Below are 56284 nucleotides of genomic sequence, written 5' to 3'. Positions count from 1 at the left end.
ACCCACCGCTTCGCCACGACTCATCAACTATCGCGCTTCACTACCCATCACTATGGCTCCCAGCGTTCCGCACTGCGCCAAACGCTCAGGCACCTCCAGAAGCTCGAGAACCGAGAGTTAGTCGTGCGACTAGAGAGGCGGATCGGTGGGTGGCAGGGAGGTTCCTCGGTATCAATCTGGGCGCTGAGCACCTCTGGATATCGGGTCGTGTCAGGTACTTCCCGACGCCAACGACCGCAGGAAATTTCAACCACCTTTCTTGGACATCTCTTGGCGGCCACTGAGGTAAGCCTCGTGTTCACCGAAACCATCCAAGGAATGGATAGATGGAAGGTCGGTATCTATCAGGAGCCAGCCTGCTGGCGCGATTACGTCGGAGCCCACGGACAAGTCATCACTCTCAAGCCTGACTTAGCGGTCGAGATTACTGGGCTAGATTTCACCGACCGCTATTTCGTTGAAGTTGACCGAGCTACCGAAAATCCTGCTCGGGTTGTAAACAAAACCAGAGCGTATGGCGACTACCTCAGAAGTGGAGTGGAGCAAGAAAAGACCGGTATGTTTCCCGCCATCCTCTGGCTAGTGCCTACTGAGAAGCGCCGCGATCAGCTACGACGCTACTTAGCCAGCGAGCCCGATCTGCCTAGTGATCTCTGGATCGTCTTGACCCTGGAGGATCTTCCACATCTAGTTCGCGATGGTCCGGAAAACTACCTCGGTGTCGTTCCTCCGCCATAGACCTGGTGCCCCAGTTAGTTGCAGCTCGTCTTCAGAAACAGCGCACCTGAGGCATCTCCCCAAACCCGGTACTGGAACCCATCCTCGTCCTACTACCAGTAGGAAAAGAAGGTGATTCCACCGGAGTCATGATCATCAATCAAACGAAAGGAGGACATCATGACAAACAATAACAACCCTCTGCATGCCGATTTCGAGGCGACCGTCTCGACGAAGCAAGTAGGACAGCTATTGGAGCGGCTGCTCCAAGATCCAGCGTGGTTCGAAATCGCTGAACGGATCTACCGGCAGTCATACACCGAGGCCCTGGTGGCCTATCTGATCTGCCAGCCACGGCCAATGTGGGACCCAGTCAACCTCGAGAAGGATCTTCTGGGCTCCTACCTGGTTGAGGCGGCGACGAAAGATGAGGCCATCTACGCCTTGCTGGAACTGCTCGAAGCCCGAGGTGAGATCGAACCGATCTGGCTGGATCAGGACGACCCTCATGACGTTCCTCCCGTCGTTGATGTGGTCGTGCTCTGGAATAGGTTGCTTGCGGACTTCCACGTCGTAGAAGGCCCAAGAAACTGGTTCATCTTCCGCCGAGAGCCCCTCGTGTCGAAAGAAAACTAAGTACCTGGAATCGGTGCCGAGCAGACCACTACCTACCAAGTAGTGGGAAAGCTCGGCACCCCCCCAAACTTCCCTCATTTCGAACAAATGAGTGGATATAACTCAAAAAATATAGCTAAATGCAATAACGAAAGGAGGATTCATCATGAACAAGAATCCTGAAAAATTCGGGCCTCCCCCGAACATCGACAACCCTGACCAGGAAAACCTCGAACGTTACACACTAACCGAGCTCTACGAGTCAGCAGCTATGGCTTCATCAACTCAAGATGAGGACGAGCCACACGGTCATCATCTTGACGAGCTCAACTCCGATGAACTAGCAGCGTATGAGCTCTACCGACAGCGTCATCAAATAACTTCCGATGATGAACAAACCGTGGAGCGATTCGATGAAAACTACTGGGGTACCTACAACTCGGTAGACGAGTTCACCCGGAACTGGGCCTATCACATGGAGCCGATGGAGGCGGTGGAGACGCTCTTAAATACGCTCGGCCATCTCGAAAAACACATGTCGTTGGCCGAAATGGCATTAGTCGACCGACTCAAGGATGACCTGGACTTCATCTTCCAAGGCGGTCAAGTAACGGTATTTAGCCGTCAGCCTCGAGAGGAACAGTAGCCATGTGTGAACAATCGAAAAAGCAACCATTTGAGCACCGAGAGGCAGAGGTGACACCTCAGACACCCGAGTTACCTGATGACATTTCCCCAACCAGCTCACTGTTCTTAGATGATGACTCTGAAACTGCCGGTGGACCAGTTACGCAAGAGGGCTGGGCAGAACATCTCCTTGCCGAGCATCGCGACGTTGCCAAGCAGCTTCGCCGAAAGCACGGCGCAAGTTTTCTGCTTTATCTTGAACACCACTACCAATATGGTGCCGCCGATATCGAAGAAGACTTCTACTCAACCTATATCGGATCCTACGACAGCCTTTTCGACTGGGTGATGGAGTCTTACCAAGAGCTTGGCTGGGTCGAAGCAGTCGAACGCATGATGCGCGAGCATGACATACCTGAAGGTGCACTGGAATGGAGTGTTGACTATTTCATCCACTGGGCCAAGAAATACCAACGCTTCCAGATCCACTTCTTTGGAGGGCAGTTCCATGTATTCCAGCCGTAACCGTAATCGCAACCCGAACGAAGTGATGGTGACCGGACAAGCCAACCTGAGATTCCGCCCTTCTAGCCTGGAAAGATTAGCGTTGCCCAATCATGTCGATTCAGATGAAACCGCTAATCCGACCCCAGATCAGGCCCGCGCGTGGCTAGAGAACGTGCGGCCGGAACATCTCTCGGAAGCAAAGTTAATTCTAGAAGATAATCCAACTGCTTTCGGCCCATATCTCAAGGCCTGCTATCTGCCAGATCAGCCCGAGGATATAACCGCTCACTTTGATAGCTCCTACTTAGGAAGCTACCAAACCATAGACCACTGGGCCGAAGACTTCTTCGAACTCATTGGAGGACAGGAAAACCTCCAGCGGTTGCAGGAAGAAAATGAGTGGCCCCAGGACCTGCTCACCTGGAATCCAGAGGCAGCGGTGAAGTTCAGCCAAAGCCTCGGCATGGTGATTGAGGAAGACGGTGGCCTATTCCACGCCTTCATGCCGACCTATATCCAGGTTCAGATAGAACGAGAAAACAAGGCTAGTGCCGCGCTTAAGGAATGGGAGCAGCGCCACCATCCTCTAGCTCAAGAACACCTACCAGCAGCTCGGCGCTTAATCTCACGTGAGCCTCATGCCTTCCTGGCTTACCTGGATCGCTTCTATGAAAGCCAGGCTCCAGAGATTTTGGAGAGCCTAGAAGAGGACTTCGATTCCATCTTCGTAGGAAGCTACGCCAACCCCGAAGAATGGGCTCTGGAGTCCTTCGATGCTCTGGGATGGAGCGAAGCCGTTGAGGAAACACGCAGCAAGGCTGGAATCCCCGAAAACATCCTAAATTTCGACATAGATAAGTTTCTGGAATGGGCCCAAGACAGCATGGGATTTGTATTGATGTCGCGGGGAGGTCGGATCCATGTCTTTCAAGCCTAAGCACTAAATAACCACCAGAAAATCGCAGGTACCAGGACACAAACCAGTCCTGGACTTGTCGAGGTTATTAAGCGTCAATGGGTGTATACCACTTAAACGCACACGCGATTACAGAAAGGAAAAGTAATGACCGATCTCAACCCCATGGCTGCCTTCGCAGAAAGTATGACCCCCAAGCGAGCAGTCACGTACCTACGCGTTTCGACCAGCGAGCAAGCCAGCAAGGGTGGGCAATCTGAAGGCTTCTCCATTCCAGCCCAGCGAGACGCCAACAGGAAGAAAGCCCAGAGTCTGGGCGCAGTAGTGGCCAAAGAGTTCGTAGAACGTGGAGTCTCCGGCACAAGCACTAACCGCCCAGCTCTCAAAGCCCTGCTGCGTTACCTTGAAGAAGAGCAGGGCAATGTCGACTACATCATCGTCCATAAGATCGACCGCCTGGCTCGTAACCGGGCCGACGACGTCGCCATCAACGCCAAGTTCGACGAGTTCGGTGTCCGCCTGGTTTCCACCAGTGAGAACATCGACCAGACTCCTGGCGGCCTCCTGATGCATGGCATCATGAGCTCGATCGCTGAGTTCTACTCCAAGAACCTAGCCAACGAAGTAACGAAGGGTATGAACCAGAAGGTTCGCTCTGGAGGCACCGCCGGCAAAGCACCTCTGGGTTACCTCAACACCCGGATCTACGAGACGGGAGTAGAAACCCGCACCGTCGAGGTAGATCCCGAACGGGCCCCATTGGTCCAGTGGGCGTTCGAACGCTACGCCGAAGGAAACATCTCTGTAGCCGATCTCACCGACGAGCTGGCCGCCAGAGGCCTTACCACCGTGCCAACCCGGGTCTACCCCTCAAAGGCCGTCAGCAAGCGCTACATCCACGCCATGCTGTCCAACAAGTACTACCTCGGCATCACGACCTACTGCGGGGTGGAGTACCCCGGCAACCACGAGCCATTGATCACTCAAGGTCTCTTCGACCGCGTCCAACAGACACTCAATAGCCGCCGCCAAGGCGAACGCCGGCGCAAGCACGACCACTTCCTCAAATCTACCGTCTGGTGTGGCGACTGCGGGTCCCGCATGATCCTCCAGAAACCCACTAACCATCAAGGTCTGCAGTATGAGTACTTTGTCTGCAACGGCAGGCTCTCCAAGCGCACCAACTGCCAGATGTCAGCCGTACCGGTGAGTTGGCTCGAAGGACAGATGGAAGAACTCTACCGTCGCATCCAGGTGCCACGAGAGATCCTCGACCTGATGCGTCCTCGCCTCAAGGAACAGCTCCAGCTCCACAACGCCTCCCGTCACGAAGAACGCGACCAGCTCAAGGCACAGGAACAAGCTATCCGCCGCAAACAGGAGAAGCTCCTCGAAGCCTTCTACGGCCAAGCCCTACCGATGGAGCTGATGGCCAGGGAGCAGAAGCAACTAGAACAGAGCCTGTCTCAGGTCGAGCGTCGACTTAAGTCCTTCGAGGGCGATGACGTGGAGCAAGACGCCCTCCTCGACACTGCCCTTCGTCTCGCCTCGAACTGCTACTCCGCATACAACAAAGCCTCCCCGACCCAGAAGCGTCTTCTGAACCAGGTCTTCTTCGAGAAGGTGCTGGTCTGCTCCCTTGAGGACAAAGACCACCACGTCCACGCCCACCTCGCCCCTTGGACGCTGGTCTTCCGCACCACCAACGTCGCTGAAAACCAGGCAATTGGGCTGGAGCACCAACCCGAGCCAGTACCCGAACAAGAACCGGACGAGAACCTGGCTCTAGGGTTGGATCTAACTCAAGAAACAGAAAAAGCCAGGTCCGAAGACCTGGTTTTCTCTAATAACTTTCGTACTCGTATGTGTAAGCACACGATGGTACCCCGTACGGGATTTGAACCCGTGTTACCGCCGTGAGAGGGCGGCGTCCTAGGCCGCTAGACGAACGGGGCATAGAACTAGTGATTGCTGCTTTAGCAGTTCTCACTGCTGGCCTACCAGGACTCGAACCTAGAATGGCGGTACCAGAAACCGCTGTGTTGCCAATTACACCATAGGCCAATCATTGCATTGAGCTCTGTTCGGAGGGATTGTACTCGCTCCGTCGCGCTCTCTGCAACGGTTTATAACTATAACCACCACCGCCCGAAAGCGCCAAATCGGCAGCTAGTTGGTGATTTTTGAGGCGCCGGGCGAGCGTGGTCTGGTTACCTAATGACAACCATGGAAGTTAGCTAGTAGTTGCTTCCCTACTGAGCGGCGGGGACGAAGGGCGTGCGCTCCTTGGCCGCACGCAGGCGGTAGAGGGTGGAGTCCTTGCCCAGCAGCTCCATGGATTCGAACAGCGGCGGGGAGACGGCCTGGCCGGAGATGGCAACGCGCAGGGCACCGTAAGCCTTGCGGGGCTTGAGTTCGAGGTCCTCGATAAGGGCCTTGGAAAGGGCGGCCTCGATGGTGGCGGTGTTCCAGTTGGCGGGGTCGATGCCTTCGAGAATGTCGATGGAGACCTCAAGGGGCTGGAGGGCGTCTTCCTTGAGGTTCTTCTTCGCGGACTTCTCATCCAGGGTGAGTTCGGCGTCGGGGATGACGAGGAAGGCGAGGAGACCATAGGCTTCGGAAAGCGTCTTGATGCGGGTCTGTAGGAGGTCGGCGGCGAAGGCGAACTTGGCGGCGTCGTAGTCGGCCGGGAAGTCGGTGTATTCGCTCAGGTACTCGCGCAGGCGGGTAGCGAAGTCGGCGGGCTCGAGCAGACGGATGTGGTTGGCATTAATGGCCTCGAGCTTCTTTTGGTCGAAGCGGGCGGGGTTGGCCAACACGTCATGGATGTCGAAATTGGCAACGAGCTCATCGACGGAGAAGATGTCCTGATCGGCAGACAGGGACCAGCCCAGCAGGGAGAGGTAGTTGAGCATGCCCTCCGGGATGATGCCGGCGTCACGGTGGTTGAAGAGGTTGGACTGCGGGTCACGCTTGGAGAGCTTCTTGTTGCCCTCCCCCATGACGAAGGGCAGGTGGCCAAACTCCGGGGTGAAGGTGGCGATGCCGATACCCTTGAGTGCCTCATACATGGCCAGCTGACGCGGGGTGGAGGAAAGAAGATCCTCGCCGCGCAGGACGTGGGTGATGCGCATGAGCGCGTCATCGACTGGGTTGACCAGGGTATAAAGCGGGGCGCCGTTGGAACGGGCGACTACGTAATCCGGCTGGGTGGAGGACTTGAAGGTCAGCTCCCCGCGCACGAGATCATTCCAGGACCAGTCCTGCTCCGGCATGCGCAGGCGCCAGACCGGCTTGCGTCCGGCGGCCTCGAATTCGGCGACCTGCTCTGCGGTGAGATCGCGGTCGAAGTTGTCGTAGCCGAGTTTCGGGTCGCGCCCGGCGGCCTTGTGGCGCTCCTCTACTTCCTCCGCGGTGGAATAGGCCGGATAGACATAGCCGGCCTCCTTGAGCTTTTCAAGGACATTAGCGTAGATGTCCATGCGCTGGGACTGGCGGTAGGGAGCGTCGGGGCCGCCGACGCCCACTCCCTCATCCCAGCCCAGGCCGAGCCAGTTGAGGGAATCGATAATCGCCTGGAAGGATTCCTCGGAATCGCGGGCAGCGTCGGTGTCCTCGATGCGGAAGATGAGCTTGCCGCCGGTGTGGCGCGCATAGGCCCAGTTAAATAGGGCGGTGCGCACCATGCCGACGTGCGGGGTGCCGGTTGGAGATGGGCAGAAACGTACACGAACTTCAGTCATGCCCTACATCGTAGTTCAGGCAGGTGCGCGGCTTGGATAAGGGGAGGAAAGTTGGACAATCTTCCGGTGCGAATTCTGTAGATAAAAGCCCAAGAACTAAGGTGGATGGACATGCACGCAGACAGACCCACCACCGCGCCCGATTTCCTCCTCTCCCGAGCAACGGGATCGGTGCGCACCCAGGGCAGCCTGCGAACCTTCCAGGATCCCCAGGATGCCATCGAGGCACTGCGCGCCGGCGAGGTGGAGATGGTCGTCGGCGCCCTGCCTTTTGATGTGGGTGAGCCGGCTGCGTTGACGGTGCCACGCAGCATCATTCGGGAGGAAGGCCCCCTCGAGCCACATGCCTACTATCGCCAGGGCACGCTGCAGGCCCGCGTGGTGGGTTTTGATCCCGAGCCCGAGGAGCACCTGCGCCGCGTGGAGGCAGCCATTGCCACCATCGAGTCCTCGAAGCTGGAGAAGGTCGTGCTGGCCCGCGCAGTCGACATCGAGTTCGCGCGCCCAGTGGATCCCCGCCTCGTTGCCGCGCGCCTTATTGATCTTTCCGCCAACCGCGATGGATTCATTGCTGATCTCACCCCGGCCGGCCGCCCAGGCGCGATGCTCGTTGGTTCCTCACCGGAGGTACTGGTGAAGAAGCAGGGTTCCACGGTCACGGCCTTTCCGCTGGCCGGGTCTACCCCGCGCTTGGCAGACAAGGCACGCGATTATGTCGCAGGTCAAGACCTCCTGCACTCGGGGAAGGACCTGCGGGAGCACGCATTCGTCGTCAAGCATCTGCGCCGCATCTTGAGCCCCTTGTGTACGCACCTTGACGCACCGGAGACGCCGGAGTTGATGTCCACCAATGAGATGTGGCACCTGGGGACACCGGTGGCCGGCACCCTACAGGATCCGAGTATTAGTGCCCTCGAGCTTGCCACCTTAGTCCATCCCACCCCGGCTATCTGTGGCACCCCTACCGAGGCTGCGCAGGCGCTTATCGATACCGCCGAGACCGACCGCGGCTTCTACGCCGGGGCCGTGGGCTGGTGTGATAGCAGCGGGGACGGAGAATACATGGTGGCCATTCGCTGCGCTGAAGTGGGCGGCGAGGGCCTTAGTGCCCGCGCCTGGGCAGGCGGCGGAATCGTGGAGGATTCCATTGCCGAGGAGGAACTGGCCGAGACCTCGGCCAAGCTGCGCACCATCCTGCGGGCGCTGGGGCTTTAGCGCTGAGCCTGTAACTAAGCCCGAGCGATGGGGTTGATGAGCGAACCCACGCCAGGGATGTCGATCTCGATGGAGTCCCCCGGGACCATCGGTGCAGTGCCAGCCGGAGAACCGGTGGTGATGACGTCACCGGGCAAGAGGGTGAAGGAGGCGGAAATCTCCTCAAGGATGCCGCCCATCTTCACGATCATCTGGTCGGTGTTGGAGTCCTGCTTCTGCTCACGGTGGCCATCATGGGTCAGGAAAGCGTTGATCTTCTGATCATCGAGGTTGAGCTTGTCCAGGTCAGTTTCGATCCAGGGGCCGAGCGGGCAGAAGGTGTCCATGCCCTTGGCGCGCGCCCACTGCCCGTCCTGAAATTGCAGGTCACGGGAGGAAACATCGTTGCAGATGGTATAACCCAAGACGTGGTCTTTCCAGTTTTCAGCCTTGATATTCTTCGAAGGCTTGGAGATGACAACGGCTAGCTCGCCCTCGAACTCCACCTTGGTGGCGAATTCCGGGATCTTGATCGGGGCGCCTGGGCCGATGACCGCGGTAGAGGGCTTGATAAAGATGGTCGGCGGAAGCGAATCCGCGGACTGCTTGAATACCTCGGCGACGTGGTCGGCGTAGTTGCGTCCCAGCGCAACGACCTTGGTGGGCAAGGTAGGAGCCAGGAGGCGGACATCGCTCAACTTCCACTCGCGTCCGGTTGGCTCCGGGCTGGTAAAGGGCGTTCCAGCAATTTCCTTCGCTACTAGTTGTTCTGCTGGAGCTTCATCGGGGCCGTCAATAACGGCAAAACATATCCCATCAGGGTGAGCAATTCTTCCTAAACGCATAACGGCCATACTACTAAGATCCTCATTAACGGCTATGCAAAGGCTCCACTTAATTGTTGTTAATCTGTGTAACACGGGTGAGGTCGCCCAAGGTATCACTCCCCCGGTCTGCGCTCAGGGCCAAGTAGAGCTCGGCACAGGCCAGGGCATCGCTGAGAGCATTGTGCGCTGCATAGCGTGGCAATCCATAGCGCTCACGCACCCGGGGTAGACGCAGGTCTTCTCCACGCGGGTAGGTCCCCATCCGCTCCATGTGCCGGCGCTCCAAGGCAAAAGTATCCACCACCCGCAGCCGCGGCTGCACACCATGGAGCCTCGTGGTAGCTGCGCTCAAGAAACCCACTTCTAAGGCGGCGAAGTGTGCCAGCAGCGCCCTTCCGCGCAGCGCATCGAGCAATCTCGCGATGGCCTCGTCATAGTCCACTCCCGCCTCCAAAGCCTGGTCCGTCAGGCCGTGGATGGTGGCCGAGTCCCCCACCTGCGATCCTTTGATGAGGACGTAGCCCGCCTGTGCCAGGATTATTCGCCCGCCTGTGACCGGCACCCAGCCGATGGAAAGAAGGCGGTCCTTACCCGGACGCACTCCGGTGGTCTCCATGTCCACCGCCAAAAGGTCAAGCTCGGCCACGCTTGTCGAAGGCGCCGGCGCCTGCAGGTCCAGCCGGTCTCGAAAGCGATCGAAGATACCCATCAGATATTCCGAACGGGATACTTCGTGGCCAGCGCCGATTGCATGGACTTAATAGCCCGGAAGGCATCACGCAGCCGTTCGCGCTCGAGCTTGGTCAAGGACTTAGGAGAAATGTGATAATCCGGCGCCTCACCCGCCCGCAGCTGCGCTGCTTGGTGGCGCAGCCCTATAAAGGTGAGGAAATCAAAGGCATCCTCCAGATCTCTCGCCCCCTGGGCACTAACCGTATCCCCAGCGGATTGGCGCAGGCGCTCGCGCGTATCTACGGCTTCCATCCCCCCTGCCAGGGCAAAAAGACGCGCCATCTGGACAATGCCAGCCGTTCCGCCCTTCTTGATGTCAAGGGTGTCGGCGTAGTCCCCATCGCGTTCAACCACGAGCCCGCGGAAGAATGTCAAAGGCGGCTCGCGGCGCGCGGCTAGGCTTGCTAAGTGAGCGTGGAGCCTGCGCGCGGGGCGGGCGGCGGAAACCGCATAGGAATGCACCTCGGAGACGAGCTGCTGTGCGCCAAAGATGGACCGCATATCGAAAAAGATCTGCGCGTTGAGCAGGGCATCCGGCTCTGGTGCGGCAATCCAATCGTGGAAGGTTGCCTTCCAGTCAGATACCGTCATGCGCCAGCGCGGCACCATTGCCATCATCTCCCCGGGGCACAGCACCTGGCCCGCGCCGGCCAAGCCGCTGCAGACATACTCACTCAATTGCGCAAAGTACTCCCCGTGCGCGGCCTCATCATAGGAATCATCTAAGACCAGCGCATTGTCTTGATCAGAGGCCATTGCCATCTCGCGTCTGCCTTGTGAGCCCACCGCGACGAAGGCATAAGGCACAGGAGGCGGGCCCAGTTCTTCCTCTGCGAGGGTGCACAGTCGGCGGCCAAGGGCGTCGGCAGCCAGGGTGAGCATGCTCGCCGCCTCCTGCGGCGAGCTGCCGCGTTCTACGTAGCGCGCGGCCAGGGTAGCTGCCTCACCATATGCGCCTTCCAAGGCTGCGGGCGAGGATCGCCGGCTAAAGTCTGCGGTGAGATAAATGGGGTCATTGTGCAAAAGCCGCGTGATATCGCTCTGGCTGATGATCCCGGCGAGCTTGCCACTATCAACCACAGGCAGATGGTGAATGGACATCTGTGCCATGTGCAGCAGCGCCTCCATAGCCGGCGCATCGGAGGCCACCGTGACTGGGTGCGGGGTCATAATCTCGGAGACAGGCGTAGCTGGATCTACCCCGGCGGCCAGTACTCGAGCGCGTAAGTCACGATCGGTGATGATCCCTTGCAGCCTCGTGCCCTGTGCAATGAGCAAGGAGGATACCCCACGCTCAGCCATCAATGTGGCGGCCTCGCGGATGCTGGTCTCAGGCGTTGCCTGCAACGCCGGCTCGCCCAAGAGCTCGGAGATCTTGGTGCGCAGGACATCGGTCGGCGCGTCATCCACGAGCTCCTTTGCTGCTGCTCGGACTTGGCGCGACTGGGCTGAGTAAAAGCGCTCGACCGCCGGATTCTCCTCAATAAGAGCGAGAAAACCGGGGCGATCTAGCTCAAAGAGGAGGCTATCTTCTACGGCCTCGAGGGAAAAGTGGCTCAGAGAGCCACTGACCAGCGAGGAGTAGCCACAGGCAAAACCCGCCTCACGGCGATCCAAGAGCAGTCCGTCCGGGTCGATGACATCGACCGCTCCAGAGCGGATGATAAAAAGAGTATCGTTGTTCGCTCCTGCGGCAACGAGTTCTTCCCCGCGGCGTGCGTAGCGAATACGCAACGCCGCGGAAAGCTCATCAAGGACGGGGCCTGTAAGGCGGGAAAAGGGCTCATGCTGGGCGAGGAAGCCACGGACCTCGTCTAGTTCGACGCTCATGCGTCAAACATACCGTGTGGCTAGGCCAGTGCGGCCGCGATTCGATCCCCAATTTCCGTGGTATTGAGCGGGCCATCTCCACGAGTGGAGACATCCGCCGCCACGGCCTCCTCGATGCGGGCCGCATTGGCCTCGTCGCCGAGGTGGCGCAGCAGCATAGCTGCGGACAATATAGCCGCGGAGGGATCGGCGATTCCCTTGCCAGCGATATCCGGCGCCGAGCCGTGGACGGGCTCAAACATCGAAGGATTCTTTCCGGAAGCATCGATGTTTCCGGAAGCTGCCAAGCCAATACCGCCCGTGACGGCCCCTGCCAGATCCGTAAGGATATCGCCAAAGAGGTTATCCGTGACGATGACATCATAGCGACCGGGATCTGTGACCATGTAGATGGTAGCGGCGTCGATATGGTTGTAGTCCACCTCGACGTCCGGGAACTCACTGGCTACCTCATCCACGGTGCGCTGCCACAGGCCGCCGGCATTAACGAGCACGTTGGTCTTGTGCACCAGCGTGAGGTGGCCGCGACGCGCCTGCGCGCGGGCGAAGGCATCACGCACGACGCGTTCGACGCCGAAGCGCGTGTTCTGGGAGATCTCGCTAGCGATCTCGTGCTCGGTACCTTCGCGCAGGGTTCCGCCGTTACCGCAGTAGAGCCCTTCGGTGCCTTCACGAACGACGACGAAGTCGATCGCGCCGGGATTAGCCAGCGGAGAATGAGAGGTGGGATAGAGCTTGGAGGGACGCAGATTAACGTGATGATCGAGTGCGAAGCGCATCTTGAGCAGGAGGCCACGCTCCAAGATGCCGGGAGGAACCGAACCTGGGGCGCCAACGGCACCCAGCAAGATTGCGTCATGCTCGCGCAGTGAAGCGAGATCTTCCTCGGTGAGAAGCTCGCCGTTGCGCAGATAGCGCCGAGCGCCCAGATCATAATCGGTGGTTTCGATATCATCGCGCACTGCACGCAAAACCTTCAGCGCCTCCGCCGTTACCTCTGGTCCGATGCCGTCTCCGCCAATAACCGCGAGTTTCATTTTGCGGGATTCCTTTCTCACGTGCTGGATAATTTGCTCCAGCTTAGCACGCAAGAAAAATGGCGGAGAGGGATCCGAAATCCGGATCCCTCTCCGCCTGACTAACGGCGTAACTTAGGCGTCGAAGTCGATCTGCTGGCTCGTTGCGCCCAGTGCGGCGTCGATGTCAGCAACCAAATCCTCTGGGACCTCGCGGTCCACACGCAGAATCAGCACTGCATCGCTGTCTTCTTTACCCTGCGTCAGCGCTGCAGCCTCAATGTTGATGCCCGCGGCACCCAACTTGGTGCCCACGGTTCCCAAGGCACCAGGCGCATCGGCGTAGGAGAAGAAGAGGTTACGGCCCATAGCGCGCATGTCGACGCCACGCGCGTCAATGCGGATGATCTTCTCCACCCCGTCGATTCCGGTCAGGGCACCGGTCAGAGTGCTCGTGGAGCCATCCGCCGCGATGACGGTAACAACGAGGGAGGAGCGCTGACCCTTGGACTCGGCCTTGGTGGAGACGTTAACCTCAACACCGCGTGCCTCAGCAATCTGCATAGCGTTAACAAAGGTCACTGGCTCAGAGATAACTCCGCTGAACAAGCCGCGTACTGCGGACAAGCCTAGGGCGCTGACATCCTCGTTGGAGAGCTCGCCGCAGGCCTGAACCTTGATGGCAACCGGCGCCTGTGCGAGCAACTTGCCCGCGGCCAGACCGAGCTTGCGGGACAGATCGAGCCAACCGGCAACTTCCTCGCCCACAGATCCACCGGAAACGTTGACGGCGTCTGCCACGAACTCGCCGGCCAGGGCCTTGAGAACGGAATCTGCAACGTCAGTACCGGCGCGATCCTGCGCCTCGACAGTGGAGGCACCCAGGTGCGGGGACACCGTCACCTCAGGCAGGCCGAAGAGCGGCGAGTCGGTGCAGGGCTCGGTGGCATAAACATCGAAGCCCGCGCCGCGGTGGTGTCCTGCACGGATGGAGTCCGCCAAGGCCTGCTCGTCAACGAGTCCACCACGGGCTGCGTTAATGATGATCTGGCCCTTCTTGGCCTTGGCCAAGACGTCCTTGTCAAACATGCCTGCGGTTTCCGGGGTCTTGGGCAGGTGAATGGTGACAAAGTCTGCACGTGCCATGAGCTCCTCGAGCGGAACCAAATCAACGCCGAGGGCGGCGGCGCGAGCCGGGTTGGCATAGGGATCGTAGGCAATGATGCTGGCCTCAAAGGCCTTCAGGCGCTTGGCAAAGAGCTGACCGATGTGGCCAAAGCCTACGATTCCCACGGTCTTGCCGTAGATTTCCACGCCTTTAAAGGAGGAACGCTTCCACTCGCCCTCACGCAGCGAATGGTCTGCCGAAGGAATCTGACGCGCGGTGGCCAGAAGCAGGGCGATGGCCTGCTCGCAAGCGGAGTGGATGTTGGAGGTCGGCGCGTTGACCACCATGATGCCGCGTGCGGTGGCGGCGGGGATGTCAACGTTGTCCAGGCCCACACCTGCGCGGCCGACAATCTTCAGGTTGGAGCCGGCAGTGAGGACTTCCTCATCGACGGTGGTGGCGGAGCGCACCAAGAGCGCATCCGCCTCGGGGACCGCGGCCAAGAGCTCGGGGCGGTTGGGGCCATCTACCCAACGGACCTCAACGGAATCCCCAAGGGCTTCCACGGTGGAGGGGGCAAGTTTATCGGCGATGAGAACTACCGGCTTCGACATATCTTCCTTCAACTCGACTCTCTGTATGAGGCGTCTGCGCGCAAGTCTCGCTGAGAGTTGAGCGAGCACGGCACAAACGATGAATTGAAGCGTAGTTTATTGCTCGTAGCCCCGCGAGATCTTTTCGCTTATTTCTTCCGGGCGACCAAATTCTGGTCCCAGCGCGATGAGGGAACCGTGCTCCAAGCCGATGACCATTGCAGCACTGGCCTTCGACGCCATGAGCTCAGAATTGGGCATAACCAGTACGGATCCGCCATAGGCGTTGGCGTTGATAACATTGGCCAATGGCGTCGCTGCGGTTGCAATCATATTAGGGGCCATTTGTGAATCGCGTCTCGACTGCCCTTCAATGGCCGGCATCGTACGTTCCTCATCGCTGCGAAGCAAAGGCTCCCACGCTGCCTTGAGCTCAGTTTTCTCATCCGTATCGAGCTGCGCCACGGCCTCTACCATCTGGGACGGACTCGCCACGACCTTCGAGGTAAACTGAAAAGCCGTGAACTGCCCCATCGCCGCGGTGGTGCCCGGATCATGGACAACCTCAAGGGAGCCTTCTGCCTCGGCCCACGACACCTTTCCCACGGTGACAACCTGCTCGACTTCTAAGTCTCGAACCAACTGCATTATCGCGCCGCGGTCTTCGTCGCTGTAGACCACCACCGGCACGCGTTGGGATACAGCCAGAGACGCCGCGCGCAACAGCGCCGAGTCGCGGTCCTCGGCCACGATGAGGGTACGCGTATTCGAAAAGAAAGTACGAGCGCTTTCAATGCCGGTGGAATCCTCTATGACCTCGATCTGATTCTCAAACTTTGGATCAACCAGGCGGTGCGTATTTTCGGCGCGAGCCTTCTCAAGATCAATCTCCGAGTCCGGCAGCGAGGTGATGCTGGGGGAAACCAGCTTCTCGCTGCCTCCGATTCCAGAGCAGGCCGAAAGGGCCGCCGCTAGGACAAGAATTGAGAGCGAGGCACCAAAGATTCTAACGGGCAAAGGCCTGTGGCCCTTCCTCGCCCCCTGCAAGATCTTCCTCGTCCACGTCACGGATGACGGGTTTGCCCAAAGCATGTTCAACGATGCCGACGAAGCGCTCACGCCTGTCGATGAAGAACTCCTCCGCCTTGGCAGCGTGCAAAAGCTCGGGGTCGAGATCGTGGGATTCGAGCACCGCATCAAACTCGGGATCTTCCATGATGGACTTGGACTGCACGCGCGGCAGGTAGCGGGCCGGCGAGTTGCCATCGATGACAACCTCAGTGCGCTTGCCCATGGGGGTGCGGTTAAGAACCGACTCGGCGAGAACCTTGTCCACTCCGTGACGCTGGCACCAATTCAGCGGGAAGATGGCGTAGAAGCCGGGACGCAGACTCTCTACTGTCTTCCGGTTGAACTTTTCTCCCGTCCGCCAGTCTTGGGCACCACGCGACATCAGCAGGGCATAGATGCCGTGCCACACGCCATCGTGCGCGTCCACGGACAACAGGCGCGACTCGCGGAACTTAGCATCACGAACGGTTTTAGGAATCTCTTCCGTGGTTCCAGAGACCCACTCGGTCACTTCTTCGACGTCCCGTGCTGCACGCAACTTGACGGCGGAAGATCCATAAAGCTCGCCGAATACGCCACACCAGAACCATTGGTTGATCTTGTCCCAAGCCTCTTGGCTCGACAAGACCCCACTGCGCTGCGCCAGCCGGGCCAGAATAACCGCGAGGGGAATGATCTGCTCAGTGTAGGGAACCTGTTCAATACTAAAGATGCAGCGCTGCGCCAAGAATGCAGCCACCTCGCGGAAAGTAATGCGCAACGAGGCCGACGCGCTCTTGTATTCATTGAGCGTGAGCTTGACGATGTCGCCCCGCTCACCGCCGGCCCTGCCGCGCTCGCCACTGACCAGCAGGGAGACTGCAGAGAGGAACTCATTGCGCCCGATCCCGTCCAGTGCTGGGGCGCGACGGAGATCCTTTTCCACCAGGGTCCAGTCTTGTGCCAAGTGGAAGTGCGAATCTTCCGAGGCGAATACAGCGGTGAGCAGATCGAATACGTCCATCTGCAGCCCCGCCGAGTTGGCCTGCGCGAAGATGGAGCCAACACCGGTGAGCGGGGTCTCGCGCGCAATGCGGATCATGGGTACGTCATAGGCCGCCAGTGGGCGCAAGATGCGGTTATTGAAGGCGGCGAGAGCCTCTCGGTCTTCCCCCTCGCTCTGGGCGGCGAGTTCGAACAGCATCGACGTACCCTCCTCACTCAACAGCGAAGCTACAGGCAAGCAATAGGCATCGATGGCCTGCTGCCTATCCACGATGGAGGAGACAATGGTGGGCGCAAAGTGGGAGCGGATCTCCCCGTTTTGATTGACGGCAAATACCGCATCATCCGGCATGACGTCTTCTTGGGTGGCGCGGCGAATATCCACGTAGAAAGTGCGGGTGATCTTCTTCGAACGAAAGTCCTTAGTTGAGACGCTTCCCGAGCCGCGCAGGCAGTGATAGAGCGTGGTTAGGCGCTGCTGCCCGTCCAGCAGTAGTAAGCCCGGCTTGACCCCAGTATCCGGCGCGCCTGTGAGCGGACGCGGACGAAAACGCATCTTCTCATTGCGCGTGTCCAAGGCCATGAACGCGCCGATGGGAAAACCTCTCAGCACGGTGACGATAAGTGAGCGAATGCGGTCCTCGTCCCAGGCATAATCGCGCTGGAAATCAGGCAGCTGAATATCGCCGCGATCAACCCGGGCGAAGAGGTCGGTGAGGTCATAGCTTGGCGTCGAAAAACCCATGAGCCCAAGCCTACCCCCATAATGTCCTCGGCGCGTCCGGCGTAATCTCGCCTCCTGAGGCGTCCCTGTGCTCTGCGGGGGCGTGGCCTTCTGCTTGAATGAAAGATCTAACCTAGCAACGCCCCTTTTTAGCTTTTCTCACCGCGGCGCTTCACATCTACTAGGAGACCGGAGACCCTACATCGTGCTAGAGCAACAGTCAGCCCCCCGTTCCGAGTACTTTCTTCCTTCCGGCACCCAGCCTGCCGTTGTTGACGTGGTCGGCGAGTTCTATCATGCCGATGCAATCCAGGCGGTTATCTCTGGGATAAACCCAGAGGAAGATGGCAGTTTCCGCTTTGCGGTGACTATCGTCCCAGAACCAGATAACCACAGCTCTGCTGCAGGCACTGCCCTCTCGGTGCGTCACGGGGATGAGGTCTTGGGGTATATCCCCGAGTCCTTGAGCCCCGCTTACTTTCCGGAGTTCTCCCGACTTTATGAGAGCGGTGCCATCGCGATGACGATGGCTAAAGCACTCGTCGAGCCACGGCTCGACGGCACATCGGGGTTTCAGCTGCGTTTGGCCTTGTCGGATCCCAATACCAATGTTCCCGCAAATGATCCCCCTGGCGATCCGTGGGCGCTGCTCCCCTTCGGCGAGGAACTCGCGGTGGAGACGGCGCCGGATGCGGGCTTCGCCAAGCAGAACCTTCCCCAAGCTGTGCTTGTCACCGTCCACGAGCGAGCCGGGCAGACTGTCGCGCTGCTTGATGTCTATGTCGACGGCGCAATCTACGGGCGGCTCCGGGACACCGACTCTGAGGACCTCCTCCCCCTTGTACGTCACTACGAGGCCCTCGGCCTTATCGTCGCGGGATATGCCACGGCGGATTCACAAGGCCGGCTCTGTGTGCATTCCAAGCGTGCCGCACAGGCCAGCGAGGATGACCTCGAGCCGCAGGTCAGTCCCCTGCCGCCGCTTATTCCTCTGGCGCCACTATCACCATCAGCAGTGGAACCAGCGCCAAGCGCAGTACCTCAGTCACCGTCGCCTTTTGCCGCAGCCAGCAACGGCGCCAACGACGGCGGCGAATCTGCCAAAGAACTGTCCAATCCCTTCCTCGACCCGCGCCCGCAACCTCAGTCGGCACCCCAACCGGCTTCCCCTGCTAATGGACAGGCTTCTCCGACCTTGGGCAGCCCAAGTGCTTTTAGCTACCCCAGCCCCTCTGCGCCAACTACGCCTACTGCGGTGCCTGCGCAGCGCCAAGCCCCGGCACCGGCGGCGGGTCCCTCGCCCTACGGCTCCCCTTATTCCGGGCCCTATGGCCTCTCGCCCCAAGAGGAATCACCGCTAACTGTGGCGAACGTCTTTTCAGAACAGATCAATCGCCCCGCGATGTGGCTGTTGTGGCTGTTCACCGGAGTTTTGGGCGGCCACCGTTTCTACCTCGGCAACTACGGCATTGGCACCCTCCAGTTGCTTACCTGTGGTGGCTTCGGTGTGTGGACGCTTGCCGACGCCTTCTTGATCTCCAACCGTGCACGCAACATTGAAAACGGAGTGGAACCGCGCTGGAAGTTCTAATGCGGCTCCGTGTGGAATTCAGCACAAACGGTTTCGTGACCTAGGTGCTCTTTAGTCTCAACTTGAATGGTGGCGTGGTTTATACCGTGCTGACGGAATACCTCTTGCACTGCATCAAGAATGTGGCAGCGATCGGCACCCGCGTCCACGACCACATGGCAGGTCCCCAGCTGATGCACGCCGTCGTGGGACCACACATGCACATCGTGGACGGCGTGGACTTGGTCTAGGCTGGCCACCTCTTTCTCGAGCTCTTCGACCTCGATGGCGTGGGGAACCCAATCCATGAGAACCGTGAGGGCTTTCCACGCCAAGGAGCACGCGCGCGGCAAGATGAGGGCGACAATGAGCAGCGAGGCCACCGTATCGAACCACTCGATGCCAGTGAGCAGCATGAGCACACCGGCGACGATCACCGCTAGTGATCCAAAGAGATCGACCAGAATATGGAGATAGGCCCCTCGCACATTAAGGCTGGTGCGCTGGTGTCCGTGCAGGATTAGTGCTCCTATTACGTTAGCGGCCAGGCCGATGACGCCCACGATGAGCATGAGGCGGACATCGATGTCTTCGTGAGCACCAAAGCGCATCACCGCGGTGACGGCAATCCACACGGTTACGGCCAGCACCGTGACAGCGTTGAGCAAGGAGGCGACGACCTCGACGCGCCCCATGCCATAAGTGGCCTTTGCGCTGCTTCCCTTGGCCGCAACGACCGCGGCAATCAGCGCAACGATGAGGCCAGCGGAATCACTGAGCATATGCATCGCATCCGAGAGCAAAGCCAAGGAACCTGAAAGCAACGCACCGATGAGCTCAGCGAAAAAAATGACCCCAGTCACGGCTAAAACGCTCGCCAGATACTTCCAGCTCTGGTTCTTAGCTGGTGCCCCGACATGCGGCGCGGCGGAGGAATGCTCGTGAATATGCATACCCTAACCCTACGCCGATTTTCACTAAGATGAGAGTATTGAAAATGTGCACGCCAGCACCAGCACCTAGTAAACGGTGGCTGAACACGAAGAGAAACGATGAAATCGCCCCGTCCGTCGCCAGAATGTCCACCACTCGAGATAGGTGCTAGCCTAGAGTCGAAATTACTTAAACCTTAAAGTTATGGAATGAAAAACAGCATGAACTCAACTCAGCTACGCACCCAGGGGCCAAGCGGCGTTGCGTCCCTCGAGGCAATGAAAGCGTCAAGAATACTGGGAATCCTCGTAATTGTGATAGGCATCGGATTCTTCCTGGGAGGGAGCATTGGATGGTTCACCGTCAAGTCTCAACTGGCCGATGAGCAGATCACGGTATCGGACAATGCGGAAAGTCACGCAGGAAAGAAGGTTGAAGGGCCATTTACCGCCTTCGCCCAAGCGAACGCGGTAAAGAAGGACGTCCTAGAAGCAACCGCGGGCAGAACATTCGCACAGCTGGAAATGGACGAACCCGTCCGTGAAATGGCTTTGCAGGGCGCTTCCGTCCGTACCTCTCTCCTGACGTCCGCTCTTTCTTTCGGCGTATCCTCCTTGGCTGCCGGCAGTGGCATAAGCTTTGTTCTTCTTGGCTCAGCATTGATTTTAAGAACCCGACGGGACTAACTTAGTCTTCGCATTAGTTAAGGCCCCATCTGACTCTCGGTCAGTGGGGCCTTAACTAGTTAATATGAGAACTCTGTGACCGGCAATTCGGTCTCTAGGCGGTGGCGTCAAGCGGGTCCTTGACCCAGCTCATGAGGTCGCGCAGCTTGGCGCCAGTGACCTCAATCGGGTGCGCAGCAACCTCAGCGCGCAGACCCTCAAGCTCCTTGTTGCCACCCTCAACGTTGGCAACGAGGCGCTTGACGAAGGTGCCGTCCTGAATGTCAGTCAAGACATCCTTCATGCGAGCCTTAACATCCTCGTTGATGATGCGCGGGCCGGAGATGTATCCACCGAACTCAGCGGTATCGGAGATGGAGTAGTTCATGTTGGCCAGGCCACCCTCGTAGATGAGATCAACAATGAGCTTCATCTCGTGGCAAACCTCGAAGTAAGCCATCTCGGGCTCGTAGCCGGCCTCAGTCAGGACCTCGAAGCCGGTCATGATGAGCTGCTCCAGGGAGCCACAGAGAACTGCCTGCTCACCGAAGAGGTCGGTCTCGGTCTCATCCTTGAAGGTGGTGGGGATGACGCCGGCGCGAGCACCGCCGATAGCAGCAGCGTAGGACAGAGTCAGGTCGTGGCCTTCACCCTTGGGGTCCTGGGCAGTGGCGATGAGGCAAGGAACGCCCTTTCCATCGATGAACTGGCGACGAACCAGGTGACCTGGCCCCTTAGGAGCAACCATTCCAATGGTGATGGAAGCATCCGGCTTGATGAGGCCGAAGTGGATGTTCAGGCCGTGGCCGAAGAACAAGGCGTTGCCTGCCTCCAAGTTGGGCTCGATGTCCTCTGCGAAGATCTTGGCCTGGGAGGTATCCGGTGCCAGCAGGACAACCACGTCGGCCCACTTGGAAGCCTCAGCATTGCTCATGACCTTGAAACCGGCCTCTTCAGCCTTCTGACGGGACTTGGAGCCTTCACGCAGGCCGATGACGACCTCAACGCCGGAATCGCGCAGGTTCTGAGCGTGCGCGTGCCCCTGGGAGCCGTAGCCGATAACGGCTACCTTGCGGCCCTGGATGATGGACAGATCGGCGTCGTCGTCATAAAAAGTCTCAATTGCCATTTTCTTAAAATCTCCTTGAGGTTGAAAGCCGTGTGGCGGGTATCTCTATTGTTCTATTAATACCACACGGCGGGATAAGTTGCTCACATTGTGAGATTGACTATTTGCTTGGAGCCATCGCTTTGGGCCCGCGCGCGAGCGCGACGTGGCCGGATTGAATGAGCTCACGAATGCCGAAGGGCTCGAGCACCTCCAGCAAAGCGGCGAGCTTGCCCGGGGTTCCGGTTGCCTCGACGACAACGGATTCCTGTGCCACGTCTACGACGCGAGCGCGGAAAATGTTGACCGCGTCAACCACCTGGGGGCGGTTGGAATTATCAGCGGCAACCTTGACCAACATGATGGCCCGGGCCACGCTCGAATCCTCCTCCAGCTCTACAACCTTGATCACGGGGATGATCTTGTTGAGCTGCTTCGTAGCCTGCTCGATGACGATATCGGAGGCGTCGACGACAATGGTCAAACGGTTGATACCCTCCGTCTCGGTGCGGGCCGAGACTAAGGAAATCAGGTTATAGCCGCGGCGGGTGAACATTCCGGACACCCGTGTGATGATTCCATCTATATCCTGGACTAGTACTGACAGGGTATGGCGAGTAATCTCCGTGGATCTCATTGGTCTTGGGCCTCCTCCAAGGTCTCGTGGATTTCAGCAGGTTCTTCGGCCGCTGACTCGTTTTCATCGAAGAGCGGGCGCAGGCCGAGCGCGTACTGAATCTCCTCGTTGGACTTTCCGCCACCAATCATCGGCCACACCTGAGCATCCTGGCCAACAATGAAGTCGATGACGACAGGACGGTCATTGATGGTGCGCGCCCACTCGATAGCCGGCACGACCTCTTCTTCCTTGGTGACGCGAATAGACTCGCAGCCCAATGCCTCCGCCAATTGGACGAAGTCCGGCACGTAGACTTCCTGCTCACGCAGCTTGGTGCTCGAGTAGTTCTGTCCGAAGTACAAGGTCTGCCATTGGCGGACCATTCCCAGGTTACCGTTATTAATAACAGCAACCTTGACCGGGAAGCCCTCGACCGCAGCCGTGGTCAATTCCTGGTTCGTCATCTGGAAACAACCATCGCCGTCGATGGCCCAGACCTCACGGTCCGGCTCGGCCGCCTTGGCGCCCAGCGCTGCAGGAACTGCGTAGCCCATGGTTCCCGCGCCGCCGGAGTTGATCCAGGTGCGGGGACGCTCGAAGTCGATGAACTGCGCCGACCACATTTGGTGCTGGCCCACACCTGCACAGTAAATGGCATCCGGCCCCACAGTCTCGCTGAGTTTCTCCAGCACGAACTGCGGATTAAGCATGCCGTCAGCGGTGGGCTCGTAGCCCCGCGGGAAACGGTTCTTGAGATCTTCAAGGTATGCCAACCACGCCGAGATTTCCGGCGGATTCGCCGTGGAGTCGTTGCGGTAGGTCTTTGTCAGCTGCAACAAGACCTCCCTGGCATCGCCCACGATGGGGACGTTGGCTTCGCGGATCTTGCCAATCTCAGCCGGATCAATGTCGGCATGGATGACCTTCGCGTGCGGCGCGAAGGTCGAGGTATCCCCTGTTACGCGATCGTCGAAACGAGCGCCGATGGCGATAAGCAGATCCGCGCGCTGCATTGCAGCCACAGCGGGAACCGTGCCGTGCATTCCGGGCATCCCGAGGTGTTGCGGGTGTCCGTCCGGGAAGGATCCCAAGGCCATGAGCGTAGTCACGACGGGGATACCGGTGTATTCCGCAAACTCGAGGAGTTCGCGGGAGGCTTCGGCCTTGATGACTCCGCCGCCGACGTAGAGCACCGGCTTCTCCGACTTGGCAATAAGCTTGACAGCCTGCGAAATCTGCCGAGGGTGCGGTGTGGTGGTCGGCTTATAGCCCGGCAGGTCGAAGCGGGCCGGGAAAGAATAATCCAGATAAGAGTTCTGGACGTCTTTAGGAATATCCACCAAGACGGGGCCAGGGCGACCGGTCGAGGCCAAGTGGAAGGCCGCCGCGATTGCTCCAGGAATGTCTTGAGGATCGGTAACAATGAAGTTGTGCTTGGTAATAGGCATGGTCACGCCACGGATATCGGCCTCTTGAAAGGCGTCAGTACCCAAAAGCGTGCGGCCCACCTGCCCGGTAATTGCCACTACAGGTACCGAGTCCAAATTGGCATCCGCCAGAGGCGTTACCAGGTTGGTAGCCCCCGGACCCGAGGTGGCGATGCACACGCCGACCTTTCCGGAAGCCTGAGCATAGCCCTCAGCGGCGTGCCCGGCACCCTGCTCATGGCGAACAAGCACGTGACGGAGCCGGGTTGACTCATAGAGTGCGTCATAGAGCGGAAGCACGGCGCCGCCCGGAATGCCGAATACTAGGTCGGTTCCGAGATCTTCAAGGGTGCGGACAATAGCTTGGGCGCCGGTGATGCGCTCGGGGCGCTGCTTTCTCGCAGACGCCACCGACGCGGGGGTCGGCGGTGTGGAAGCTGCCACGATGTGAATGCTCCTTGGTTTAGCGTTTCGATACTGCTGCTTCGGCTTCTTCGATCCCGATGGTGGTGGGCGAAGTCCTCACATTGATCCTGCGACCTAGGTGCGGCCACATATAAGCAAAGCCCCCGTCACAACCTCAGGTGAGAGGCTGGCGAGGGCGCTTGCTTTCGACGACAAATAGTCTTTACGGCAAGCGCCGCACTAGTACTACCTGAAGTCGAATGTTGATCATGCGGACGACTTTACACTGACAGTTATCAATCCGCAGCCATATGCCCCGCAACCCTACCCCCGTTTTGGAATCTCCTTCCCACTTAATGGGACGCGCCACCATAGGGCGGCTAGCCGAATCACGTCAACGTGAATTAGCATGAGGAACCATGACCCAATCAACGCCTCCAGGGAATCACCCGCCGACCGAGGTTTTCAAGCCAGCACGCGACCATATCCTGGCCATCGCCCTGCTGACTGGGATCGCCCTGCTCAGCATCAGCTGGGCGCCTCAATATCTAGCCTGGCTTCTCATCATCCCAGCGCTAGCGCTGTGGTGGGTCATTAAATCTCGTACCAGAGTTTCTGAGAGCGGAATCTCCGTTTCCTATGCCTTCCGCGCCAACACCTCCATCACCTGGAAAGACTTCGCCGGCATTGGATTCCAACGCGCCCACGCCTTCGCGCGCACCAAAGATGGCCGCCAGTTCACCCTTCCCGGAGTTACCTTCAACTCCCTTCCGCGGCTGGCAGCCGCCTCACGAGGCCGCATCCCCGATGCCCTCACGGCCGGTCAGGAAGCTGCAGATGACAAGGTCGTGGTAATTCACCGCGATGGCCGGCAAGTACTTCTCAACAAGGACGATTACGAGCAGTATCGCGCCGAGCACCCCGATGTAGAGGGTACTGAGAAATAAAGTCGGCGTACCCCGCCGCCTGCACCGAGATAGTTATTCACCTAGTTAAGAAAGTCCTCCCACCCCATGTTCCCGCTTCGTTCTAAAGTCACCACGGTCGGCCGCAAGGCCTCTGGTGCCCGTGCCCTGTGGCGCGCCACCGGAACCAAAGAAAACGAGTTCGGCAAGCCCATCGTGGCGATCGCCAACTCCTATACCCAATTCGTGCCCGGTCACGTCCACCTCAAAAACGTCGGCGACATCGTTGCCGAGTCCATTCGCGCCGCCGGTGGCGTACCGAAAGAATTCAACACCATCGCCGTGGATGATGGAATCGCCATGGGCCACGGCGGAATGCTCTATTCGCTTCCCTCCCGCGAGATCATCTCCGACTCAATCGAGTACATGGTCAACGCGCATACCGCTGACGCACTCGTGTGCATCTCCAACTGCGACAAGATCACCCCAGGCATGCTCAACGCCGCGCTGCGTCTGAATATCCCCACGATCTTCGTCTCCGGTGGCCCGATGGAAGCCGGAAAGGCCGTCGTCGTCGACGGCGTTGCAAAGGCTCCGACGGATCTCATCACCGCCATCACCGCTTCTGCCTCCGATGACGTCTCGGATGCGGACTTGCGCATCGTCGAAGAGTCGGCCTGCCCCACCTGTGGTTCCTGCTCGGGTATGTTTACCGCCAACTCCATGAACTGCCTCACCGAGGCCTTGGGATTGGCGCTGCCGGGCAATGGCACCACGCTGGCTACCCACACTGCTCGGCGCGCACTGTTCCGCAAGGCCGGCGAGACCATTGTCAAGCTGTGCCAGCGCTACTACGGCGAAGAAGATGAGTCGGTTCTGCCGCGCAACATCGCCACCAAGGAAGCCTTCACCAACGCGATGAGCCTCGATATGGCCATGGGTGGATCGACCAACACGATCCTGCACACCTTGGCCGCTGCACAAGAGGGCGAGGTGGATTTCACCCTCGATGACATCAACGAGATCTCCTACCGAGTGCCCTGCCTATCCAAGGTCGCGCCTAACGGCAACTATCACATCGAGGATGTCCACCGCGCCGGCGGCATTCCGGCCATCCTCGGCGAGCTGCGCCGTGCTGGACACCTCAACCTCAAGGTGCACACCGCGCTCTACGATAACGCGGAACAATGGCTCGATGATTGGGACATCCGCAACGGCAAGGCTCTAGAAGAGGCCCGCGAGCTCTTCTACGCAGCACCGGGTGGCGTTCGCACCACGGAGCCCTTCTCCCAGTCCAACCGTTGGGAGTCGCTCGATACCGACCAGGCTAACGGCTGCATCCACGACGCCGAGCACGCCTTCTCCTCAGATGGCGGGCTCGTGGTCCTGCGCGGCAACCTGGCCCCCAACGGCGCAATAGTCAAGGCCGCGGGCGTCGAGGAAGAGCTCTGGAAGTTCTCGGGCCCCGCACGGGTCGTCGAATCCCAGGAAGAGGCCGTCTCCATCATCTTGAAGCGCGAGGTCAAGGCGGGAGACGTCATCGTCATCCGCTACGAGGGTCCAGCCGGTGGTCCGGGCATGCAGGAAATGCTGCACCCCACCTCCTTCCTCAAGGGCTCTGGCCTGGGTAAGGCTTGTGCTCTCATCACTGATGGGCGCTTCTCCGGAGGCACCTCCGGGCTTTCCATTGGCCACATCTCCCCCGAGGCCGCGCACAAGGGCATCATCGGCTTGGTGGAGAACGGCGATACCATCACCATTGACATCCACGAGCGCCTCCTTAGCTTGGACGTTGATGCAAAGGAGCTGGAGCGGCGTCGTCTAGCGCAGGAGGAGCGCGAGAACCCATGGACCCCGGTCGAACGCGATCGCAAGGTCACCAAGGCTCTGCGTGCTTATGCCCACATGGCTACCTCCGCAGACCGCGGCGCGGTCCGCATCGTTGACGGTCGCGTGGACTAACGCACCCCGCTCAAGGGACGCGGCTGGGGTTTTTGAATACCAGCCGCGTCCCTTGCGCGCGTCTGACGCCTCATAACCTATCCTTAAACGCGATGAAACCCGCACACTCTATTCTTCGCCACACGCTCACGGCGTTTGGCCTCATCGTCGGTGTCATTGGCACGTGGCTCCACACTCGCTTCACGGACTTCCCCATTGACATGGTTATCTACCGCAAGGGCGTCAAGGCCTATCTGGAGGGACGCTCCGTCTACTCAGAGCCGATGATGGCGGGCGATGTCGCCCTGCCCTTCATCTACCCACCCTTCGGGGCCTTTGTCATGGTGCCGCTCACGACCTTTGGGTGGATCGACAACGATATGGCGGGCAACATCATGATTGTCCTATCCAACATACTCGTGCTGGTCTGCCTCTACTTTGTATTCCAGGCCATCCTGCCAAAGCGCGATCTACTGTGGCCGGTGGTGGCCTGCGTGTGGGCCCTCGACATGGCCATAGAGCCCATTCGGCTCAACAATGATTTCGCGCAGATCAACATCGTTGTCATGGCACTCGTTGTCCTTGACCTTGTTCCGCGCAAGCGCTGGCTGCCCCAAGGAATACTTATCGGCCTTGCCGCTGCCATCAAGATCACCCCGCTGGCCATCTTGCTCTACTTCCTGTTGCGCAAGGAGGCTCGGCCCATCTTCACGGCTTTAGCCAGCGCCGTTGTGGCCACTGTGGTGGCCGGGCTCTTTCGCTGGCAGGCCTTCGTGGAGTTCTTCTCCACCAAGCTCTTCGCTTTGGGTTCCGGTTCCAACGTGGGTGTAGCCACAGAATACCAATCCAACAGCTCCATCAAGGGTGCTTTGCAGCGCCTCTTCTCCTCTGCGGAGTCGATGGAAGCACAATCAACGCTGTTGAACGTGACGTGGCTAGTTCTTTCCCTCGTGGTGATTGTTTGCGGCTCGGCGCTCATCCTCGCGCTCCTCAAGCGCTCCATGCTTGTCGACGCCCAGCTCATCACCGCACTCGTCATGCTGCTCATCTCACCGGTGTCTTGGTCGCACCACTGGGTATGGCTCAGCCTTGTCCTGCCTGTATTCATCTACCGGGCGTGGACGTGGCGCCATCACACGTGGGTCGCGGGCTCCCTGCTGACAGTATTGGTGGCGTGGCTCGCCATGCTCGTCACCGTCCCGCCTAAGTGGTGGTTCGGTGATGCCATCAATGTCTTTGCCATGCCCTTCTATCAGAAGTTCCTCGTCGATGACTTTGTTTGGCTGGCGCTCATTTCGGTAGCGCTTTACGCAATCTGCCTACGCACTGTTCCAGCCACCGCTCACAGCTCCTCCCCCGCGAGCTCCCGCAGCGCGGCTATGTGAGAGTCAAAGGCCGCGAGCCCCCGAGCATTGAGAGTCACCCACACTGTGTCCTTGGCGCGGGTGGCACCGTACTCGCGGAAGCGGTCGACGTAGCCCGCTTTTTCCAGCACGCCCAAGTGCTTGGAAAGGGTGGGATCACTAACCCCCAACTCTTTCCTCAGCGCGGAGAACTTCATCTCGCGCCGCAGAGACTTTTCCACCGCGCCCCGCGCCTTGAGGACGGCGCAGATTTTAAAGCGCGGCAGCGGGTAGATGACCGAATCTATCTCCCCCATGATCTAGCTCCGCGCGTTGACATCAAGCATGCGGGTCTGCAGCACCCAAAAGATGGCTATGGCCCAGCACACTGCCAGGAGGAGAGCCCAAGGCAGGCGGGAGGAGAGAAGAATGAAAAAGCTGCCGGGCAAGAGGATGATTGCTATGGCGATGAGATACTGCATATTCGGCTTGACCTGGGTTTCCGGTGCCTGCCGGTAGGAGGTACGCACCTTCGGGTGTGAATACGCCAAACCCACGACGCTTGCAATATAAACCACAGCCAAGATAAGCAGTCCACTCCATGCCGGCCACTGTGGGCCCTGTGTCAAGATGAGAAAGAACCCAGGCACAGCGAGCGCAATGGCGAGATTAAGGAGCCACCGAAAGCGGGAGCCACTGCGAGACTGAGCAGTGACTTGTTCTTGAAATTCTAGAGACTTCCTTGCGACGTCCTTGTGGACTTTCTGATCTTCACCCCTGCCATCCATGCCGGGTCTCCTTTCTCGCCCTTAAGCGCGGCCCTTACATACCCACGCGCTTGCTTTCCTTTAGGGCAACTATAACAGTTTCCAACCAGGAAAGTATGAGAAAGCACAGGCTAGGACAGTGGGTTCACTCCCGCTCCAAACCACCACAGTGCAGCTGCTGCGGCCACCGCAACGACGACCCAGATCCAGGAAGATGCCAAGGGGCGGCGCGCCCAGCTGCGCTTGAAGTCGAGGGAGACAAACCCAGGCCCGCTGAACTGCAGCGCCACGGCGAGTAGCACGAGGATAAGAGCGAGCCAGACCTGCGCCGGCCAGGCAAACACATCGAAGCCGGCGCCCGCAAAGGCCACGGTATGCAATAGGCCAAAGGCGGTGACAACCACACCCACCGCCGCCGCGAAGGGGAATACCAAGCCAAAGAGTAAGAACGCGCCGGCCACCAGCTGCAAGGTCGGTACAACGATGGCGAGCACAGCGGGCATGGCGTAGCCGGCATACTCCGCCTCCAGCCCACTTAGCCCCTCATTGCCGCCCAGCCCAAAGAAGGTTCCCAGCCCCGCGACGATAAGGTAGGCGCTCAGCGCAATACGAGCAACGAAGAGCCCGAAGTCTAGAGTTCCACGGCGGCCATAGGCGCGATAGCCTTCCGCAGACTCAGTGGCAGTCTCTTCCTCGCCAGCTGCCGCATCCTGAATGTCATCATCCTGGGAGGGAGTAGGCATCGCCGCCGGCGCAAGAAGAGTCTCGGGATGTGCCTGCGGCGAAGCAGTCTCCGAAGCGGCGGCCGGGGCGAAGTCCTCGTCATGATAAGCCGCAGCGGGCTCGTCCTTCGATACAGAGAGCACCTCCGTCTCCGCAGGCTCAGCAGATCGCGCAGGCTCTGCGTCTTGTTGTGCAGCCTCCGGCTGCGCGGCAGGCGCAGGCATAATCTCGGTGGGCTCGCTGGCCACCGGTTCTATCTTTTGGGGAGCGGCGCGGCCCGCCCAGGAAAAGACATCCTTCTTGGGCTGCTCCTTGGAGACCGGGGGGCGAATAGCTTCCGTCTTACTGCCTGCTGGACCAGAATCCGCAGCTGGCTTGGGGGGCTCCTTATCAGCAGGTGCAGGAGCAGGCTCTGGGGCGGCCTTGCGCGCAGAGGGTGAATAAGTGGGAACGTCAACGTCCTCATTAAGGTCAGTGGCTTTATCAGGGGTGTTCTTATCGCTCATGTCTCCAACTTAGGGCAGCTGCCGGCGCGTTCGGCGCAGACGCGACGGCGTGGCACTGACTTTCTGCCTCCTCCCTCGGCCTAGACCAGACCATTGCGCCGGATCGGAAGCGGCGCTACCATGGCCTTAAGAAGTTGTTGACACATATACAATTAACGCCTCCGGCCTTCCTAGCCGGGGCCAGAGGCCACCACTAGCACCGCGAATGGAGAAGAAGATCATGAGTACACACAAAGATGCCGACTGGACAGAGGATGCCCACAACGCCTCCCCGGACGGGGAGTTCGTCCGCGATACCAACTACATAGAAGATCGCATTTCCCCCACAGTCTCGGAGCCCACTAAGCACAGTGACGGCACCTTCTTGTGGCCCATGGAGGCAGGTCGTTACCGTCTCATTGCCGCGCGTGCGTGCCCTTGGGCACACCGCGCGGTGATTACCCGCCGCCTCATGGGACTGGAGGGCGCCATTTCATTGGGACTGGCTGGCCCCACGCACGATGTTCGCTCCTGGGCATTCAACGTCGATCCGGGAAATATTGACCCGGTTCTCGGCATTGCCCGGCTGCAGGAGACCTACTTCAACCGCTTCCCCGACTACCCGCGTGGCATTACTGTTCCCGCGCTCGTGGAGGAGTCCACCGTGCGCGTGGTCACCAACGATTACAACTCGCTGGTGCGTGACTTCATCACCGCCTGGACCCCTTTCCACCGTGCGGGCGCACCGGATCTCTACCCGGCCGAGCATGCCGCAGAGATAGACAAAGTCAATGACTACGTTTTTCGCTCCATCAACAATGGTGTCTATCGCTGTGGTTTTGCCGGTTCCCAGGAGGCCTACGAGAAGGCCTATGCCCAGCTCTGGGAGGCGCTTGATTGGGCCGAGCAGCACCTAGGCAAACAGCGCTACCTGGTCGGGGAGCACATCACCGAGTCCGACATCCGGCTCTATGCCACCCTCATTCGCTTCGATCCCGTCTACTACGGGCACTTCAAGTGCTCGCGCACCAAGATCGCCGAGATGCCGAATCTACGCGGTTATCTCCAGGAGCTCTTCCAGCTCCCGGGCTTCGGCGATACTACCGATTTCACGGAAATCAAAGAGCACTATTACATCGTCCACAAGGAAATTAACCCCACCCAGATTGTCCCCGTGGGCCCGGACATGTCTTGGCTCATGGAGGCTCACGGCCGCGAGCGCTTCGGCGGACAGCCCTTCGCTAAAGGCACTACCCTGCCTGGCCCGGTACCTGCGGGAGAAAAAGTTAAGAATCCCGAGCCTTTCCAAGCTTCGATGGTGCCAAAGCCCTAGCCGCATCCAGCACGTCCCGGGTCAGGGCTTCGAGTACTTCCGATTCCAGGCGCCAACGTTGCCAGTAGAGGTCGATGTCGAGCGGCTTGTCGTCAAGAAGTACCAACTGCCCCGCCTTGAGTAGTTCGCGCGCCTGCAACTTAGAGATAAGCCCCCACCCTAGCCCGCAGCGTACCGCCTCCAGGTATCCCTCCGATGAGGGGATCTGTGACACCCGCGCGCGCACCACGTGAGAATCGATAAAGCGCTCTCGCATGGCATCGTTGACCGTCTGATCATTGGGCCCGTAGCCCACGAGCGGCATAGTTTCCCAGGTTATCTCCCCCGCCGCAAACTCCCGGGCCAGCCGCGGGCAGGCCACCGCGTGATAGCGCATGGTACCGATGAAGCTGGATTCACACCCGGATACCGGCGTGTGCTCGCGCGTGACGGCGCCGAGCACGTCCCCGCGCCGCAGCAAGGCCAGTGTGCGGGCCTCGTCCTCGATCCGGATGCGCAGCGCCGCCTCCCCCCGCCGAGCAGTCTCATCGATGACCCCGCGAAACCACGTGGCCAAAGAATCCGAGTTGATGGCCACAGACAAAGGCACGCGCGCTAGGCGACGCCCCAGCGCCACGTCCGTCTCCGCCTGCAGCAGCGCCATGCGTCGCTCCGCCTGAACAATAATCTCCCCCGCATCCGTGGCGGTGACGGGGTTGGTGCGCCGCAGAAGAACTCGCCCCGTGGCGGCCTCCAGCGATTTAATCCTTTGGCTTACTGCCGAAGGCGAGATACCAAGCACCGCGGCGGCCACCTCGAAGCTGCCTTCCTCGACGATGGTGAGCAAAGTTTCCAGGTGAATAGGGTTCATGAAGCTATTCTAAACCATATTAAGAGAGTTTAACTGGACTTCATATAAGCCCGAAGGCACACTAGGCGCATGATGATTTTGCTCGCCGGTTTTATAATGGGTCTCTCCCTCATCGTGGCCATTGGTCCCCAGAACGCCATGATTATTAAGCAGGGAATCAGGAGAGAGTACGTCACCCTCATCCTGGCTGTCTGTGCCTTGTCAGACGTCATCTTGATCTTCTCCGGCACCGCAGGCGTGGGCTACCTAGTAGACCGCCACCCCGAGCTCTTGACCATTATGAAGTACCTGGGTGCGGCCTACCTGAGCTACTTTGCCTATACCTGCTTCCGCGATGGGCTGCGCCGGCGCGAGTCCACGACTACCCTCGAGCAATCCGCTCCGGCTAGCGTGGAGGAAGTAGGCTCCTTCGACGGCAGCGCGCGCGGCGGCACGCTACTCACTCGCGTCAAGACTAAGCGTCGCACCGCCACCCGCCCGTGGCTCAAGCCCCTGCTCACTGCGCTCGCCCTGACCTGGCTGAACCCCGCGGCATATGTCGATACCGTAATAATGGTGGGCAGCATGGCCAATCAATATGGCGAGTCCGGACGCTGGATCTTTGCCGCCGGCGCCATCACCGCCAGCTTCACGTGGTTTCCCTTCATCGGCTATGCCGCCACCCGCTACTCCCACGTGCTCTCGCGGCCACAGGTCTGGCGCATGCTCAATATCGCCATCGGCTTCATGATGGTCGCCTTGACCCTCAAGCTTCTATTGCACTAACGCAGCTCAATGCAGCGACTGACACAATGCGGCTTTTGGCACAGAGCCCCTAAAAGGTGTCCGTGTCAATAACGAAGCGGAACCGTACATCACCAGCAACAACACGGTCATAGGCGTCATCCACCTCATTGATATCTATCTTCTCGATGACAGCGCCGAATCCATGCTCGGCGCAGAAATCGAGCATCTGCTGGGTCTCTGTGATGCTGCCGATGTTATTGCCCGTAAGCACCTTACCGCCGCCGATAAGGCTGCCAGCCCGGACAGCGAGTGCCTCCGGAGGCAGTCCAACAATAGACATCGTGCCGCGCGGCTTAAGCAAACCAAGATAGGCATCGAGATCGTAATGCGCAGAGATGGTTGAAAGGATGAAATCGAACTCACCGCGGTGGTTCTTGAAGAAGTCCGGGTCCTCCCCCGTAGCCAGCGTGCGTACCGCTCCCAGCTTCTTCGCGTCCTCTTCCTTGCGGCGGCTGCGCGAGATGACAGTGACCTCCGCGCCCTTGGCCGCAGCGATCTGCACGCCCATGTGCCCGAGCCCGCCGAGCCCGACGATAGCCACCTTCTGCCCCGCCTGAACGTTCCAGCGCGCCAGCGGAGAATAGGTGGTGATTCCGGCGCAGAGCAGCGGCGCTGCCTCATCGAGGTCGATTCCCTCCGGAATGTTCAGGACGAAATGCTCGTTGACCACGATCTTCTGCGCGTAGCCTCCTTGCGTGATGGTGCTATCAACATCAGTGCTGTTGTAGGTGCCCACATTACCCCGCAGGCAGTCTTGCTCCATGCCTTGGAGGCACTGCTCGCATTCGCCACAGGAGTTGACCATGCAGCCCACGCCCACGCGGTCACCCACCTGGAACTTGGTCACTTCATCGCCTACTGCTGAGACAACTCCGGCGATCTCGTGTCCGACGGTCAGTGGGAAGTGAGCCTCGCCCCACTCGTTGCGGATGGTGTGGATATCAGAGTGGCAGATGCCTGCGGCTTTGATGTCGATGAGGACATCATCGGCGCGCAGGTCACGCCTTTCGATCTCCACCACGCGGAAGGGCTCCTGCGGGGCGGTTTTCTGTAGTGCTTTAGTCTTAATTCCCATGGGCGACCATGGTACCTGGCTTAGTTCAACTTTGCGGCGATGAGCTTGTTGACCTGCGCGGGGTCCGCCTTGCCGCGGGTAGCCTTCATCACGGCTCCCACGATTGCACCTGTTACCTTCTTGTTTCCGGCGCGGTACTTCTCCACGATGTCGGGATTAGCAGCCAGGGCCTCATCGACGGCCTTTTCGATAGCACCGTCATCACGAACGACCTCCAAGCCGCGCGCCTTTACCACCTCATCGATGTCACCCTCGCCAGCGAGCACGCCGTCAACAGCCTTGCGCGCCAGCTTGGTGGTGAGCTTGCCCTCCTTGATGAGCCCGATGACGCGTACCACCTGCTGCGGGGTAATAGGCAGAGCAACCAACTCGACACCGGCCTCGTTGGCCTTGCCGGCTAGGTAGGATACCCACCAGGAACGCGCCTCAGAGGGCTGCGCGCCTGCCTCGACCGTGGCAATGATGAGGTCAAGCGCGCCGGCGTTGACAAGGTCACGCATCTCCTCATCCTTGATGTCCCACTCCTGCTGGATGCGCGCGCGGCGAATCCACGGCATCTCCGGTAGGGTCTGGCGAATTTCCTCGACCCACTCGCGCGGGGCGATAACCGGCGGCAAGTCCGGATCGTTGAAGTAGCGGTAATCATCCGCCGTTTCCTTCGGACGACCCTTGGAGGTGGTTCCATTGGTCTCTTGATAATGACGAGTCTCTTGCTCGATGCTGCCGCCATCCTCCAAGACGCGGGCCTGGCGCTGCATTTCAAAGCGCACGGCCTGCTCAACCGAGCGCAAAGAGTTAATGTTCTTCGTCTCCGTCCTCGTGCCAAACTCCTCTTGGCCGATGGGGCGCAGGGAAAGGTTCGAGTCAACGCGCATCGATCCCTGATCCATACGGGCATCGGACACACCGAGTGCTGCTACCAGCTCACGCAAGGCTCCCACGTAGGCTTTCGCCACCTCCGGGGCACGGGCACCCGCACCGATGATGGGCTTGGTAACAATCTCGATGAGGGGAATCCCGGCGCGGTTGAAATCCACCAGGGAGGTGGTTGCGCCTTCGATACGTCCGCCGACGCCACCGAGGTGGGTGAGCTTGCCAGTATCTTCTTCCATGTGTGCGCGCTCGATCTCCACGCGCCACTTCGTTCCATCCTCGAGAACAACATCCAGGTATCCGTTGTAGGCAATGGGCTCGTCATACTGCGAGATCTGGTAGTTCTTGGGCTGATCTGGGTAAAAGTAGTTCTTACGTGCGAAACGCGAGGACTCCGCAATCGAGCAATTGAGCGCCAGGCCAATCTTGATGGCGCCCTCTACGCCCTTGGCGTTGACCACAGGCAGCGCGCCGGGCAGGCCCAGCGAGACTGGGTCAACGTTGGAGTTGGGGGCTGCAGAGAAGTTCGTCGCCGAGGAGGAGAACATCTTGGTCTGGGTATTGAGCTCGACGTGGACCTCCAGGCCCATCACCGGATCAAAGGTTTCGAGGACTTCATCAAAGTCCATGAGGTCATACATCGCAGCAGTCATGCGTGCCATCTTAATACCTCGCTATGCCGCAGGTGTTCACACGCCCTAGGCTGGCAGTCATGACTACGCCCCATTCCGTTGCTGCCCCGCTTGTCGAAGCCCCCTTGCTCAACTCCGTCCTCTTCTCATCGTTGCCTACCTCGGAGGAGCTCAGCACTTTGCTGAGCGCTGAGTTTGGGACGGGTCTGCATAAACTCGAACAAGGCTACGAGTTCGAGGATGTGCACCTTGCCGTGCGTGGTATCGCGGCGAAGCCTAGCGCGCAGGCAGAGTATTCTTTTCACCCTGTGCTCAGCGGAAATCCCCACGACTTGAATGACGTTGGCGCACATATTCTCATCGGTGTGGTGGAAGGTGGCGATATCTTTGATAAGGCGCAGCAGTTCCGTGAACCCCGCCTGCACCAGATTCGGTTATTGCTCAGGGCCACTACGGCATTACTACGTGCTCCCCAGGCGCGGGCCGTGCACCTGATGAACGCAAATACCACGGTGTTTCCCGAGCCTTTCTTCGAGGCCATCTCTCGCGATGTATTATCCATGTCCGCGGCGACTGTATGGGTCTTTCCAGACAAGGATGGCCTGCATGCCTTTACCTACGGACTGACCAGCGCCGGACACCCCGAGCTGGAGATTGCTGATTCACACGCGGACCCCACTGAGCTTTATTATCGGCTGGTCAATATCGCCGACCACGTACTGCAAGGCGCCTCCTTTAAGGATGGTGACACCCTAGCCTTCTCAGAAAACGAGAAACCCGCCTCCATTTCGGAGACGGGCTGGTTTGTCAACGCGGAGATTCCAGCGCTGAACATATCCTGGGCTTGAACTGCGGAAATTTAGCCAAAGAGTGCGCGGGCTGTGGCATAGCGGCGATGAGGAACGACCTTGAGCTCGCCTACTGCTTCCTCGAGTGGCACAAGCTCAATATTCTCGCCGTGCAAAGCCACGCACATGCCGGAGCGATTATCGTGCGCGGCGCGAGCGGCGTGTACGCCGTAACGGGTGGCCAAAACGCGGTCATAGGCGGTGGGCGTACCTCCGCGCTGGATGTGCCCAAGGACGGTGGTGCGCACGTCATAGCCGGTGCGACCCTTGATCTCATTCGCGATGACGTGGCCGATTCCACTGAAAGTCTGATGCCCGAACTGGTCGACGCCACCTTCCGAGTAGTCCATGGTGCCTTCCTTGGGCATGGCACCCTCGGCTACGCAGATGATGCCGTACTTCTCTCCCATTTGAAAGCGGCGTTCCATGGCCTTGCAGATCTCGGCGATATCAAATGGCTCCTCGGGGATGACGGTATAGTGCGCTCCCCCTGCCATACCAGCGTGCAGCGCGATCCATCCGACGTGGCGGCCCATAACCTCCACGATGAGGATGCGGTTATGAGATTCCGCGGTGGTGTGTAGGCGGTCGATAGCATCAGTGGCTACGGAGACCGCAGTATCAAAACCGAAAGTGTAATCCGTGGCATTAACGTCATTATCAATGGTCTTAGGCACACCAACCACCGGAATGCCGTTATCGGAGAGCCACTTCGCTCCCTTCAGGGTGCCTTCTCCACCGATGGCAACAAGCGCATCAACCTTGGCGTCCGCCAAGTTGGCCTTGATCTGATCGAGGCCGGCCTTGAACTTATCTGGGTGAAGACGGCCAGTGCCCAAGATCGTGCCACCGCGTAGGAGGATGCGGTCAATCTCGGCATCATCATAAAGGTCGCGACGGCGGTCCTCCATGAGACCGACCCATCCATCCTCATAACCGACGACGGTGTCACCGAACTCGTTGGAAGCGGTGCGAACGACCGCGCGGATAACGGCATTGAGTCCGGGGCAATCGCCGCCGGAGGTAAGTACAGCAAGGCGCATGCCCTCCAACTTACCTCGCTACGTGTTGCTATGCAGAGTGTCGCGGAAGAAGAGCGAGGCAACTAGGCCTCCTAGCAGCGCAACGACGATGACAAACACCGCGTGCACGAGCCCCAAGGCGCCCTGCGCCATCTGCATCGCCGCCGATGCCACGGCCACGCCTAGGACCGAACCGAGCTGGCGGGAGGTGTTATAAACACCAGAAGCAGCTCCCATTAAGCGCGGCGGGACATCACGCATCGTCGTCGCAGCATTACTCCCCCACACGAAGGATTGGCCGACTCCCAGCAGTACCACCGGGATGAGCAACCATAATGCAGAAAGATCCGCGCCCATGATGAATGCGGCAGCAGCCAGAGCCACGATGAGGGTGCTGAACCCGGAGATAGCAAGGATTCGCGGCGCAAGCTTATCCGCCAGCGCGCCTGCGGCAGGAGAGAGAACCATGGAGACCACAGCCATGGGCGCTACCAAAGCGCCAGCCTCTCCCGCATTCAAGCCCTTAAAGTCCTGGAGCCAAAACATCAGCGGCAGCATCATTGATGCCGCCATGAATCCCATCGCGACGATGGCTATAGAGCCCGCAGAGTAATTGCGATCCCCAAAAAGCTGAACCGGAACTAGAGCCTGAGTGCCGCGTCGAGGCGCCGTCGATTGTAACCAGACAAACAAGCCCACAAAGACTGCACCTGCCGCCAGCAGCAGCCAAATCTTCCACGTCCAGCCCACCTCAGGGCCCTGTTGAATTCCAAACACCAAGGCTCCAAGAGCCAAAAGCGAAACCCCGACCGAGACGTAATCTACTTGCCGTGCCGTGGTGGGCAAGGCGGGAACCCACACAGTGACCAACACGACGGCCAAAAAGGCGAAAGGCACATGAACCCAAAATACGGACTGCCAGCCAAATACACTGACGAGGAAACCGCCTAACAACGGGCCCGTCAGCGTAGCGACAGAGCCCACAATTCCCCACACGCCCAAAGCACGTCCGCGCCTTTCGCGGGCAAATACTCGGTTGATAACGGACATCGTCTGCGGCATCTGAATAGAGGCTCCGAGCCCTTGGACCACTCGAGCCACGATGAGGAACTCAATGTTAGGGGCGAGCGCACAGGCCACAGCGCCAATGCCAAAGAGCGTGATGCCGATGCGGAACACGGTCCGCTGGCCATAGATATCTCCGAGCCGCCCCGTAAACAACAGCGGAACCACCACCGCGAGCAGATAGACGGCCGATACCCACATGACTTGGTTGATGCTCGCACCCAAGTCATGCTGGATGCCACTAAGCGCCACCGCCACCATCGTCTGGTCCAACAAAGAGACAAAGAAGCCGACAGAGAGGGCAAACATAGCCTTCCAGGCATCGCGTTGCGAGGGCAGGGCATTCGGGGGCACGGGAGGCAACACGGTCATGCGTGGAAGTCTAGCTACTGCGTCCACCGCTTAGTCCACCAAGCCGGCTTTGAGCCTACAATCGGGTTCCATGTCAATGATCAGCATTAAGAAACCACTAGAAGTATCCACCGCCACCACCGTTGCCTTGGGCCTAATCGGCGGCTGGGTCACAGCAAAGGAAACCGGAATCCGGCCACTGGGCGGCGTCATTCTCGCAGCAGCCGGCGTGTGGGCCGGGCGCTCTTGGGTGGCCAAGACCAACGTTGCCACCACTGCCGCCCTCAGCTCTCTTTACCTAGGTGGATTTGGAGCCTCCCACCCGCTCGCAAAGAAGATCGGCGCATGGCCCTCCGTGCTCACAGTTACTGCAGCCGCAGCCGGTGCCGCTTACGCGCTCTCCGACTCCAAGTAAATCTCCCACCCCTCGAAGCCCCCCTCAACCTACGCGCTCTTAGCGTAGCGATTGAAGGGGTACTTAAATTACTTGGACTTCCAGTATCCGGCGCAGGAGACCTGTTTCTTGTCTAGGCGCCGTACTTTAAGCAATTCCTCCCGCAGGAGGCGGGCCATGCGTGACTCGCCACGCACGAACCACTGGCAGGAGGATTCGCTCGGCGTGTAACGCACCGCGGCGTCCGCCAGTGCCATCCCCGGCCGCCGATCCTCCCGATAAACCCAATGCACCTGTGCGTTGGGCGGGAGGGAAAGCTCATGACCGGGGCGCTCCACTTCAAGGAACACCGTTGCCGCTACTTTCTCCGGCAGCGCCTCGAGGCCTGCTGCAATGGCCGGTGCGGCCGACTCATCCCCAACAAATACGCAGCGCTGTACATAAGGATCGGGGCGCCACTTTCCCTTCGGACCATAGAACCCAAACTTCTCACCGGGCTCGACGTTGCTCGCCCACGGACCAGCCACCCCGGCCGTACCGTGAATGAAGAAATCGATATCCATCTCACCTGTCTCCGCATCGAGACTCCGCACGGTATAGGTACGAGACACCGGCATAAGATGCTTTGGCTGCGTCCGTTTGAGCTCAGATCGATCGAAAGGCCACGTGTACTGCGCCCCCGGCGGAGCCAACACAATCTTGATGCGAGAATCTGTGTGCGCTAGGCGCGTTCCGCGCAAAGAGGGCGCCGAAACGCGCAGGCGCACCATGCTGGGAGAAAGAACTTCCTTAGACACCACGGTGGCCTCGACACCTTTGAATCCCATGGCAGAGGAAACAGGCAAAGAAGCGGGAACTGACGGCATGTGCGGGAGCTGGGCTTGATTGCGCGGCTGCTCTGCGGAGAAGCCGGCGCTAAAACCCTGGCTAAAGCCCTGGGCAAAGCCCTGCTGGTAGCCTTCACTAAAACCCCGCAAGAAGTCATCGATGTCCGGGGTCTGTCCTGGATTATTATTCACGGTGACTCCTTACTGGGGGCGATGGGCTATTTACGCCAGTCTACTTGCGTCCAGACTCATAGGCCGCGCCGACCTTGTAGAGGCGATCGTCCGCAAAGGCCGGAGCCATGATTTGCAGACCGGTGGGCAGGCCAGTGTCAGAGGCCAGACCCGAGGGAACCGACATACCGCACAGACCGGCAAGGTTCAGCGGCAGGGTGCACAGGTCGAAGTTGTACATCTCCATCGGGTCCTCGACCTTGTCCCCCAGCTTGAAGGCTGTGGTCGGGGTGGTCGGGGAAACGAGGACATCGACCTTGTCGAAGGCGCGCGCAAAGTCACGCGAAATCAAAGTACGCACACGCTGTGCCTGCAGATAGTAGGCATCGTAATAACCCACAGAAAGTGCATAGGTGCCCAGCATGATGCGCCGCTTGACCTCGGAGCCGAAGCCTTGGGCGCGAGAGAGCGACATAACCTGTTCCGCAGAGTGGGTTCCATCATCGCCCGCGCGCAGGCCATAACGCATGCCGTCGAAGCGGGCAAGGTTGGAGGAGACCTCACAAGGCATGATGAGGTAGTAGGCCGACAGCGCCGCGTCGAAGTGCGGGCAATCAACCTCTACGGTCTCCGCGCCTTGGGAAACCAGCTGCTCAACCGCGGCGTGGTAGGCCTCCATGACGCCGGGCTGCCAACCATCACGCTCGAATTGCTTGATGAGACCAATTTTGACGCCGCTGAGGTCTCCGTTCGCGCCCTCGCGCGCTGCTGCAACTACGGGGGCCACGGGCTTGTCGACGGAGGTTGCGTCGAAAGCATCGTGTCCAGCAATAACCTCGTGCAAAAGGGCGGTATCGAGTACGGTACGCGCGCAGGGGCCCGCCTGATCCAGGGAAGATGCTGCAGCGATGAGGCCATAACGGGATACCGTGCCATACGTGGGCTTAACACCGACCGTATTCGTCAGCGCGGCCGGCTGGCGGATAGATCCACCAGTATCGGTGCCTATTCCCAAAGGAGCCTGGCCAGCGGCCAGCGCTGCAGCCGTGCCACCACCGGAGCCACCAGGCGTACGGGTGGTGTCATAAGGGTTGTGCACCGCGCCAAAAGCCGAGTTCTCACTCGATGAGCCCATGGCGAACTCGTCCAAGTTGGTCTTGCCCAAAATGGGGATGCCTGCCGCGCGCAGCTTCTTTGTCACGGTTGCGTCATAAGGAGAGCGATAGCCCTCCAACATCTTGGAGGCTGCAGTAGTAGGAGCATCGACGGTGACCAGCAAGTCCTTGAGGGCCAGCGGGACGCCGGCCAGTGCAGAAGCAGGGGCCTCCCCCGCGTCGAGTGCGCTATCTACGGCATCAGCGGTGGCTAAAGCTTCCTCGGCCCCGACGTGGAGGAAGGCATTGAGTTCGCCGTCAGTCTCCGCGATACGGTCTAGGAAAGCCTGGGTAACCTCGCGGGAGGTCAGCTCGCGCGAGTGAATCTTTTCCGCAAGCTCGGCTGCGGTATAAGAAAGCAGTCCCTCGGACGGGGCTAGACAACTAGACATTTTATTCTCCTCCCAGGATCTGCGACACCGCGAAACGACCATCTTGGACGGCGGGTGCTTGATCCAAAGCCTGCTCCGCGTTTAGCGTGCGGACGATCTTGTCCTCGCGCATAGGCGCTTGAATTGAATGCGGGTGGCTCATGGGCTCCACGCCTTCAGCGTCAACGTTGCGGACGGCCGAGACGGCCCCAACAATCTCATCGATCTGCTTGGCGAACTGCGCCAATTCCTCCTCGCTCAACGCCAGGCGCGATAGCTTGGCGAGGTGGGCGACCTCATCACGCGAAATCTCAGACACGCGTACTCCATCCTTTGTTCTCTGCATTACAGTGGCGCCGTCACGGAAAACCCGGCGGCGACGCATACCATGTCAATTGCTACCGGACCATGTTACTGCACTCTTACTACCCTGTCTGCGCCCGGCCCCTGCCCGCGATTGGTTGAGGCCTTTAATCCGGCACAGGTAACATGGGCCAAACTATTCCTACAAAGAAAGTTAACCCTCATATGTCATTTCTGATTCGTGTCCTTTTGCCCGATTCGCCTGGCAGCCTCGGTAATCTAGCCGAGGCTATTGGAGAATTAGAAGGAAATATCCAATCCGTCGATATAGTGGAGACTTTTCCGGACGGCACCGTCATGGACGATATCGTGGTCGAGCTTCCAGCTACCACGATGGCGGATGCCCTTATCACCGCCGCGTCAACGGTGGAAGGCGTAGAGGTCGACTCGATTCGCCCCTTTAGTGGCCGCGTGGACAGGCGTGGCCAGATACATCTTTTAGCCAAGGTCGCCGCCAAGGCTTATAGCGTGCAAGCAGCTATGGAGGAATTAGTAGCGGCCATACCGAAGGCGTTGACCTCTAGCTGGGCAATCGTCATAGACAACAACGAGCCCATCCACCGCGTGGCCTCCTCTATCGCCGCTCCTGAGGATGATGGCACGGTACCGGCTGACATCCAGGTCGATACGGCACGCACTCTCAGCGCCGACGTTGAGTCCTGGGTTCCTGAGCGCTGGTCCCTGCTCGACTCCGCGCTCGCAGCCGCGCCTTTGGGCGATACCGGCCTAGTTATCGTCATCGGCCGCACCGGCGGGCCCGACTACCTCGCCTCCGAGGTAGAGCATCTCGGAAACTTGGGCACCATTCTGGGAGCTGTCCTCAAGAAGTAACGGAAAGAAGTAGCGGATTCACAACTCCTCCAGGGCCTGGGCCACCCCGAGAACCACATGGGTGACCTGCTCGCGCACGGGCGCGGGAGCCCAGGGGAAGGAAAAAGAGACGTCGGCAAGCGCGTGCATGGGCAGGTCGTTGAAACTATCCCCAAAGGTATAAAGCTCCACCGCATCACGTTCAATTCCCAGGTGCTTGAGCAGCCAGGAAATCCCCCAGCCCTTGTTATGCCCAGGCGGCATGATGTCGTAAAAGCCCACGTTGTGGGAGGTTTCCAGGTCGAAGTGCGCCGTGACCCACTCGTCAACCTCGCGCTGTAGATCCCTGCGATCCGGCGCCCAGGCAGTGAGCAGAACAACCTGCTCGTGCATCAATTGCTGCCACCCCATGGGGCGAGGGTTGCTGATGATGTGATTGGTGGGCCCGGAAACGCCGCGGCACACCAGCCCGTCCGCGCCTTCGAGCATGGTGCAATAAAGATTGAGACCATCAATTCCCTCCAAGTGCCGCGCGATGGCTGCCACCGCATCCTGGGGAAGATGTTCCTCGTAGAGGACCTCAAATGCGGAATCGGTGACCACGGTGCCGTTATAGAGCACTCCATAATCCATGGTCACGCCGAAGGGATCGAGCGAAGTGCGGGCAGAATGAATGGACTTGCCGGTTGCGGCGATGGCGATATTGCCCTCCGCTCGCCAGCGCGCAATAGACTGCGCTATCTCCTCCGGAATCTTTCCATCGAAGTAGATGGTGCCGTCCATATCGAATGCCGCTATCTTCATACTGCCAGCCTAAGCCACTCCGTCCTCGAGCAGCCTTTCAAACCCAGGCTCGTCGAGCACCGCCACACCCAACTCACGGGCCTTATCAGCCTTAGAGCCGGCGTTCTCACCCACGACGACGTAGTCCGTTTTCTTCGACACCGAACCCGAAGCCTTGCCCCCGCGGGAAAGAATCGCCTCCTTGGCTGAATCGCGGGAGAAGTTCTCCAAAGTACCCGTGACCACGATGGTCAATCCATCTAGAGTCTGCTCCGGCTTATCGGTATCCTCGACCTCCATGGTCACGCCGGCCTCGGCCCACTTGCGCACGATCTCGCGGTGCCAATCGACGTCGAACCACTCCTTGAACGAAGCCGCAATGATGCCGCCAACTCCGTCGGTCTCCGCTAGGTCCTCCACCGGAGCAGCGCGCAAGGCCTCCATCGATCCATAGCGCGTGGCTAGGGCACGTGCGGCAATGGGGCCGACGTGGCGGATGGACAAGGAGACCAACACCCGCCAAAAATCCGCATGCCGCGCGGTCCCGAGGTTTTCCAGGAGCTTCTTTCCCTGGGCATTGAGATTTCCCGCCTTGGTTGTATACGCGGCGGATTTGAGCAGCTTTTCCTCATCGAGGTCGAAAAGGTCTCCTTCATCGTGCAGAACGCCGCTGGTGATGAGATCGGTGGCGGCCTTTTCTCCCAGTGCCTCTATGTCCATCCCCTTGCGCGAGGCAAGGTACTCCAAACGCGCAGCTAATTGCGCTGGGCAACTGCGGGTATTGGGGCAACGCCAATCGGCGTCACCATCACGTTGTGGCGCCAACTTGGCGCCGCAGGAAGGGCACTTCTCCGGGAAAGTCCATTCCTTCTCTGTGCCGTCTCGCTTTTCTAGAACGGGACCCAGTACTTCCGGGATGATCTCCCCCGCCTTACGGATGATAACGGTATCCCCAATACGCACGCCCTTGCGTTTAACCTCTGCCTGATTGTGCAATGTAGCCAGCGAGACAGTAGAGCCGGAGACGAAAACCGGTTCCATGATCGCAAAAGGAGTCACCCGGCCAGTACGTCCAACCCCCACCTCAATGTTGAGCAACGTGGTGGTGACTTCCTCCGGCGGATACTTATAGGCAATGGCCCAGCGCGGCGCGCGGGAGGTCGTTCCTAGGGCGCGTTGCTCGCGAATATCGTCAACCTTGACCACGAGGCCATCCATCTCGAAAATTGCATCATGGCGGTGGTCGGCCCAATACGACACCTGCTCTTGGACCTCGCGGGAGGAATGCACCTGCTTGGTATAAGGCGAGACGGGTAGCCCCCACGCAGCCATAGCGCGATAAGCCTCGTGCTGCGTGGCTGGGCTAAAGCCTTCGCGTGCGCCGATGCCGTGGCAGACCATCTGCAGTCGACGCTTCTTGACCTCCGCGGGATCCTTCATACGTAATCCGCCCGCAGCCGCGTTGCGAGGATTAGCAAAGGCCGGCTTGCCATCCGCTAGGCGCTGTTGGTTAATCTCCTCGAAATCACTAGGGCGCATGTAGACCTCCCCGCGAATCTCTACGAGCGCGGGAAGGGGAAACTCCTCATTTGTGCTGAGCGAATGTGGAATATCAGGGATGACGCGCGCATTATTCGTGATGTCTTCCCCCACTCGTCCGTCTCCACGCGTGGCCGCAGATGTCAGGCGCCCGTTGCGATAGACCAAGTCGATGGAAAGCCCATCTATCTTCAGCTCGGTCAGGTACGTCGAAGCCGGGGTTCTATCCAGCCAATCCTGCATCTCGCCCGCGCTAAAGACGTTATCTAGACTGGTCATCCGCTCCAAGTGCTGCACATCCGCAAAGGGAGATGCCGCTCCGACCTCCTGGGTGGGAGAATCAGGCACGGCCAGCTCGGGGTGCTCGGCTTCTAGGCGCACTAGGCGCTGATAGAGCTCATCAAAGTCGGCGTCCGGAATCGAAGGCTCGCCCTTGTAGTACAGCTCGCGGTGGCGGCGAACCTCCTGGGCTAGCTCGGACCATTGGCGTTGCAGATCTACTGGATTAGTCACGGCTGCCCATCTTAATCGTTTCGCTGACACACGCGTTCTCACCCGTGTCTGCCGGGCAGACTAAGGTAAGTGCCATGATCTTTGACGCCTCCCGCATGCTCTCCTTCGACCTCGAAACCACCTCCGTCAATCCGCGCGAAGCCCACATCGTCACCTCGGCGCTCGTGCGCATTGACGGCCACGAGGTAGACAAGCGGGAGATGCTCGCGGACCCAGGGATTGAGATCCCCGAGGCAGCCTCCAAGATTCACGGCATCAGCACCGAGCAGGCACGAGCGCAGGGACGCCCCCATGCGGAAGTTCTGGCGGATACCGTCCAAGCCATCAAGCAGGGCTGGAAAGATGGCCTGACGCTCATCGTCTACAACGCCGCCTATGATCTTTCTGTGTTACGCGCACTAACGGGAGACTTCACGGTCACCGGGCCCGTCTTTGATCCCTTCGTCATCGATCGGGTCATGGATAAAACGCGTCGCGGCAAGCGCACCCTGACCGAGGTATCCAAGTATTATGGCGTAGAGCTGGGAAACGCGCACGAGGCCACGGCGGATGCGCTCGCCGCTGCCCGCGTTGCGTGGAAGCAGGTGCGCCAGCGTTTCCCGCAGCTCGCACAGATGGACACCGATGCCCTCATGGAGTTCCAGGCAGTCGAATGGTACAAGGACCGCGTGAGTTTTAAGAAGTATCTCGAAGGCAAAGGCCGCGATGCCTCCGATGTCTCTACCGCGTGGCCAATGCTCGGCTAGAGATCTCCCGCATCCCTCTCGAGTATCTCCGCCAAGCGGGTAGCAAAGGCTAGGTCGCGCGGCGCATCACGCACCTGAGTGGGAAATACATCGACGTCAGTGGTGAGATAGTCACGTGAGAGCCCCAGATGGTCCAGGTGACGCGCTATCTCGATGGCGCTGGCGCGGGGATCCCCGGGAGTAAGCCCCAGCCCGACCCTCCTGCCCGCCTCAAGGTGCGTGCCCAGTCCTTCTAAGTTCTCGTTGCTCCCTAACCCGGCAAAGTCCACCAACACGGTTGCAGCGGCTGTGGCTATCTCCCATAGGGGTGTCTCCAGACGCAGGAAATCCGCTTTATAGGCGGCAAGAATTTCGAAAGTGACCTCTCGCGGGACCGCGCGGATTGTCTCAAAGTCAGTAGTCCCCCTTAGCCGGCCAAAGAGAACTCTCCCCAACAGCGGCTCGTCCAATTGCACCTTGACCTCGCCATGAAAACGCCGCTTGAGCTCAGCAACGTGTTCTTCCAGCCCAAGGTGCAGCGCCTCATTGAGGTCTCGAAATGCTCCTGGGTCAGTTAAGACGCGGTGCCCATTGGGAAGCTCCACCGCCGCAGCTAAAGAAAACGGACCGACTATCTGGGTCTTCACCTGGGGAACACTCTCTCCCCAAGATTCTTGGATCTCATCAAGATCGCGTTCCATCCGGTCCCACGTGCGCCGCGTCAAAAGCTGCGGCCGTGGGGTCAACTGCCACGATCTGGGCCCGCGGTCCACATTGACGGCCTCGAGCAATCCGGCAGTCCTGCCCACCGCATCTGAGCCTAATCCACGCTGAGGAAGCTGCGGGAGGCATGGCAATACTCCGGACTCCCCCATGACTATCTCAGCCGCCTCCTGCATCGAGGTCCCTGGCAAAACTCCCAGTCCAAAACCAGTCATGTCTCCACCCCTTTAGAACTAAGATCCTCGGAGGTACTTTACTCCCTCTCTTATAGAAAGCTGATCCTATGGCACTCGAAAAGTTCGAAGGCTGGACCTTCTACCAGCCATGCCCCATTCCAGATGATATCCAGAGCGTGTTGGCGGTCAACGAACAGCCTTCGTGCGCTTTCAAGACAATTCGTGATGCCGCCGTTTTTACAAACTATAGGCTGATCATCCGCGACTCCCAGGGCCTCACCGGTAAAAAGGTCGAGATGTACTCTATCCCCTACTCCTCGATCAACATGTGGTCTACTGAAAATGCCGGAAAGATGCTCGACATCAACGCCGAACTCGAGCTGTGGACGCGGGCCGGGCATTTCAAGATCAACATCGGCCCGAAGATTGACATTCGAGCCCTAGACCAGCTGATCTCCAATTGCGTATTTCAATAGTGCTCCCTAGTTGAGGAGAAAGGACGGACGCACCGCCTAGCGCGTAGCGCAAATGGTGCCTGAGCCTAAGACGACGTCGCCAAGCGCATCGTCGCTGGGCAGATACAGCACCGCGGCCTGGCCACGGGCAACACCGGACAGGGGGCCTTCCAGCTCCAAGGACACAGTGTCATTGTCGCGGTCGACGCGGGCGCGGCAGGCCACCACCGACCCGTGCGCGCGCACCTGCACCTCGCAGCTAAACTCACCGTCCATTGCTGGGTGCAAGAACTTGAGGCGGTCGGCTTCGATGAAGGTCACCGCGAGATCTTCGCGCGCCCCGACGGTGACTGTGCCGCTAGCGGCGTCGATATCGGTAACGTAGCGCGGACGACCATCGCTGGCTGGGGCCTTGATATCGAGTCCCTTGCGCTGGCCAATGGTGTAGTTCCACGCGCCATCGTGCTCCTTGAGCTCGTGGCCGTCTTGATCAACGATCATTCCGGGACGCAGCCCAATGCGTGAGCCCAAGAAAGCCTGGGTGTTGCCGTCTGGGATAAAGCAGATGTCATAAGAGTCAGGCTTCTTAGCCGTGGAGAATCCATGGCGGGCAGCCTCCTCCCGGATTTGCGGCTTCGGGGTATCCCCGATGGGAAAGAAGCAATGGCGCAGTTCCTCGGCGCTAATGACGCCCAAGACATAGGACTGATCCTTGTTCTCGTCGAGGGAACGGCGCATGTAGCCTTCGGAATCAATGGTGGCGTAGTGGCCGGTGGCAACGGCATCAAAGCCAAGCGCCATTCCCTTCTGCAGCAGTGCGCGGAACTTGATCTTCTCGTTGCAGCGCAGGCACGGGTTGGGAGTCTCGCCACGAGCATAAGAATCGACGAAGTCCCCGATGACGGCCTCCTTGAACTGCTCAGAAAAGTCCCACACATAGAAAGGGATACCGAGCTTGTCGCAAATGCGGCGGGCATCCGCAGAGTCCTCGAGCGAACAACAACCACGAGCCTTCTCCCGCGTTTGCTGCGCATCCTTGTGCAGAGCCAAGTGAACCCCGATGACCTCGTGCCCGGCCTCGACCGCCCGGGCTGCGGCCACTGAGGAATCGACGCCACCGCTCATAGCGACCAGTACTCGCATTTACTCCACCTCTTCTTTCTCGGCGCATGAGTCTACCCTCTATGTGCCCATGAGTCTTACTCCTAAGCCCCAACGCCGAAAGCGCCACTACCATTCCCTAGAGTTATGCGCATGGGAAGAAAGCGCAATTCACAGGACGACCCTCGCATCGGCACGTATGAGATTTCGACGGGGACAGCCGAAGTTATCGCGGACGAGTACCGCGACAATTCCTATATCCTCAACGTCAATGGGGTTCCCAGCAGCCACATCGTCATGGATGAACCGCGCGAGCTCGAGTTTGAGTACATGCGCTGGATTGCAGCTGCCGTCGAGGCGCTGCTTCCCGTGGCGCCGCAATCGCTGCGCATGACTCACCTGGGTGGCGCGGGATGCACCCTCGCGCGCTACTTCGCCTCCGAGTGGCCGCAGTCCCGGCAGACGGTGATCGAGTTGGATCCCAAACTCGCCGAGCTAGTACGCACCCTTTTTGATCTCCCCCGCGCACCAGCCTTGAAGATTCGCGCTGCCGAGGCCCGCGCCGCAACTGAAGGTTTCCCGCCGTCGAGCAGAGATGTCATCATCCGAGATGTCTTCGCAGGTGCCACGACTCCGCGCCCGCTGACCACGGTGGAGTTCTTTCAGGCGGCGCATCGCTCACTTGCGCCTGGTGGGTTGTACGTTGCCAACTGCGGCGACCATCCTGACCTCAGCGTTGCCAAGGCGGAGCTTGCCGGAATGCGGGAAGTATTCTCTCACGTCGCAGCCATTGCAGATCCGGCGATGTTTAAGGGCAGGCGTTACGGAAATATCATCCTCGTGGGCACAGATAGCACAATGCCAGCTGCGGGCTCCGTGGGAGCTGCGCAACTGGCAAAGGTTCTGCTGGGCGGGGCGGTACCTGCCCAATACCGAGATGAAGCTTGGGCACTTAAGCTTTCTACTGGTTCTCCCGCATTACACGATTAAGGATTCCGGCTACCGCATTGGCGTCGAACTCGGGCACTTCTACGCCCGTGCCGCGCGCTGCATTAGCGGCTGCGTCGATTTCCTTGGGGCCAATGTCACTGATGTGTGCCGCGTTATCAAGCAGGATAGTGAGGTCACCCACCGTATAGTCTCCTGCGGCCATGTCCGTGAGCTCCGAGGTCGGCAGGGCACCAGCATTCTGCAGCGCTTCGATGAAGGCCGCGAACTTCTGCGCGGAGTCAGCAGGCAGGCCGGAATCCTCTGCGGTTTCGATGAGCTGCGGCCCGGCAATGATACCGGCTGCTAGGGCAAGGATGGCCGCGATCAACGGGGTGCTATCGGAGCTAAGGTCCGGCAGGTCGGCGTCGACAAGCTCGGTGAGGACGGCGCCCAAGTTGACGTTGTTGCCGCCACTGAAGGAGTTCAACTGGGCCTGAGTGCCGTTGAAGAGGTTGAGGTCCACGTCCCCGGCGACGCCGTTGACGCGCCCGCTTCCGGTGCGCTGCCAGAAGGAAAGCTGATCCCAGGCACCCACAGGGCCCGGGGCTTGCGCCTGGTAGGCGGCGAGCCACAGCGGCATGTCCGAGAACTTCTGGGAGTTGTTCATCTCACCCTGCCAGAAGAACTTATAGGTATAGATCATCGGGGTGCGGCCACTAAGGCGCTTGAGTTCGCTGGTGAACTCCTGGATCCAGCTCTCGAGCTGGGCAGCGCTCTTTCCTTCCGCGACCTCGATGTCGAGCACTGGAGGAAGAGTCTGCCCTGGGACTAGGGCCAGCTGGGATGCAAAATGTGCAGCCTGCGTTTTAGCAGACATCTTTGGACGGGCGTAGTGATAGGCGCCGACCTTCAGCCCCGCTGCTGCGGCCCCTAGGGTGTCTTGCACGAAGTAATCGTTGACATAGTCAGTGCCTTCAGTGGCCTTTACGAAGGCAAAGGATTGGCCGTCCCCCTTGGCGTTGCCCCAGTTGATGGGAGCTCCGCCTGGGTGCTGGTGACTTGCCACGTCGATTCCTCGTGGTGACGAAGGCTCGATCGCCTGCGCAACGCTCATGTTGCCGCAAACAATCGCAACCGCGGTCATGAACGCGATGATGACAGATTTAAGTGCCCTACTTGAACTCATGCGCGAGAGTGTAACACTCAAATAACTCGAGTCACATTGGCAACACGCGCATCTGTAGTTAATTTCTTCATCTCCCGCCACTTCGCTTTACGACGCCACCCCAATCCCAAATCCTTCCCTTGCGCAGCGAGAACCCGGGGGTTAAGGTGGGGATAGCGCTTCTCAAACATGTGTTCTATATATGGCCCATGTCCCACGGTCAGCTTTCTCGGGGGAGAAAACTTGTTTAACTACAATGCCGTCAACGACGGCTACCAATTCGGCAGCCATCGATGCCACCTTGTGCAAGCTTGGAAATGACGCCACAGAAGCCCTCGAGCGGATCGATGCTGAAATAGCCCGTTACCTGACGGCCAGTAGGCCTTGCCAGCACCTTCCTTCCGCACGAGCCATTCGCAATAAAATCAACGCCCTCATCGCCCAAGAAGATGAAAGCCTAAGCACCCAGGATTCCACTGAGCCAGAGGACACTTATCACGTATTCGCACTCTCTAGCACGCGCTCTTGCCTCAGCGCCGAGTACGATTCCGCCACCGCCCTTATCCTTGACGAGCACATCAGGCAGACTGCAGAAAATCTAGACGTTTCCCCTGCTGAGGCCCTGGCGCGCCTTATCAAAGGAGAAGCAGCAGGCGCGGCGAACGTGAAGCTCCACGTCTACCGAGCCTCGGACGTGCATAACGCGCCTGCCTTTGTCAAGGCTGCTGGCTGGATTTACCCAGATGTGGCAGATCAGTACTGTGCCACGTCCACCCGGGATATAGACGCTGCGGCCACAGCCACCAGCAAGAGCTACTCCACCCCGGCGCACATCGGAGCTTTCGTCGAGGGCCGCGACGGAACCTGCCGCTGGCCAGGATGCAGCCGCCAGGCGCACCAATGCCAAAAAGACCATCGCATCGACTTCGCCGCAGGTGGCCCCACCGCCGCAAGCAATCTGGCTAGTTTGTGCCAGCATCACCACAACATCAAGACTGATGGGCGCGCGTTCTGTATTATGGACCCCTTCACGGGTGACATCGTGTGGCTTTTTGAGAACGGGCGCTGGGAGTACGACGAAGCAACCGGCCCTTTAGCACCGAAAGCCAAGAACTGGGTCCAAAGCGTCGGGCAGGCCATAACTCGGCGCCGCGACAACGCGCACGACGATGCTAAGAAAGACTAGCTCTTGCGAGACTCACTCCACGTCTTGACCACAGACAGGGCATCGCTTGCGCGCAAGGTAGGCAGATAAGCATGCAGGACCGACAAACCGATGGAAGGCAGTGATAGTTCATCCTCATAGCACAAGTACCAAGGGACCTCCTCTGGCTGGAACTTGCGCTTGCTGGCGGCCAAGGAACGGAAGCCATAGAGAGGCTCGATTTCTGAGCCCACGCGAGTCAAAGCTGCGTCGAGAAGCTTGGGGTCTTCGTGCTCCCCTGCCAAGGGAGCACCGGAAAGGGAGATCCATTGCTTTCCCTCGGACGCGGCAATGAGCAATGCCTCGGAGAGGAGAAACTCCATCACGCCCTTAAATGCGTCATCTTCGCGGCGCATGACATCGAGGGTGTATCCAACGATCTCACCGGAGCGACGCACGGGCATCCAGCTTGTTACACCGTGCAGCTTTCCCTGCTCATCGATGGCGTAGAGAATCTTGGTGCCAGGTTCCTGCATCTCGGTCAGTCCGCCCAAAGTAAAGCCCATCTCTGGAAGAGCTTTCTCGGAGACCCAATCCTCTGACAAGGCCTCAATCTTGCTGGCCACCGAACGGGTGAGGTCGTCCCACTCAGTCCAGTGGGTCTCGATTCCTTCTTTCTTCGCCTTGTTGCGAGCAGTACGAATGTTTTGGAACTTCTTGCCTTTGAACTCGGTGTTCTCGCAGCTAAGGACGGCTTCTTCCGCGACTTCCAAGCGCTTGAGCTGCGGGTGGGCATCCGCGTATTCCGCAGAAACCGAGTACCACGCAGGGGTCCAACCCTGCTCACGGGCAAATTCCTCGAACTGCAGAGAAATGTCTTTTCCAACTGGAGCGCCCAAGGTAAGCGCAATGCCATTGGCTACCCGGTATGCAACGTAAGAGTCCTCGTGGAAGAAGTAACGATTGCCCTGCCAAATGGTCATGAAGGAGAGATGATCACCAGAGGTAGCCTCGAGGATCTCTCGCGCGCGCCGCCGATCGGCTTCCTGGACTGGGTCCGCAGGGCGGGTAAAGGCACGATAAAGCAAAACAGCACACACTGTCCAAAAGACGTTGCCCACCCATTCGTAGAGGAGCCAGCTCAGCCAGCTGCTGGGAAGGACCGCATGCGGCAGCATCAAAGCGACGACGGTGGGCATAAACCGCAAGGGAAGCTCTTGCAACGCTGCGCTTGGCGAAGTCCCCCCGACGAAACTGTCAGGAAAAATCACCGCACCGAGGAACCACACGGCAGCGCAAACAAATCCAGTGATGGCTGCGATACCGAGGTACTTGCGCAGCACTACGCGATTCTCGTTCACGCTAAAAAGCCTGCGAGTAAGAATCAGGACTACTAGAGTAAACGCCCACGGAGTCAGGACCGCGACGAGGTTGAGTCCGTAGATGAAGAAATTCTCTCGGTCAAAGTCCCAGACTTGAATAACCAGCAGAGCCATTGTGAAAATCTGCAGCGCGCTGGCCAACCACCATGCGAGGCGGCGGCCGCGGATAAGACCAAAGCACAGGACCAGCTGAATAACCAGCGGCATAAGGTTTGCCACAGCGGGGCCGATGCCCTGCATACGTGCCAGATCGGATGCGGCAAGGCAGGCGGCCGAAGCAGAATCAAGGCCGCAGGCCATTCCCACCTCGAGGTTGGAGAGCGTCGGCGCCCAAATCAGTTGTGTAATCTGAGAAAACGGGCCTTCGGCCGAGGGGTTGATGGCGACGAGAAACGGCCCCAGTGCGACCGCACCAGCCACGATGGCCACGAGGGTGCGCCGCTCTTTGACTGAGGGCTTGGTGCGCTGCTCCGAGTGAACAAGAACGCCAGCGACGATGGAGGTTACTGCGGCGACGACACCGAGGACGTCGGAAAGCGAGCCCGAGTAGAGCATCGACGTCAGAGTTAAGGCCAGCAAAGCCACCCTAAATCGGCGGCGCCACAGCCGGGACATGGAGGCAGAAGCAAATCCCGCAGTACCCGCAATCCAGCCCATGGGAGTGAGATTGTTGCTGTGGAGAAGATCGTCTCCCCACTGGTTCAGGCCGGAAATCTCAATTCCGCGGGCAGTAACGAGTGCTAGGGGCGCACAGATTATCTGAAAAGCCAGCCCCACGACGACGTATTTCTTGGTGCGCAGTACATACTCGGCGGGTGCGCTAAGACCCAGCGCCATGAGAGTCAGGACCACAAGCCCGCCCACTGAAGGAGCGCTGAGCCCAAACTTTGAGACCAATTCGCCGCCAAGGAAGAAGAACAACCACATGGCGACGATCAGTATTGCCGTCGCCGGTGTTCTTCTAAGAACGGACATCCTTCTCCTCAATTCCGTCGAAAGGATCTACTTTAACTTCGATCCCGCCTCGCCCTGCCGCCCAGGCAAAGGCCTCCCGCAGGCCTGGGCGCCACACTTGGAAAGAGTGCCCACCAGGCCGCGTTCCATAGTAGTTTTTAATTCCGGCCTTGGCCGCGAGTTCGCTCTGGTTCTTTAGAGCTGCAACCGACGCCGAATCATCAACGCCGGCGATAAAAACCGCCTCGAGGTTAGGATACTTGTTCTTCTGAAGCAGATGGACCGGGTCTTGGGCGTTGTAGCGAGTCTCATCTCCTCCGAAAAACTTTTGAACTGTCGCTGCGTGGTCTCCGATGGTCGGCTGGGCCTCGCCAGAGATATTGATGACCGAGCCGAAGGCATCCGGATGGTTGGTGGCAATCTGCATGGCACACGTACCACCGTAGGAAAGCCCCGCGACCGTCCAGTGGCTCTGGTCCTTGTCTACTCGAAAACTCGACTTAATCCCCGCCGGCACGTCTTCGGCCAGATAGGTCATCACCTTTGCCACGTCCGAGTCCGCACAGATGGGGTTTGCCGTCTCGGAGCCAGTGGCATCTACCGCAATAACGATGGGGCTCATGCCGTCATTCGTGGCCTGAAACTGATCAGCAGTCTCGGCGGCCTCGCCGGAGCCAAACCACTGGTCTGGCCCTCCGGGGTTTCCGTGCAGAAGCACCATAACCGGTAGTTTTGCACCCTTCCAATAAGCGGGGGGAAGGTAGGCTATGGCCTGCCGTGCTTGGAAGCCGGACTTCTTGCCGGGAATATCCACGTGTACAAGCGCTGCTTGATCGGAGGACTTGAGGGAGGAGAACTCCTTGTAGTCCATATCCTTGGCCACTTCACGCGGATCAAGGGAACCTATGTTGGGATAGGTTTGATACTCCATATTTGCCAGACCCGCTGTCGCGAGCGCTGCCACGAGGCCCAAGCTGATCATGATGCGCCGCGGCTTACTCAAAAAAGCAGCAACGGGAACAATTCCGGCAGCGAAGAGGTAGAGCGGCACCTGCCACGTACGCATGAAAAACCACGTGATGAGAACTACGAGGAGGGCCACCGCAAAGGGCCAGATTTTCTTACGCCAAGCCACAACCAACGCGATGATTCCGAGGATTGCGAAGAAGATAACGCCGTCGACGGGATCAGCCAGCGGAAGGTTAAAAAGGAAATTCACTCATCAAGGATAGGCTCTTATTAATCAATTCCGCCTGAGAATAAGCTGTTAACCCAGTGCCGAAACACTTCGAGCACGGTCGATGACTTCAGGCAGACGGGCAAGCACGAAATCGATGTCATCTTCGGTGGTACCTCGCCCCAAGCTGAAGCGCAGAGAGCCCAGGCCATCGTGCTCAGTTATGCCCATCGCCTCAAGCACGTGAGACATGCGGTTTACCCCCGCATGGCAGGCAGAACCGGTCGATGCCTCAATGCCGAGCTGATCCAAAAGTAGGATGAGGCTGTCACCGTCAGTACCGGGAAAAGACACGTGCAGATGCGAGGGCAGACAGGGCTCCACGGAGTTGAGCAGGACGTTGTCGATCGAGGCCAGAATTCCTTCGCGCAGTCTGTCGCGCAGCTTTCCCACGCGCACGGACTCTGCGGCAGACTCACGCAAAGACTCGTCCAAGG

53 protein-coding genes, 2 tRNA genes and 1 pseudogene (2 of these 56 running past the window's edge) are annotated in these 56284 nt (G+C 59.2%); 21 read left to right on the top strand and 35 right to left on the bottom strand.

Annotated elements, in window-relative coordinates:
• The 6 genes and pseudogenes from F4V60_RS05390 to F4V60_RS12965 form a co-directional block, all read left to right on the top strand.
• Positions 1-738 carry the 3' portion of a replication-relaxation family protein gene (locus F4V60_RS05390; RefSeq protein ID WP_141255818.1) on the top strand. It extends 66 nt beyond the left edge of the window, so the window shows 738 of its 804 coding nt (coding positions 67-804); the start codon falls outside the window, past its left edge; it ends in the stop codon at positions 736-738.
• A gap of 159 nt (positions 739-897) precedes the next feature.
• Positions 898-1353, top strand: a complete 456-nt coding sequence (locus F4V60_RS05385; RefSeq protein ID WP_141255820.1) for a hypothetical protein — start codon at positions 898-900, stop codon at positions 1351-1353.
• Positions 1354-1498: 145 nt separating this feature from the next.
• Positions 1499-1978, top strand: a complete 480-nt coding sequence (locus F4V60_RS05380) for a hypothetical protein (protein WP_141255822.1) — start codon at positions 1499-1501, stop codon at positions 1976-1978.
• A 2-nt stretch (positions 1979-1980) separates the two neighbouring features.
• A complete protein-coding gene (locus F4V60_RS05375; protein WP_141255824.1) occupies positions 1981-2484 on the top strand; it encodes a hypothetical protein in 504 nt (167 codons plus the stop codon).
• Positions 2468-3403 carry a hypothetical protein gene (locus tag F4V60_RS05370; protein ID WP_141255826.1) on the top strand — a complete coding sequence of 312 codons (936 nt, stop codon included), beginning with the start codon at positions 2468-2470 and terminating at the stop codon, positions 3401-3403. The genes F4V60_RS05375 and F4V60_RS05370 overlap by 17 nt, the downstream gene beginning before the upstream one ends.
• 126 nt (positions 3404-3529) lie before the next feature.
• Positions 3530-4558 (top strand): annotated as a pseudogene (locus F4V60_RS12965) (recombinase family protein); the annotation flags it as partial.
• Between the two features lie 18 nt (positions 4559-4576).
• Here the strand turns inward: F4V60_RS12965 and F4V60_RS12745 are convergent.
• The 5 genes from F4V60_RS12745 to gltX all read right to left on the bottom strand — a co-directional run bounded on the left by F4V60_RS12745 (position 4577) and on the right by gltX (position 7125).
• Positions 4577-4792: a hypothetical protein gene (locus F4V60_RS12745; protein ID WP_249041624.1), complete on the bottom strand. Its 216-nt coding sequence runs from the start codon at positions 4790-4792 to the stop codon at positions 4577-4579.
• 39 nt (positions 4793-4831) lie between these two features.
• Positions 4832-5122, bottom strand: a complete 291-nt coding sequence (locus tag F4V60_RS12740) for a hypothetical protein (RefSeq protein ID WP_249041623.1) — start codon at positions 5120-5122, stop codon at positions 4832-4834.
• Between the two features lie 139 nt (positions 5123-5261).
• A tRNA-Glu gene (locus F4V60_RS05355) sits at positions 5262-5337 on the bottom strand.
• A 37-nt stretch (positions 5338-5374) separates the two neighbouring features.
• A tRNA-Gln gene (locus F4V60_RS05350) sits at positions 5375-5446 on the bottom strand.
• Positions 5447-5634: 188 nt separating this feature from the next.
• A complete protein-coding gene (gene gltX / locus F4V60_RS05345; protein WP_075729683.1) occupies positions 5635-7125 on the bottom strand; it encodes a glutamate--tRNA ligase in 1491 nt (496 codons plus the stop codon).
• A 111-nt stretch (positions 7126-7236) separates the two neighbouring features.
• Here gltX and F4V60_RS05340 point away from each other — a divergent pair, with 111 nt between their 5' ends.
• Positions 7237-8340, top strand: a complete 1104-nt coding sequence (locus tag F4V60_RS05340; protein WP_075729682.1) for an isochorismate synthase — start codon at positions 7237-7239, stop codon at positions 8338-8340.
• A gap of 14 nt (positions 8341-8354) precedes the next feature.
• Here the strand turns inward: F4V60_RS05340 and F4V60_RS05335 are convergent, their stop codons facing one another.
• From F4V60_RS05335 to F4V60_RS05305, 7 genes are all read right to left on the bottom strand, one after another.
• On the bottom strand, positions 8355-9164 hold the full coding sequence (locus tag F4V60_RS05335; protein ID WP_174775500.1) for a fumarylacetoacetate hydrolase family protein: 810 nt from the start codon (positions 9162-9164) through the stop codon (positions 8355-8357).
• 49 nt (positions 9165-9213) lie between these two features.
• A complete protein-coding gene (locus F4V60_RS05330) occupies positions 9214-9855 on the bottom strand; it encodes a 3'-5' exonuclease (RefSeq protein ID WP_075729680.1) in 642 nt (213 codons plus the stop codon).
• The gene (locus F4V60_RS05325) at positions 9855-11708 is read right to left on the bottom strand and encodes a DUF294 nucleotidyltransferase-like domain-containing protein (protein WP_075729679.1); all 1854 of its coding nucleotides are present in this window, start codon (positions 11706-11708) and stop codon (positions 9855-9857) included. The genes F4V60_RS05330 and F4V60_RS05325 overlap by 1 nt, the downstream gene beginning before the upstream one ends.
• A 20-nt stretch (positions 11709-11728) precedes the next feature.
• Positions 11729-12745, bottom strand: a complete 1017-nt coding sequence (locus F4V60_RS05320; RefSeq protein WP_075729678.1) for a 3-isopropylmalate dehydrogenase — start codon at positions 12743-12745, stop codon at positions 11729-11731.
• 114 nt (positions 12746-12859) lie between these two features.
• On the bottom strand, positions 12860-14446 hold the full coding sequence (serA, locus tag F4V60_RS05315) for a phosphoglycerate dehydrogenase (RefSeq protein WP_075729677.1): 1587 nt from the start codon (positions 14444-14446) through the stop codon (positions 12860-12862).
• A gap of 96 nt (positions 14447-14542) precedes the next feature.
• Positions 14543-15442, bottom strand: a complete 900-nt coding sequence (locus F4V60_RS05310) for a hypothetical protein (RefSeq protein WP_075729676.1) — start codon at positions 15440-15442, stop codon at positions 14543-14545.
• Positions 15432-17225: a GmrSD restriction endonuclease domain-containing protein gene (locus tag F4V60_RS05305; protein WP_075729675.1), complete on the bottom strand. Its 1794-nt coding sequence runs from the start codon at positions 17223-17225 to the stop codon at positions 15432-15434. Before F4V60_RS05305 ends, F4V60_RS05310 begins: the two co-directional genes overlap by 11 nt.
• Positions 17226-17409: 184 nt before the next feature.
• On the opposite strand from F4V60_RS05305, the gene F4V60_RS12595 reads away from it, so the two are divergent.
• Positions 17410-18795, top strand: a complete 1386-nt coding sequence (locus F4V60_RS12595; protein WP_075729674.1) for a TM2 domain-containing protein — start codon at positions 17410-17412, stop codon at positions 18793-18795.
• Here F4V60_RS12595 and F4V60_RS05295 read toward each other — a convergent pair.
• Entirely contained in the window at positions 18792-19727 is a 936-nt protein-coding gene (locus F4V60_RS05295) for a cation diffusion facilitator family transporter (RefSeq protein ID WP_084559144.1), read from the bottom strand. The two genes, F4V60_RS12595 and F4V60_RS05295, sit on opposite strands and share 4 nt — an antisense overlap.
• 201 nt (positions 19728-19928) lie before the next feature.
• Here F4V60_RS05295 and F4V60_RS05290 point away from each other — a divergent pair, with 201 nt between their 5' ends.
• Entirely contained in the window at positions 19929-20393 is a 465-nt protein-coding gene (locus F4V60_RS05290; RefSeq protein WP_232315990.1) for a hypothetical protein, read from the top strand.
• Positions 20394-20487: 94 nt separating this feature from the next.
• Here the strand turns inward: F4V60_RS05290 and ilvC are convergent, their stop codons facing one another.
• The 3 genes from ilvC to F4V60_RS05275 all read right to left on the bottom strand — a co-directional run bounded on the left by ilvC (position 20488) and on the right by F4V60_RS05275 (position 23970).
• Positions 20488-21501, bottom strand: coding sequence for a ketol-acid reductoisomerase (gene ilvC / locus F4V60_RS05285; protein WP_075729673.1), 1014 nt, complete (start codon positions 21499-21501; stop codon positions 20488-20490).
• A gap of 100 nt (positions 21502-21601) precedes the next feature.
• Positions 21602-22117 (bottom strand): acetolactate synthase small subunit, encoded by a 516-nt coding sequence (gene ilvN, locus F4V60_RS05280; RefSeq protein ID WP_075729672.1) that lies wholly within the window; start codon positions 22115-22117, stop codon positions 21602-21604.
• Complete coding sequence (locus tag F4V60_RS05275) at positions 22114-23970, bottom strand: acetolactate synthase large subunit (protein WP_075729671.1); 1857 nt, start codon at positions 23968-23970, stop codon at positions 22114-22116. Before F4V60_RS05275 ends, ilvN begins: the two co-directional genes overlap by 4 nt.
• A 380-nt stretch (positions 23971-24350) precedes the next feature.
• Here F4V60_RS05275 and F4V60_RS05270 point away from each other — a divergent pair, with 380 nt between their 5' ends.
• The 3 genes from F4V60_RS05270 (at position 24351) to F4V60_RS05260 (ending at position 28162) form a co-directional block, all read left to right on the top strand.
• A complete protein-coding gene (locus F4V60_RS05270; protein WP_075729670.1) occupies positions 24351-24878 on the top strand; it encodes a PH domain-containing protein in 528 nt (175 codons plus the stop codon).
• Between the two features lie 66 nt (positions 24879-24944).
• The gene (ilvD, locus tag F4V60_RS05265; RefSeq protein ID WP_075729669.1) at positions 24945-26798 is read left to right on the top strand and encodes a dihydroxy-acid dehydratase; all 1854 of its coding nucleotides are present in this window, start codon (positions 24945-24947) and stop codon (positions 26796-26798) included.
• 92 nt (positions 26799-26890) lie between these two features.
• Positions 26891-28162, top strand: coding sequence for a glycosyltransferase 87 family protein (locus F4V60_RS05260; RefSeq protein WP_075729668.1), 1272 nt, complete (start codon positions 26891-26893; stop codon positions 28160-28162).
• Here the strand turns inward: F4V60_RS05260 and F4V60_RS05255 are convergent.
• The 3 genes from F4V60_RS05255 to F4V60_RS05245 all read right to left on the bottom strand — a co-directional run bounded on the left by F4V60_RS05255 (position 28120) and on the right by F4V60_RS05245 (position 30116).
• Entirely contained in the window at positions 28120-28437 is a 318-nt protein-coding gene (locus tag F4V60_RS05255; RefSeq protein WP_075729667.1) for a transcriptional regulator, read from the bottom strand. The two genes, F4V60_RS05260 and F4V60_RS05255, sit on opposite strands and share 43 nt — an antisense overlap.
• A 3-nt stretch (positions 28438-28440) precedes the next feature.
• Positions 28441-28908 carry a hypothetical protein gene (locus F4V60_RS05250; RefSeq protein ID WP_075729666.1) on the bottom strand — a complete coding sequence of 156 codons (468 nt, stop codon included), beginning with the start codon at positions 28906-28908 and terminating at the stop codon, positions 28441-28443.
• A 110-nt stretch (positions 28909-29018) separates the two neighbouring features.
• Positions 29019-30116 carry a DoxX family membrane protein gene (locus F4V60_RS05245; protein WP_075729665.1) on the bottom strand — a complete coding sequence of 366 codons (1098 nt, stop codon included), beginning with the start codon at positions 30114-30116 and terminating at the stop codon, positions 29019-29021.
• Positions 30117-30336: 220 nt separating this feature from the next.
• Between F4V60_RS05245 and F4V60_RS05240 the strand changes: the two genes are divergently transcribed.
• Entirely contained in the window at positions 30337-31428 is a 1092-nt protein-coding gene (locus F4V60_RS05240; protein ID WP_084559143.1) for a glutathione S-transferase family protein, read from the top strand.
• On the opposite strand, the gene F4V60_RS05235 is transcribed toward F4V60_RS05240, so the two are convergent.
• Entirely contained in the window at positions 31382-32278 is an 897-nt protein-coding gene (locus tag F4V60_RS05235) for a LysR family transcriptional regulator ArgP (RefSeq protein WP_075729663.1), read from the bottom strand. The two genes, F4V60_RS05240 and F4V60_RS05235, sit on opposite strands and share 47 nt — an antisense overlap.
• A 69-nt stretch (positions 32279-32347) precedes the next feature.
• Between F4V60_RS05235 and F4V60_RS05230 the strand changes: the two genes are divergently transcribed.
• Complete coding sequence (locus F4V60_RS05230; protein ID WP_075729662.1) at positions 32348-33043, top strand: LysE/ArgO family amino acid transporter; 696 nt, start codon at positions 32348-32350, stop codon at positions 33041-33043.
• A 49-nt stretch (positions 33044-33092) separates the two neighbouring features.
• Here F4V60_RS05230 and F4V60_RS05225 read toward each other — a convergent pair whose 3' ends face one another.
• Together F4V60_RS05225 and gatB are read right to left on the bottom strand one after the other, a co-directional pair.
• Positions 33093-34139 (bottom strand): NAD(P)-dependent alcohol dehydrogenase, encoded by a 1047-nt coding sequence (locus tag F4V60_RS05225; protein ID WP_075729661.1) that lies wholly within the window; start codon positions 34137-34139, stop codon positions 33093-33095.
• A gap of 20 nt (positions 34140-34159) precedes the next feature.
• Entirely contained in the window at positions 34160-35665 is a 1506-nt protein-coding gene (gene gatB / locus F4V60_RS05220) for an Asp-tRNA(Asn)/Glu-tRNA(Gln) amidotransferase subunit GatB (RefSeq protein WP_075729660.1), read from the bottom strand.
• 59 nt (positions 35666-35724) lie between these two features.
• Here gatB and F4V60_RS05215 point away from each other — a divergent pair, with 59 nt between their 5' ends.
• On the top strand, positions 35725-36492 hold the full coding sequence (locus tag F4V60_RS05215; RefSeq protein WP_075729659.1) for a DUF4261 domain-containing protein: 768 nt from the start codon (positions 35725-35727) through the stop codon (positions 36490-36492).
• 11 nt (positions 36493-36503) lie between these two features.
• On the opposite strand, the gene F4V60_RS05210 is transcribed toward F4V60_RS05215, so the two are convergent.
• Together F4V60_RS05210 and F4V60_RS05205 are read right to left on the bottom strand one after the other, a co-directional pair.
• Positions 36504-37535, bottom strand: a complete 1032-nt coding sequence (locus tag F4V60_RS05210; protein ID WP_075729658.1) for an ATP-dependent 6-phosphofructokinase — start codon at positions 37533-37535, stop codon at positions 36504-36506.
• Positions 37536-37553: 18 nt separating this feature from the next.
• Positions 37554-38951: an MFS transporter gene (locus F4V60_RS05205; protein ID WP_075729657.1), complete on the bottom strand. Its 1398-nt coding sequence runs from the start codon at positions 38949-38951 to the stop codon at positions 37554-37556.
• 70 nt (positions 38952-39021) lie between these two features.
• Between F4V60_RS05205 and F4V60_RS05200 the strand changes: the two genes are divergently transcribed.
• The gene (locus F4V60_RS05200) at positions 39022-39345 is read left to right on the top strand and encodes a hypothetical protein (protein WP_075729656.1); all 324 of its coding nucleotides are present in this window, start codon (positions 39022-39024) and stop codon (positions 39343-39345) included.
• Between the two features lie 68 nt (positions 39346-39413).
• On the opposite strand, the gene F4V60_RS05195 is transcribed toward F4V60_RS05200, so the two are convergent.
• From F4V60_RS05195 to gatC, 3 genes are read right to left on the bottom strand one after another with little or no spacing between them, the layout of a single operon-like run.
• Positions 39414-40343: a siderophore-interacting protein gene (locus tag F4V60_RS05195; RefSeq protein ID WP_075729655.1), complete on the bottom strand. Its 930-nt coding sequence runs from the start codon at positions 40341-40343 to the stop codon at positions 39414-39416.
• Between the two features lie 40 nt (positions 40344-40383).
• A complete protein-coding gene (gatA, locus tag F4V60_RS05190; RefSeq protein WP_075729654.1) occupies positions 40384-41868 on the bottom strand; it encodes an Asp-tRNA(Asn)/Glu-tRNA(Gln) amidotransferase subunit GatA in 1485 nt (494 codons plus the stop codon).
• Between the two features lies 1 nt (position 41869).
• Entirely contained in the window at positions 41870-42193 is a 324-nt protein-coding gene (gatC, locus tag F4V60_RS05185; protein ID WP_376752345.1) for an Asp-tRNA(Asn)/Glu-tRNA(Gln) amidotransferase subunit GatC, read from the bottom strand.
• Positions 42194-42375: 182 nt separating this feature from the next.
• Here gatC and F4V60_RS05180 point away from each other — a divergent pair, with 182 nt between their 5' ends.
• Complete coding sequence (locus F4V60_RS05180) at positions 42376-43041, top strand: ACT domain-containing protein (protein WP_075729652.1); 666 nt, start codon at positions 42376-42378, stop codon at positions 43039-43041.
• Between the two features lie 18 nt (positions 43042-43059).
• Here the strand turns inward: F4V60_RS05180 and F4V60_RS05175 are convergent, their stop codons facing one another.
• Both F4V60_RS05175 and ligA read right to left on the bottom strand, forming a co-directional pair.
• Entirely contained in the window at positions 43060-43824 is a 765-nt protein-coding gene (locus F4V60_RS05175; protein WP_075729651.1) for an HAD family hydrolase, read from the bottom strand.
• Between the two features lie 9 nt (positions 43825-43833).
• The gene (ligA, locus tag F4V60_RS05170; protein WP_075729650.1) at positions 43834-45855 is read right to left on the bottom strand and encodes an NAD-dependent DNA ligase LigA; all 2022 of its coding nucleotides are present in this window, start codon (positions 45853-45855) and stop codon (positions 43834-43836) included.
• Between the two features lie 74 nt (positions 45856-45929).
• Here ligA and F4V60_RS05165 point away from each other — a divergent pair, with 74 nt between their 5' ends.
• Positions 45930-46601, top strand: coding sequence for a 3'-5' exonuclease (locus tag F4V60_RS05165; RefSeq protein WP_075729649.1), 672 nt, complete (start codon positions 45930-45932; stop codon positions 46599-46601).
• On the opposite strand, the gene F4V60_RS05160 is transcribed toward F4V60_RS05165, so the two are convergent.
• A complete protein-coding gene (locus F4V60_RS05160; RefSeq protein WP_075729648.1) occupies positions 46598-47518 on the bottom strand; it encodes a uroporphyrinogen decarboxylase/cobalamine-independent methonine synthase family protein in 921 nt (306 codons plus the stop codon). The two genes, F4V60_RS05165 and F4V60_RS05160, sit on opposite strands and share 4 nt — an antisense overlap.
• 68 nt (positions 47519-47586) lie before the next feature.
• On the opposite strand from F4V60_RS05160, the gene F4V60_RS05155 reads away from it, so the two are divergent.
• Positions 47587-47955 carry a PH domain-containing protein gene (locus F4V60_RS05155; protein WP_075729647.1) on the top strand — a complete coding sequence of 123 codons (369 nt, stop codon included), beginning with the start codon at positions 47587-47589 and terminating at the stop codon, positions 47953-47955.
• A 36-nt stretch (positions 47956-47991) separates the two neighbouring features.
• Here F4V60_RS05155 and mnmA read toward each other — a convergent pair whose 3' ends face one another.
• Positions 47992-49077, bottom strand: a complete 1086-nt coding sequence (gene mnmA / locus F4V60_RS05150) for a tRNA 2-thiouridine(34) synthase MnmA (protein ID WP_075729646.1) — start codon at positions 49075-49077, stop codon at positions 47992-47994.
• Positions 49078-49188: 111 nt separating this feature from the next.
• On the opposite strand from mnmA, the gene F4V60_RS05145 reads away from it, so the two are divergent.
• On the top strand, positions 49189-50025 hold the full coding sequence (locus F4V60_RS05145) for a spermidine synthase (protein ID WP_075731081.1): 837 nt from the start codon (positions 49189-49191) through the stop codon (positions 50023-50025).
• On the opposite strand, the gene F4V60_RS05140 is transcribed toward F4V60_RS05145, so the two are convergent.
• Complete coding sequence (locus F4V60_RS05140) at positions 49997-51151, bottom strand: glycoside hydrolase family 25 protein (RefSeq protein WP_075729645.1); 1155 nt, start codon at positions 51149-51151, stop codon at positions 49997-49999. The genes F4V60_RS05145 and F4V60_RS05140 overlap by 29 nt on opposite strands.
• Positions 51152-51386: 235 nt before the next feature.
• On the opposite strand from F4V60_RS05140, the gene F4V60_RS05135 reads away from it, so the two are divergent.
• Positions 51387-52316, top strand: coding sequence for an HNH endonuclease signature motif containing protein (locus F4V60_RS05135; RefSeq protein WP_075729644.1), 930 nt, complete (start codon positions 51387-51389; stop codon positions 52314-52316).
• Here F4V60_RS05135 and F4V60_RS05130 read toward each other — a convergent pair.
• The 3 genes in view from F4V60_RS05130 to F4V60_RS05120 are tightly spaced (at most 48 nt apart) and all read right to left on the bottom strand, a layout consistent with a single transcriptional unit that may run on beyond the window.
• Positions 52313-54631, bottom strand: coding sequence for a bifunctional lysylphosphatidylglycerol flippase/synthetase MprF (locus tag F4V60_RS05130; RefSeq protein WP_075729643.1), 2319 nt, complete (start codon positions 54629-54631; stop codon positions 52313-52315). The two genes, F4V60_RS05135 and F4V60_RS05130, sit on opposite strands and share 4 nt — an antisense overlap.
• Positions 54618-55829, bottom strand: coding sequence for an alpha/beta hydrolase (locus F4V60_RS05125; protein ID WP_075729642.1), 1212 nt, complete (start codon positions 55827-55829; stop codon positions 54618-54620). Before F4V60_RS05125 ends, F4V60_RS05130 begins: the two co-directional genes overlap by 14 nt.
• A gap of 48 nt (positions 55830-55877) precedes the next feature.
• Positions 55878-56284, bottom strand: the 3' portion of a protein-coding gene (locus F4V60_RS05120; protein WP_075729641.1) for a cysteine desulfurase family protein. Its footprint extends 721 nt past the window's final position; only the last 407 of its 1128 coding nucleotides appear in the window; the start codon falls outside the window, past its right edge; the stop codon is at positions 55878-55880.

It is taken from the genome of Corynebacterium flavescens (assembly GCF_008693105.1).
Classification (GTDB): domain Bacteria; phylum Actinomycetota; class Actinomycetes; order Mycobacteriales; family Mycobacteriaceae; genus Corynebacterium; species Corynebacterium flavescens.
This window is presented reverse-complemented; position numbering and strand designations above follow the sequence as displayed.

Bases quoted from the DNA above. Each gene is read 5' to 3' on its own strand.
- F4V60_RS05145 (WP_075731081.1), top strand. From the start codon at position 49,189: ATGGGAAGAAAGCGCAATTCACAGGACGACCCTCGCATCGGCACGTAT.
- F4V60_RS05295 (WP_084559144.1), bottom strand. From the start codon at position 19,727: ATGCATATTCACGAGCATTCCTCCGCCGCGCCGCATGTCGGGGCACCA.
- F4V60_RS05230 (WP_075729662.1), top strand. From the start codon at position 32,348: ATGATGATTTTGCTCGCCGGTTTTATAATGGGTCTCTCCCTCATCGTG.
- F4V60_RS05340 (WP_075729682.1), top strand. From the start codon at position 7,237: ATGCACGCAGACAGACCCACCACCGCGCCCGATTTCCTCCTCTCCCGA.
- F4V60_RS05165 (WP_075729649.1), top strand. From the start codon at position 45,930: ATGATCTTTGACGCCTCCCGCATGCTCTCCTTCGACCTCGAAACCACC.
- F4V60_RS05260 (WP_075729668.1), top strand. From the start codon at position 26,891: ATGAAACCCGCACACTCTATTCTTCGCCACACGCTCACGGCGTTTGGC.
- mnmA (WP_075729646.1), bottom strand. From the start codon at position 49,077: ATGCGAGTACTGGTCGCTATGAGCGGTGGCGTCGATTCCTCAGTGGCC.
- F4V60_RS05205 (WP_075729657.1), bottom strand. From the start codon at position 38,951: ATGACCGTGTTGCCTCCCGTGCCCCCGAATGCCCTGCCCTCGCAACGC.
- gltX (WP_075729683.1), bottom strand. From the start codon at position 7,125: ATGACTGAAGTTCGTGTACGTTTCTGCCCATCTCCAACCGGCACCCCG.
- F4V60_RS05270 (WP_075729670.1), top strand. From the start codon at position 24,351: ATGACCCAATCAACGCCTCCAGGGAATCACCCGCCGACCGAGGTTTTC.
- F4V60_RS05320 (WP_075729678.1), bottom strand. From the start codon at position 12,745: ATGAAACTCGCGGTTATTGGCGGAGACGGCATCGGACCAGAGGTAACG.
- ilvN (WP_075729672.1), bottom strand. From the start codon at position 22,117: ATGAGATCCACGGAGATTACTCGCCATACCCTGTCAGTACTAGTCCAG.
- F4V60_RS05180 (WP_075729652.1), top strand. From the start codon at position 42,376: ATGTCATTTCTGATTCGTGTCCTTTTGCCCGATTCGCCTGGCAGCCTC.
- F4V60_RS05245 (WP_075729665.1), bottom strand. From the start codon at position 30,116: ATGAGCGATAAGAACACCCCTGATAAAGCCACTGACCTTAATGAGGAC.
- F4V60_RS05235 (WP_075729663.1), bottom strand. From the start codon at position 32,278: ATGAACCCTATTCACCTGGAAACTTTGCTCACCATCGTCGAGGAAGGC.
- F4V60_RS05250 (WP_075729666.1), bottom strand. From the start codon at position 28,908: ATGGATGGCAGGGGTGAAGATCAGAAAGTCCACAAGGACGTCGCAAGG.
- F4V60_RS05160 (WP_075729648.1), bottom strand. From the start codon at position 47,518: ATGACTGGTTTTGGACTGGGAGTTTTGCCAGGGACCTCGATGCAGGAG.
- F4V60_RS05215 (WP_075729659.1), top strand. From the start codon at position 35,725: ATGACTACGCCCCATTCCGTTGCTGCCCCGCTTGTCGAAGCCCCCTTG.
- F4V60_RS05200 (WP_075729656.1), top strand. From the start codon at position 39,022: ATGTCAATGATCAGCATTAAGAAACCACTAGAAGTATCCACCGCCACC.
- F4V60_RS05135 (WP_075729644.1), top strand. From the start codon at position 51,387: ATGCCGTCAACGACGGCTACCAATTCGGCAGCCATCGATGCCACCTTG.
- F4V60_RS05370 (WP_141255826.1), top strand. From the start codon at position 2,468: ATGTATTCCAGCCGTAACCGTAATCGCAACCCGAACGAAGTGATGGTG.
- F4V60_RS05305 (WP_075729675.1), bottom strand. From the start codon at position 17,225: ATGGGTTTTTCGACGCCAAGCTATGACCTCACCGACCTCTTCGCCCGG.
- F4V60_RS05330 (WP_075729680.1), bottom strand. From the start codon at position 9,855: ATGGGTATCTTCGATCGCTTTCGAGACCGGCTGGACCTGCAGGCGCCG.
- ilvC (WP_075729673.1), bottom strand. From the start codon at position 21,501: ATGGCAATTGAGACTTTTTATGACGACGACGCCGATCTGTCCATCATC.
- F4V60_RS05385 (WP_141255820.1), top strand. From the start codon at position 898: ATGACAAACAATAACAACCCTCTGCATGCCGATTTCGAGGCGACCGTC.
- F4V60_RS05335 (WP_174775500.1), bottom strand. From the start codon at position 9,164: ATGCGTTTAGGAAGAATTGCTCACCCTGATGGGATATGTTTTGCCGTT.
- F4V60_RS05375 (WP_141255824.1), top strand. From the start codon at position 1,981: ATGTGTGAACAATCGAAAAAGCAACCATTTGAGCACCGAGAGGCAGAG.
- F4V60_RS05255 (WP_075729667.1), bottom strand. From the start codon at position 28,437: ATGGGGGAGATAGATTCGGTCATCTACCCGCTGCCGCGCTTTAAAATC.
- F4V60_RS05140 (WP_075729645.1), bottom strand. From the start codon at position 51,151: ATGAGTTCAAGTAGGGCACTTAAATCTGTCATCATCGCGTTCATGACC.
- gatC (WP_376752345.1), bottom strand. From the start codon at position 42,193: ATGCAGAGAACAAAGGATGGAGTACGCGTGTCTGAGATTTCGCGTGAT.
- F4V60_RS05325 (WP_075729679.1), bottom strand. From the start codon at position 11,708: ATGAGCGTCGAACTAGACGAGGTCCGTGGCTTCCTCGCCCAGCATGAG.
- F4V60_RS05130 (WP_075729643.1), bottom strand. From the start codon at position 54,631: ATGTCCGTTCTTAGAAGAACACCGGCGACGGCAATACTGATCGTCGCC.
- F4V60_RS05225 (WP_075729661.1), bottom strand. From the start codon at position 34,139: ATGGGAATTAAGACTAAAGCACTACAGAAAACCGCCCCGCAGGAGCCC.
- gatA (WP_075729654.1), bottom strand. From the start codon at position 41,868: ATGTCTAGTTGTCTAGCCCCGTCCGAGGGACTGCTTTCTTATACCGCA.
- F4V60_RS05210 (WP_075729658.1), bottom strand. From the start codon at position 37,535: ATGCGCCTTGCTGTACTTACCTCCGGCGGCGATTGCCCCGGACTCAAT.
- F4V60_RS05155 (WP_075729647.1), top strand. From the start codon at position 47,587: ATGGCACTCGAAAAGTTCGAAGGCTGGACCTTCTACCAGCCATGCCCC.
- serA (WP_075729677.1), bottom strand. From the start codon at position 14,446: ATGTCGAAGCCGGTAGTTCTCATCGCCGATAAACTTGCCCCCTCCACC.
- F4V60_RS05240 (WP_084559143.1), top strand. From the start codon at position 30,337: ATGAGTACACACAAAGATGCCGACTGGACAGAGGATGCCCACAACGCC.
- ilvD (WP_075729669.1), top strand. From the start codon at position 24,945: ATGTTCCCGCTTCGTTCTAAAGTCACCACGGTCGGCCGCAAGGCCTCT.
- gatB (WP_075729660.1), bottom strand. From the start codon at position 35,665: ATGACTGCTGCGATGTATGACCTCATGGACTTTGATGAAGTCCTCGAA.
- F4V60_RS05380 (WP_141255822.1), top strand. From the start codon at position 1,499: ATGAACAAGAATCCTGAAAAATTCGGGCCTCCCCCGAACATCGACAAC.
- F4V60_RS05175 (WP_075729651.1), bottom strand. From the start codon at position 43,824: ATGAAGATAGCGGCATTCGATATGGACGGCACCATCTACTTCGATGGA.
- F4V60_RS05290 (WP_232315990.1), top strand. From the start codon at position 19,929: ATGAACTCAACTCAGCTACGCACCCAGGGGCCAAGCGGCGTTGCGTCC.